Raw genomic sequence first — 57,671 nt, forward strand, 5'->3', positions numbered from 1 at the left:
TGCCAGCTTCGCTGGGCAAACAAAAAAGCCGGCTTTTAAGCCGGCTTTAAGTCACTAAAATGTAAGCAGTTGTAACACTGCTTTTAGAACAGATTATACTTGCTTAGTTAGCAACAACACTTTCGTCAGAAATGGGAAGCGCAAGTGCGTCAGACGCAATATATCCTGCCACCTCTTTTTGCATTTCAGTGGTTACCGCCGCGCTTGCCGCTGGACTTAAGCTAGAGGCATGTGCACCGCTATTAAACTGCACAATACCGCTAATTGGGTCTGTACCAGGCCCTTGAGTAGTAGTCACTTGCTCTAGACCAATTGTAGCCGCTAACGGAAGCTGGCCAGAAAGTGGCAATGCAGTAGAAACAGGGATTACCTGGTCAGGTAAGTTTTCTGCGCTACCATCACCTACCACTGTCATCATGTGAACTGGTGTATTACTTCCTAGGGTTTGCGCATAGTTAGTAGGGTCACCAGCATCCATCACCGTTTGCGTAGCGAATGCAAATTCAGCAAATACAGCATTCACTTCAGCAGCTTGTTCTGCGGTTAGATTATCTTCAAAAATGGCAACCGCTGCAGTAAGCTGCTCTTCACTTACATCTGTTGTTTCATAAAGCTGATTGAGCAATGCAACAAAGTCTTCAGACGCTTGTGAAAGCAATAACCCTTTAATTAGAGGCCCGAATGAAGGCGACTCTAATAAGAACTGCGCTACGCCACCCCCTGGAGATTCAAGAGAAGCTTGCTTGACAGCAAACATGCCATCAAGTGCAGCTAAATCGCCGCCCATCGACGTATTTGCCACCGCGGCAAAGTTACCACCAGTGATAGCGCCTAGAGACACACCCATAATCGATACACGAGACATATCAAACTTAACGTTTTGTGCTGCAGTTGTATCTACAACAGCATTAAGGCCTAAACGTAAACCGAGTAAATCAGACACGCTTTGGCGTAGATTGTCCCGAGCCGTAGGCAAGCTGGCAAGGTTCATATAGTGAGTTGCGCTAACCGTAGTCGCGTTCAGTTCATCTGTACCGTCGCCATTAAGGTCAAAACCGCGGCTACCGTGTAATGGTTGGTCGATTGCTACTGACGCAATACCTGCTAGAGACAGAGTACCTGTGATAGCAAGCATATCTTCTTTTTGGCTGGTAATGCCGTGCGCTAGAATAACCACTGGCCAACCAGCTTCAGGCATGCTGATAGGAAAACCTAAAGCACCTGCAATTGCTGGGTCAGGAATAGTAATCTGCACGTCTAACGTTTCTGTACCCATGTTTCCGCCAGTAGGCTGTGGATATGGGTTGAATTTAGTAATGTTTCTTGCGCTATCTAACATTTCGCCGTTAATACGAACGTCAGCAAGGCCTAGTGAAGAACACATTGCTGCATTAGGACCTGGCTCTGCGTCTGCAAGTAATTCTTGAGGAGCACCAGCTAAAACAATACCGCTGTCACAAGCTGCCTTCCAGAAATCATTTACTGGAGCAAGTGGGTTCTCTGCACTTGGAACACCCAAGAAATAAGGCAATGCAATATTACCTTCATAACGTTGAGCTGCACAGAATGGACCGGCTTGCGCTAAAATGCCCGTAGAAACACCAACAGCAAATTCGTTCAGCGCACCCCACTGAGCAGAAAGTTGACCAGACGCCGTACCCGCAAGTCCTGCACAAGTTTCTAACAAGCTGAAATCAGTAGCGTCAATCGCTGCTTGAATGTTATCTGGTAGACCTTGTTTACCCTGCTCTACTGCGCCAGCTACAACAGTAGCGTTTACAAGACCAAGTGCTTCCATGGCATTAGGCGCTGCAGATACATCGCTTACCGTGATTGCAGGTAGTGCAGTTGGAGCGGACGGGTCACCGCCAGCAGCCAGTTGTGCAAAACGGCTAATCATGACCTTCTTGATGGTATCAAGCGAGTTGGCAATAGACTGTGTGGTGAAAGCTGACACGTAAGTAATGTCTTCACGGTCGAAACCCGCACCAAGCACTGGATTAACTAACGAATTAACTAAGCCTTGTAATTGAAGCTGTGCTGCACTTGATAGAGGATTAGTGTCGATGTCTTGTCTTACTGAGTCCCACGTAGTTGAACCCTGAACCGATTTGCCAGAAGAGTCTTTCAAATCAGTGGTCATTACTAACATGTAGCCCTGAGCTGCTTTTAGCGGCTTAAGAGGAACAAAAGTAATCGTGTTGCTATCAGCAAGGCTGAGTACGTAATCAACACCAAAGGTAAGTTGATCGCCAAGCTTACAACCCGCAGAAGGTGTTGTAACCTGCGCACAGTCAGGATCACTTTGGTCAAGACCTAACGTTGCTTCAAAAAGCAACACGCCAGAAGATAATGTACTTGCATCAAGCGATGCGCCGGCAGGTGTTTCTACATTAATTACAAACGGGTGTTGAGTTGACCAACCGTCTAACACGTTGAGTGCATTTTGCGGGTCAGCAAAATCTGTAGGGTCATCGACCGGAATATTCAGTGTGTAATCAAAGAAACCATCATCGCCTGGAAGCATCAGAAGGTCGTTTGGAATGTTCAAGTTCCCATTAGCTGGGTCAAAAACGATTCGTGAAAATGGTGTTTGGACTTCTGTTTCGGCCTGAATGTCGGAAAGGGTTTCATCGGAGCCACCACAGCCTGCTAGACCCAGCGCAAGGGCCACACTGGAACTTAATACGAGTTTTCTCATCTCTACTCCCTACAAGCATTGTTGTTATTCTGTGTCTAAAACTTAACTCTATTAAAAGTAGCTTGGTCTACCCTGTCTTTACAGGCGTAGATGATAGTTTTAAACATGTTAGACCAGTTGTATCTTCCTCAATCTTATTGACTTTGTTGCAACTTTGCAAAGTTTTGTTAACTACTTTTGTTAACTTTTTTTACGTTTGAAGAAATTTTCATTCATTGTTTTACTTGTGAGTCAGGCTGAGTATGATCTGGGGTTTGATTCTTAATTGGGTCTACAGGCCCCAATCATTGCGATATAAATGAACCTTTTGAAGGAAAATGATGAACGATTACAACGCACCAGCGGATTTATTGCGCGATAAAGTTATTCTTATCACCGGGGCTGGCGATGGAATTGGTGCACAAGCCGCAAAAACGTATGCTGCACATGGCGCTATTTGTATTTTATTAGGCCGCACCGTGTCTAAACTTGAAGCTGTGTACGACGATATTGTCGCAGCAGGTGGTCAAGAACCCGCCATTGTTCCTTTAGATATCAAAGGCGCAACGCCCTCTCATTATCAGCAAATGACGCAAACCATTATTGACCAGTTTGGCCGATTAGATGGTGTTCTTCACAATGCGAGTATTTTAGGCCACCTTAGTGCATTTAAAGATATTGATGCGCAAGAATGGCAAGACGTGATGCAAATTAACCTAAATGGCATGGTTTTCATGACACAAGCGCTTATTCCCGCTCTAGAGAAGGCAGAAAGTGCATCGGTTATTTTCACCACCTCTAGCGTAGGCAGAAAAGGTCGCGCATTTTGGGGAACGTACGCCGTATCAAAATTCGCAACAGAAGGCGTTATGCAGACCCTTGCTGATGAATATCGAAATAAGTCACTGCGCTTTAACTGTATTAATCCAGGTGGTACCCGCACACAAATGCGCGCTCAAGCGTTTCCAGCAGAAAACCCTGATACACTAAAAACACCTGAAGATATTATGCCTACGTATCTTTATCTTATGGGCGAAGACAGTAAGGAAACAACCGGACAGTCACTTGATTGCCAACCAAAGTAATTAACGAAAGCAATGTTCCGTTAAACGAAAAAACCGCTTAAGCAGAACTTAAGCGGTTTTTTGTTTACAGCGCATAAATGGCTAAAGGCCAGTGCCTACTCGCCCATTTTGGCCCATGTATCTCTTAGACCTACAGTGCGGTTAAAGACCGGCTTGTCGTCTGTGCTGTCTTTATCTAAACAGAAGTAGCCAGTGCGTTCAAACTGCCATGCTCCTACTTCAGGAACATTGTCTGCCAATCCGGCTTCTACCCAACCGTGTTTTACTTCCAACGAGTCAAGGTTAATCGCATCGGTAAAGTTTTCTTCCGCTGCTGGGTTAGGCACGTTAAACAAGCGGTCGTAAAGCCTAAACTCCGCTGCCTGTGCTGTTGCTGCATCCACCCAATGAATAACACCTTTAACTTTGCGGCCATCAGCCGGATCTTTACCTAGAGTATCTGCGTCATAAGTACAAAAAACGGTTGTTACATTACCATTTTCATCTTTTTCAACGCGATTAGCTTTAACCACGTAGGCGTTGCGAAGACGAACTTCTTTATCAAGCACTAAGCGCTTAAACTTCTTGTTCGCCGACTCTCGGAAGTCTTCTGCTTCTATATACACTTCGCGACTGAAGCCGATGTTACGCGTACCCATACTTTCATCGTTAGGATGATTGGGCGCAACAAGCGTTTCTGTCTGGCCTTCCTCATAATTTTCGATAACGAGCTTTATTGGATCTAGTACGGCCATTGCGCGAGGAGCATTTGCATTTAGGTCGTCGCGTATGCACGCTTCTAGCATGGACATTTCAACCATGTTGTCCATCTTAGTCACACCAATGCGTTTACAAAACTCAACGATTGAACCCGGTGTGTAGCCGCGACGGCGTAAACCTGCAATGGTAGGCATGCGTGGGTCGTCCCAGCCATGTACATGGTTTTCGTCGACTAACTGAATAAGACGACGCTTGCTTAATACCGTATATTCTAGATTAAGACGTGAGAATTCATACTGTCTTGGCGTGCAGTCGATAGAAATGTTTTCGATAACCCAATCATAAAGACGACGGTTATCCTGGAACTCTAGTGTACACAGGGAGTGCGTTATTCCCTCAATGGCGTCTGAGATACAATGTGTAAAATCGTACATTGGATACACGCACCACTTATCACCAGTTTGATGATGGTGAGCATGCTTAACGCGATAAATTACCGGGTCACGCATACACATAAATGGCGATGCCATATCAATTTTCGCACGCAGACTACACTCACCTTCTTTATATTCGCCTGCCGTCATTTTGGCAAACTCACTGAGGTTAGTTTCAACGTCTGTATCGCGATAAGGGCTATTTTGACCAGGCTCCTTAAGGGTGCCACGCATTTCGCGCATAACGTCTTGCGCTGAAAAATCTACATAGGCTAAGCCTTTTTCAATAAGTTCAACGGCGTATGCGTGTAGTTGGTCAAAGTAATTCGATGAATAGCGCGCTTCTCCGTCCCACGTAAATCCAAGCCATTGCACATCTTCCTTAATTGAATTAACGAAGGTAATGTCTTCTTTTGCAGGGTTGGTATCGTCAAAGCGTAAATTGCACGTACCTGTGTAGTCTTGAGCAATACCAAAATTCAAGCAGATAGACTTGGCGTGGCCAATGTGTAAGAAGCCATTCGGCTCTGGTGGAAACCGTGTTTTAATTGCGTCATGTAGACCACTAGACAGGTCTTTATCAATAATCTGACGGATAAAATTGGTCGGACGGTGTTCAGTCTCGGCCATTCGCTTGTTCCCCTTATGCACGTAATATTTCAAAATCTCGCTGAGTATAACACTCTCGCAATTACTTCAACCATGTTTTATTCAAAGAAGCCTGACAAGTGATTGAATTAAGAGCGATCTGCAAATACCTTCTAAAACTAAATGCCGTTATGACTTTCAAAATATAAATAAGCACTAACGAAATCGTAACTTTGCGTGGCATTTGTGCGACTGCGTCTCAAAATGCGCGCGTCATTATAAAAATATGGTAATCTAAATTCGCGACAACAAGGTCGTAGCAGCAAATCATGGTGTTTATGAAAGAAAAAGCAACCTCTTTTGACATTGCCCACTTGGCAGGTGTTTCGCAGTCGACGGTTTCGCGAGCGTTAAATAATAGCCCGCTAGTTAATCAAGAAACTAGAGATCGCGTTCAGCGTATTGCCCGGGAACTCAATTACAAAGTGGATAAAAACGCAAGTAACTTGAGAAAGCAAAAGAGCAGCACAATTGCCCTACTCTTGTTTGAAGATCCTACGTCCGATGATTCGATGATTAATCCGTTCTTCCTAGCGATGCTCGGCAGTATTACCCGCGCGTGTGCGCAAGCAAACTATGATCTGCTTGTGTCCTTCCAAAATTTAGATGATGACTGGCACGCAGAATATGAAGATTCAAATAAGGCTGACGGTATCATTCTTCTTGGGTACGGCGACTACACCGATTATCAAACCAAAGTTGCTCAGCTGGAGTCACAAGGCACTCACTTTGTTCGTTGGGGTGCACCAGATGAAGCGCACCCAGGAGTTAGTATCGGTTGTGATAACTATCAAGGTGGCCAAAGTATAACGTCACATTTAATCGGCTTGGGTAAAACTTCCTTTGCGTTTATTGGCGACAACGGCAATCACGCCCCTGAATTTAAAGCGCGTTTTAACGGTTATTTTGAAACACTTCAATCTCATGGGCTTGACCAGTCAAGTGTTCAACGCAATGCTATTTCGACCGAGGACGCGGGGTCAGACGCGGTGAAATCATTGCTGCAAAGTGGCGAACTTCCCCAAGCAATTGTCTGCGCATCAGACCTTATTGCAATGGGCGTGCTGAGAGCGCTGCGCCAGGCAAAGGTGAATGTGCCTGATGATGTAGCCGTGGTTGGCTATGACAATATTGCGGTTTCGGCCTACACCACGCCTTCGCTCACCACTGTTCAGCAAAATACCAAACTGGCGGGTGAGCTATTGGTAAACACCTTATTAAAAGCCATTAACAACGAAGACGTTCAGGATTATTTAATGCCTGCGGATATTATTATTAGGCAGTCATGTGGCAGTGAGTAAGCGTGCGCAAATTACACGCTAGAAACTAAACAAAAAGCCCCGGGCGTTAAACAACCACGGGGCTTTTTTATTGGGCGTTAAACACGTTTTATTGACGCGCCAACTGATGCTTAATTTGAGAAAGTAACGCACTGTTACTTACTTGACCTTCGCGCACCCATACCTGAACGCCATTGGGCTCAACCGTTGCGGTTAACGCGTCACCGAATTCTACTGTTTGCGTATCTCCAGATAATTGTTCCGTCCAGTCGCCCGACTGCATAAAGTCACTAACCTCAAAAGATTGTGCGGCACTTCCCTTATTAAGTAATACAAGCGCAGTCTGCTGTGTGTCTGCAGTATCAACGACGCGATAAAACGCCGCTTGATGACCGTCAAGTTCAACGTTGACTTGAACACCGCGCTGCAGTGCTATCGTGTTTTTACGCACATTGGCAATTTTTGTTAGCTCCTGTTGAATAGGATGTGTCTTGGCTTGGTCTAGGCGCTCTTGGCCAACATAGTTACGATTGCCAGCATGTTCTGCCGTACCGCGCATGAAGCCAATTTCGGATCCCATGTATACAACCGGAATGCCTCTTACTGTAAACAACCAATTATGCGCATTAATAAAGCCTTCATCAGTGGCATTAATGCGCGCCATATCGTGGTTATCGTAGAACGTAGTTAATTCATATGGATTGTTATATGGCCCGTGCGTAAGATGAAGCACCGTTTCTAAGTCAGCAAAATCACTCTCTAGCGGCTTTTCAAATACATTCACCATGGCCTTTTGCATAGGAAAGTCTAATACGCTGATGCCCCCATTTTTCGGTAACGTATGTTGGGCAATGTTGTTCGCCTCATAGTCAAATGCTTCGCCAAACATAAAAAAGTCAGGGTTTTGCTCGCGTATACGATCTGACGCTTCACGCCAAAACGCATGAGGCACATGCCTGATTGTATCTATTCTAAATGCATCAGCACCTTGAGAAATCCAATACAAATAGCTGTTGATGAGATAATCGCGTACGGCAGGGTTTTCGTCATCTAGATTAGAAAGCTTTACTAAATCTGGATAGTTGTGAAAAAAACTATGAAGCGGGTTGTTTTCAGGGTCAAGCTCTTCAGGCGCCAAGTTTTGATGATCAGCAACCAGATTTCCATCACTGTCATATATTTCCCCGTAGCCGGGTAAGTCCTTTTCCATGGTGAAGCTTGGTGTGCCGTGATTTGCCACAATATCAAACACGGACTTAAGGCCATGCTGACGCATTTTCGCCGTATAGTCACTAACGCTTAAATTGGCGCTAACCAGATGCTCGTCAGCTTTATAGAAATTCGTTGCCCAATAGCCGTGATAACCGGTTTTACCACCGTCTTTAAAGGCACCGCCATAAGTAATGGGTTCATCGCCATTAAACGCATAGTCTGGGTTATCGTGGACAGGCGTCATCCATACTGCCGTGAACCCCATTTCCTTAATATATTCGGCGTTGTTTAAGATACCCTGTAAATCACCGCCCATGTAACCCACATAGGCTTTCTTACCATCAGGACCTTCTAAGGGCAGTTGCCACGTAGGGTGATCGCCTCCCTGCTCTTCATGATTGTTCGAAGGGTCGCCGTCTACAAAGCGATCTGTCACAACAAAGTACACCGCTTCGCTAGCAAATGGCGTAGTGGTACCCACGATAGCGTGGCTGTTTTCTTGTATATCGTTAGATGAAGGAACAGATGTACTCGAGCAGGCTGAGCAAAATAAACCAGCTAACGTTAATGCGATTGTTGTACGATTAAATGACATATTAAGCTCCCTGCGCTTCTTCAATTTCTTGCTTATCGGCCTCGTTCACGAAGAAAACTGAAACCGCACCAATTAACATAGAAACTCCGGCAACAACGATAATGTACTTTGCGTCGTTGTCGAAAATAGAACTTAGGATCCAGCCAGCAGTTAGGCCTGATACAATTTGAGGGGCGGCAACGGTAAAGTTGAAGATACCCATATAAACACCCGTTTTATTTGCAGGTAACGCACCAGCTAACATAGCGTAAGGCATAGCAAGAATGGCAGCCCACGCAATACCTACGCCTACCATAGGGATTAACAGCTTCACTGCGCCCAAAGGTACTGTTACTTCTGTAATCAGTAAGTTTACGTTGATCATCGTCAGGTCTTGGAATAACAAGAAGCTTACGTAGCTCAGGCCACCTAGCGCTAAAGACGAAGCGTAAACCGTTTTGCGACCAAACTTGTCAGCAAGTTTTGCCAAGAAAATAGAAAAAATAGCAGCAAATACCGAATACGCAGCAAATAGAATCCCTACCCAATCACCAGCAGCTCCCTTGGCCATGATGATGGTTTCAGGCACCATCGGGGCTGCAGCAATATAAGCTGGGTCAAACCACTGCTTATCTACATTCCATATATGTTGCGTAATAGCAGGTGTGGTATATACCCACATTATAAAGAGCGCAAACCACGAGAAAAACTGCACAACGGCCAGTTGTTTCATCGTCTTTGGCATATCTTTTACTAACGTGAAAAACTCACTTAAGCGTTGTCCTAGCGGTGCTTTAGGCGCTTTTTCAGTTGCAGGCTGCTCTTCAGTAAGCCCTTTATAGCGGTTGTATTCATCTGGTGCGTATTCTTTGGTACGAACTACCGTCCAAATGACCGTACCAAGCAGTACTGTAGCGCCAATGTAGAAAGCCCAAACAACAGAAGGTGCAACCTCACCCATTTGTGCCGTATTTTCAAGGCCAATAACATTGGTAAGTACAAATGGCAGTATTGAGCCGATAACTGCGCCTATATTAATCAGTAACGACTGAATCGAATAGCCAACATTACGTTGTGACGGCGGTACCATGTCTGACACCAATGAGCGAAACGGCTGAAAACATACGTTAAACGACGCGTCCATCAGTGCAACCATTAACGCGCCCATTACCATAGGTGTCAAGAAGGCAACAAATATCGGCGCATTAGGCAGTAAAATCATACCCAATACTGCGGCGATTGCACCAGCAAGGATGAACGGGCGGCGTCGACCTAATCGATTCCACGTTCTATCAGATGCTGAGCCAACAATTGGTTGAACGATTAACCCCATGATTGGCGCGACGAGCCAAAATAGTGATAGCGAGTGAAGGTCTGCCCCTAAGTCTGAAAGGATCCGACTTACGTTTGCGTTTTGCAGTGCAAAACCGAATTGAACACCTAGAAAGCCAAAGCTGACGTTCCATATTTGCCAGAAAGAAAGGCGTGGTTGAGTTGCTTGCATACTTTGCTCTATTTATTGTTTTACTATAGTTAATACGATTACTGCACAATGAAAACACTAGCAGACATTGCTGGTAATCTTAAGGTATCCGTCGTCTTAAAAGATATCCCATCGCTAACTCGTGTTAACGTCTGGTGTGTGCTTAGCACCTCTGCATACTTGTTTAGAGGCAGGTCCACTGGCTTTTTATTTAAGATGACCAATATTTTATCAGACTGATGAGTATTTGATTTATCTGCACCACTGCCTGAATCGACATTTGCCTCTCGAATATAGGTATAAACCCCATTCTCCGGTGCAAAATGCTTCAACAGGCCTTTAAACTGCAAAGGGTGTGATTTACGCAGTTGAAGTAACCCCTTCACACGCTGCTGTGCCCAACGCTCATCATCCGTTAGACCGTGCCCGGTAAAAGCGTTTTTGTCATTGTCCGAAGGCCACCCGCCTGGAAAGTCAGAACGAATAATACCGTGGTCTTCACTGCCTTCGTTACCCATCAAAATTTCTGTACCGTAAAAAACTTGTGGAATACCGCGCGTAGTGAGCAATAGCGTCATAGCCATATTCCATTTGTCTTTATCATGACCGAGCTGAGTAAAAATGCGGCTCATATCGTGGTTATCAGGAAAGATGACCAAATTATTCGGGTCGCCATACAAAAAGTCAGTAGCTAAGGTTTCGTAAACAGAGATGAAGCCAGAATTCCAGCTTTCGTCATTGCTCAACGCTTTCACAACTGCGGCTTGAAGCGGGAAATCCATAACCGATGGTAGTGCGCTATCGTAATCATCGTGGCGGTGGCTACCCGCCTGCCAATATGCCGTGATTGCGGGGTTAACTGACCACTCTTCCCCTACTATATTGAAATTCGGGTACTCGTCCATTATGCGGTTTGTCCATTGGCTCAAAAACGCCTTATCAGGATAGGAGTACGTATCCACCCGTATTCCACTTAGCCCAGCGCTTTCAACCCACCAAATCGCGTTTTGAATAAGGTAGTTCGCTAAATGCGGATTGCGCTGATTTAAGTCCGGCATGGTTGGAACAAACCAACCATCGCTAAACCCTTTTATATCGCTCGCTACGGCGTGAGGGTCGTGAAGAACTTCACGCTTGTGGGTTGTCCCTACAAATTTACCGTTGTTATTGATCCAGTCGTGTGACGGCGTATCTTTCATCCATAAATGATTACTGCCTATATGGTTAAGTACCATATCCATTATAATGCCAAGACCCTTTGATTTAGCTTCAGTACTTAACGCGATAAAATCGTCATTGGAACCAAATCTAGGGTCTATTTTGTAGTAATCCGTGGTGGAATAGCCATGATAACTGTATTTATCCATGGCATTTTCGAGCATGGGCATTGTCCATATTTGAGTAAAGCCCATATCCTGAATGTAGTTGAGGTTATCAACAATACCTTGAATGTCACCACCGTGGCGACCACCTTTGAATGAACGGTCTGCGGGATCGCCATAACCCTTAACATTATCATTTTCCACATTACCATTGGCATATCTGTCGGGGGCAATAAGATAAATAGCATCTTGAGGCCCAAAGCCTTCGCGCGACGCTGAGCCTTGTGCTCTTTTTTCTAACGTGTAAGTTAAATCACGGGTCGTACCATCGCTGTCAGTAAGCCTGATAACGAGTTCCTGGGCACTAACATTCGACGTGTCTAGCGTTACGAATAGATAGTTCTCACTATCAAGGGCTTGGCTATGCTTAACGCTTACATCGCCTTTCGCTATTGAAACCGTGTCATCGGCAACATCATCACCATAAAGCATCAACTCTACATTGCTGTTTTGCATACCAACCCACCAATTCGGCGGGTAAACATCAATGCCACTGTTTGCAGATGATTGAACTGAGAACAAAGGAAATGTAGTAATACAGCTGAGAAGAAGCGGAATTGCGCGCTTTTGAATTTTTATATGACCACTGTCATTCGTTACACGATTACGTTTTGGCACATCAACCCCATGTTAAAAATACGTTAAGTACAAGATGGTGATGAGATACTACCTTGCCCGCCCGATCTGACCAATGCTCTGCATACGTATTCACGAAACACCATGTAAAAAAACATGGTGTTTCGCGTTAACTCAGCAGCATGTGATAAGACCTATTTAAAAGGCGAATACTTTAGTCTCAAGCCCTTCCAATGAGAACGAAGCGTTGTAGTTAATGCCCTCTTTTTCTAGTGTTATGCCTTCATGTGAAAGCATAGGCGCTAGCGTAATCCGATCGCTGTCCTTACCGAAAACATTTGAAGGAACAACAAGTTTTATTGCACCTGTAGGCTTATCGTTAAAATTAGCCACAACCACAAATCCGTGCTCACCTTGCGCGCGCACAAAAGCAAATTGCTGCTCAGTATAGGCTGAATCCTTCACATCAAGATTAAGCGCGTGTAGGCTTTGATATTCACCTGTAACTGCAGGGTTTGTAGCAGCAATAGCCATCACGTCTTGGTAAAATTGGTGAAGTGCTTTTTCATCTTCGGTAGATTTCCCTGCATCAAACTTCCCGTCGTTCATAAAACGCTGATGGGCAGGAACGCCTACATAATCGAAAATTGATGTACGTGTTGGATCTCCAAAACCAGTCTCTTCGCTGCCGTCTTCACCCACATCTTGACCAAAATACAACAGCGTAGGCGAACTGCTAATAAGCGCACTCACTGCAAGCGCGGGTTTACCTTTCTTGGCACTACCAGCAAAGTCGGGGCTGGCGATACGTTGCTCGTCGTGATTTTCTAAAAAATGAAGCATATGCGGGGCGATATCATTGATTTCATCATGAATAGTAACCAGTTTGCTTACTTCTCCACTCCCCTGCATAATCGTTTTTAATGTGTCATAAAAACCCACCTTGTCGTAAAGGTAGTCCATTTTGCCTTGGTGGATATACTCGCGATACTTATCTGGTTGATAAACTTCCGCTAGTAAGAACGCATTAGGTGCCTTTTGTTTAATACTGCTATTTAGAAACGACCAAAACTCAACAGGCACCATTTCGGCCATATCGTAGCGGAAACCGTCGACACCTTTATCTATCCAATAATGTGCTATATCTCTGAATTTATACCACGAATCTGGTACGTCTTTTCCTTGCCAAAATGCGGCATGTACTTCAAAGGACTTGTCACTGTATTCTTCAGGTAAAACTGGAAAGTCGTAAGTGCCGTCAGGCTTCACGCCATAGTTCACTTTTACGGTCTCGTACCAGTCGTTTATATCTGGTTTCGAAGCTCTAGCACCGTTGCCTGTCCATTTTGCTGGAAACTCTTCGAACTTTCCGTCAGATAGTGGATGCTTTTCACCACCTAGAGGTTGATAGTTATCAGCTGTGGGCACTTGAAACGCTTCACCTACTACATAGTAAAAGTTGTTATCACGGGCGTATTCAACAGACGTGTCGTCGTGCGCGCCGAAATCACTCACACCTTCAGGTGCAGAAAGTGAATGGTAATCACGGGCAACATGATTAGGCACGATATCGATAATAACCTTCATTCCCGCTGCGTGAGTCCTGGCAATTAGCGCTTCAAATTCTTCTAAACGCTTGGCTGGGTCATCGGCTAGGTCCGGATTAACGTTGTAGTAATCTTTAACTGCGTAGGGAGAGCCCGCTCTGCCTTTCACTACATCTGGGTCGTCGTTTGAAATACCAAAATCAGTGTAGTCATTAATCACCGCATGGTGCGGCACACCGGTATACCAGATATGACTAGTTCCCAAGGATTTTATGGCCTTTAGCGCTTCGGGAGTAAAATCACTAAATTTACCTACCCCATTTTGCTCAATAGTGCCCCAAGGCTGGTTATTGGTATTCGTGTTTCCAAACAAGCGAGTAAAAACTTGATAAACAACAGGTTTACCTTGCCTTTCAGCCGAATCGTTTAGCGTTGAACTTTCGTCGCTTTGACCAAATGGTTTCAGGCTAGCGTCTTTGATCACCGTTTTTTGATTATTCACTGGAGAGGTCGGCCCTGTACACGCTGTTAATCCAATTGACAGCATAGCAATTGACAAGGGTTTAAGACAAAAACGAAATTGGAAATTTGGCATGGTAATCATTGTGATAAACGGAAATTATGCCAACAGGATACGCGTTAACTGGATGTTAAAAAACATGCATACGTATTCAAACATAAAAAAACCGCCTGACGAGGCGGCTTAGTATTCCAGATAGCATGGTGTCATGCTGCATGGGCTATGCGAAGCGGTTTTCGAGTATGCTCAATGGTGGGAACGGCCACATCGCCAATAGCTTGTAACGCACTATTTAGTTCCGAATGAATCTTTCTGTGAAAACCTTTTAGTGGTTTTGCTAAATCATCAAGCAGTACATGCGGTGACAATCTATATGGCATACGTTTGCCATTGAATTCAATAGCTTCACCTACTGGATTAAAATGAATACCGAATGCCTTCATTCTCCTTGCTAACTTAGGCTCCATTAGCACATAGGCATGCTTAACGTTTAAATGAAGGCACACACTCGTTGCCATTAAGTACAGCGCAATTGAAAGATAGGGAAAATGCTCAACGTTAAATGGAACATTTTTCTTTTGTTTAACTTTTTCAATTTTTTCAGAGGGTAGGATTTTAGAGCGTAACTGTCGCACTCTAAATTCTCTCGGTATTGCAAGGCGAGAGATTTCACAGACGCTTTGTGGAGACAAGTTTGAAGGTAGCAATGTACCATCGCCAATTACTTCCGCACACTTTTCTTCTAATGGAAGTGGCAAGCCAGCTTCAGTTGGCAAGACCAACCTTATCGTGCCTGCACACTCTCCTGTTGGCAAATGCTTGATATAGCAGTTGATCGCGCGATCATCAAACTTATCTTTTTCTAATGCAGTAGCATTTTTCTGCTCGAACTTCATTTCTTCACAATACACTTTGTGTCGCGTTTTATAGCTCACCTGCTTTTCACTTTCTTCGTTAGCAATTACAAGTTCATAACGGCTAAAGAAGAAACTAGAAATACTTTCTTCGAGTGAGAAACGTTTAGGGAGCACCCTAGAAAATGTTTGTGGTAGTCGACTCAGTTTGTTAGACACGGCGCCATTAAACGCTCTAACTGCGCTCATTGTTCTCATCTTCAACGCAAAGTTCCCCTGATTTAATTTATTATTAGGCTTGTGGGTAACTTCCTGTTCGCAACGACAGCCTTAGTTATTTGATTTCTATTTAATCTTAGATTTATTATTGGTATCTCTACTTTGTCTGATAAGTGCATCCCCACTTACGTAATCAGACTTAGACAGACGGTCATACAGCAACACATTTGCTGTGGCCGCTAAATTCATGCATGAATAAGTAGGAACGTAGACAACATGATCGCACCAAGATAAAACGTCTTCGCCAATACTGCCATCCTCAGGACCTAGCAAGTAAAACGCATTGCTCGGGTGCTCAAATGAAGGTAGCGGTGTAGCACCCTCTACCAGTTCAACCGCTACAACTGACGCTCCTTCAGGCACTACTTCTTTTAAGTCGTCGACCCCAATGGTCGGAATGACTTTATGGAACGCTTTCGTATCAGCATTAAAATCCTTGGCGAATCGATAACGCTGACCAGTGTAAAAAACACTCGCTACACCATAGCAGCCAGCGGCTCTCAGAATAGAAGCAACGTTCACGGGATTTTTCGGGTTTACCAACCCAATTGAGATTCTTTGATTTTCTAATTGCACGTTTTATTTGTTTTTTATATTTATAATTGATACTGCCACGTCTTTCAGCATGCTTCTATGCATAAACCCAAAAAGTAGCCATAAGTATTAAGTCGCATACACAATTGTCATAACGCAATATTAGGGTACCAATAATAGCGGCCCGATTTTCGGGCACGAACAGCGCCAATATTAAGCGCTAGAAAGTATTGTTTTTATGATATTTTTAAGAACGTCCGCTTATCAGCAAACGAATGTTACATATCATCAATATTTTTCGGCCCGGATTACCCTTGTGTATAAGATCTTATAACTTTACCTGGTCTATTTCAGCAAAATACAGACCAATTCCATGAAAATTTTGCAAGGCAAATGCAAAGTTTACACGGCATTTATCAAATTTTTATTAAAGTTAATAAGTATCAATTAGTTATAAACACTATAAAAGAATTCTTTTTTGTTGCTGTTGTAATAGTAAGATGTTGTGCGTTTTCTTTAAGGTGATCGAGCAACGAATGTGTGCGGAGCGATAACACAAACGTAGATAACTTGCCAAAATTGTGTAGCCAATTTGAAACACCGTAGGCCATTGAGATATTGAGTTTTAACATCTTTAAACAAAAAAGCTTGGATAAATCCAAGCTTTTAAGTGACACTGTTGCTTAACTACTACACGTGTAGTGAGGTGTTATGGTAAGTTCACGCCGATTTCTGATTTGCGACAGAATAAATAGCTTTTATATAGCGTCTTGCCATACGTCGACCCTGGCCATAACCTCTGAGTAGCTTTTTCTTATCCATGGTAAGACGTTTTACACAGAAAGCTTCGTCTGGCGCGATTACCCTTATAGTGCAGTCGGCTGGTGGATTATTTAAAAAGTCGAGCGTTTCATTGTAAATGGCTGCGCGCTGAAGCATCTTTGCAAGGATCGCAGGCTGGTTCCCATACATCTTTTGCATTAACCAGGTTGATTTTACTTCGGGCTTGGTGAATCCAAGTGGTTGAGAAAGTATCACGGTAATATCTCGTGCGCCCATATTGTAAGCTTTAATGGCAGGTATTGCATCTGCAACGCCGCCATCAAGATAGCGCGTACCGTTTATTATTATTTCATCCCTATATGCGGTGGGCAACGCACAAGAAGCTACCATCAAGTCATCGACATTATCCTTGGTGGCCTGTATATATTCACACTCACCTGACTCGGCATTTGTTACCCCTACGTACAAAGGCATGCTGCTCTTTTCCCCAGGCGCGGGAATATTCATGGACTGTTTAGAGTGATGCCATAGCCAATGGACATCTGTCATGTGCCCCCCCTTTATGAATCGAAGGGGGCTGAAAAATTCGCGCTTCGTTGCATATTGGGTAATGATGGTCTTGCTTAATCCATGCATTTTTGAGACGTAAGTCGATAAGTTTGTCGCCCCAGCGGAAACGCCTAATGTGAAATCAAAAGGGTAATAATCTTGCTCCATGAATTTGTCTAGTACGCCAGCCGCAAATATTCCGCGCATCGCGCCACCCTCTACAACTAATGCACTTTTCATCCGCCCTCTCCTTGTAAACACGTTGACAATTATCTGGTATGACCACTATCGATACCCGCTATCCTACAGGAATATCAAGAGGTGTGCCAAAAAGAAAAAACCGCGAACAAGTCGCGGTTTTTACAAAGTTATCGTTAAAACTTTAATTATATTGAATTATGTGCATTTATTTCATAGTCACAGTTAGCACGGGTGCATTACCATCTGGCCCGGTAACTTTAAACTCATAAAGACCAGATTCAGCAATTTCAATCAACAAATTGTTGTTACTTTGCCCCAATAATTTAGGCTCACTGGGAATGACAACATTACTCGCAGCATCGTTGGGGTTACCAAAGTTGACCGTTGACCAATCTTCAGAGGCCACTTTGAACTCGATACTACCTGCGCTTAACTCAATGTCAGCGATGTAGACTCCTTCTCCTTGATATTCAAACATATCGACAGCTCCCCAGCCATTCATACCGCCGCGGATATAAACTTCTGTTTCTCCCCAAAACGCTTCTTTAAACACACCTATGGTAGGCGCGTCTATGTCGGTTACGTTGAACACGAAAACATAGCGGTCGGCAGTTTCGATGTTGAGAACAAGGTTGTCGTTAGTCGCAGCCAACCCAAGAGTTTGACCTGGTGCCAAGTTACGATCGCCATCGTCGGCGGACAAAGCACCAAAATTCACGGTACTCCAATCTTCAGATGCAACTTTAAACTCGTACGTGCCAGGCTCCATATCTCGAGCAAAGGTATAGATACGACCACCTTGGTAAGTGAACTCCTCGTCTGTCCCCCAACCGTTCATTGCACCACGAAGATACACAGGTGTTCCAACGTAGGGCTCTTCGTTCTCTACCATAAGGATTGGTGCTTCGCTATCAGTCGCATCAATAGTAAACAGGTAGGTCGCGCTCGTCGCTGGTGTAAATGAAAGGTTGGTATTAGTGCGTGCAAGTACCTTTTCTTCACCCGCAATTACCGCCCCGTCTTCACCATCTGCAGCACCAAAGTTTACCGTACTCCAATCTTCAGACGCGAACTTAAACCCATAGGTTACACCGCCTTCTAGCACAGCAGTAACCGTGTATTTACCATCACCCTGATACGTAAACGCGTCATTAGTAGACCAACCATTCATGTCTCCACGAAGGTAAGCAACGGTGTCACCGTAAGGAACAACATCAGGCGCACCAGACGTGGCATACGCGGATAGACCATAACCTTGAGCGCCAGATTGTGGTTTAACAAACACGGCAATGGTAAGCGCAGGAACGGTAAAGGTACCGTTACCGTCTTCACCCTCAACAAAGGTAGCGCCGCGTACCGTGGCATCAACTGAATTCATTTGTGTGGCATGGAGCGAAAAGCCTGTTGCAGTGTTGACGGTGATAGACTTCTCTTCATATCCCGTATTCACTAGCACCATAATCGCATCATTCATCATGTCTAGGTCTTGACGAGACTCATCACTGTTTTCCGATACGCCGTCATCAATGCTCATCGCAATGAGGCCACGCTGCTGGCGTTCGCCGATATTGTGGAAACCAATACGATCGATAATGTCTTCAGCGGTGGTCAATCTAAACAATGGACTTGTCATACGAATGTTTAGCAACTCTGCAAAGACGTCTGAGGCAAACATGATATCTGCCATCGACGCAGCGCGGTTCGGACTATAAATAAACTCACCCATTTCTTCCCAACGGGCTTCATTGTCCTGTGCTAGCGGTAAGCCTACATTCCAGTTATTGGTCTCGTAAGTGAAATCCACATAGTTAAACCAATCTCCGGCATCATAAGTGTTTCTATCCATTGATTTGGAGCGAAGCATGTCGCCGCCCATCTGTAGGAATGGGATGCCTTGAGATACAAGGTTAATACCCATTGCTACATTTTGGGCACGAACCCGCTGTTCTAGAGTAATATCTTGTGGAAGCGTGTAGTTTAACTGATCCCACAGTGTTTCATTATCGTGCTTCGACACGTAGTTAATGATATCCGCAGGATCTTCTGCATAGCCGCCTAAGTTACTGGTAGCGCCTGCACTTCCTGAAGACGTCTCCAAAACATAGTCTTTTAACGTTCCGATCATGCCCATTTTTACACGGTCTTGCGCGCTTAATAGCCCTTCATCTTCCGGTCTAAAGATAGCGCCTTGGCGAATAGCTTCTCGAATACGGTCGTTATAGGTACCAATCTCGGTACCAGCCATATTGAGCTGGCTCGCTTGCTCGTAACCGCGGTCTATTTTAGTCCAGCCTTCACCGTAAAAGTAATTGTCTTCGTCAATAGAATGAACAGCATCACGCAAGCGCACCATGGTGTCTTTAGTGGCTTGGCTCATAATATCGAAACGGAAAGAGTCATACTTATAGTGTTCAGTCCACATAAGCAGTGAGTCTTTCATGAATTTTTCCATCATGACATTACGAGGTTCGGTGTCATCACAGCATGTTTCACGAACAATCGCGCCAGTATCCACTTCGTAACGGTGATAGTAGCCCGGTACCGCTTTGTCTAAAACTGACTTGCTGAAAACACCCGATGCATTGGTGTGGTTGTATACAACGTCTAATGCAACACGAAGTCCCATCTCGTGAAGTGCTTGGATCATGGCGCGCATTTCTACTATTCGTTCAACACCTTCTGCACTTGACGCATAACTTCCTTCTGGCGCGTTAAAGTGATGAGGGTCATAGCCCCAGTTGAACGTATCTAGATTCCGCAAATCATTAGTAAGCTGTTGTGCCTTGCCCGCTTCAGATAGTGGATCATAAGAATTGTAAACATCGATTAGCAGTGCGTTTGCGCTTTCTTCTTCACACACTGCCGCACCGCTGTTTAAGCGACACAATTTGCCTACCGTATCGTATAAATCAACGGTCTTAGTAGGGTCTTCGTCAATGGTTGCGATGTCATTCGCTGGAAGGATATGGAAGTAGGTAAGCCCTGCCTCAACAAGCTTTTTAAGGTGCTCAACAGGTGCTGTGCCCTCTTCAGTAAAGGCAAGGTATTTACCTCTATTTTCCTCAGACGTAGACATATCACGTACGCTAAAGTCACGAACGTGTCCTTGGTAAATGACTGCATCTTCATAATTTTCAACCGTCGGAATAGTATGAGTATCCCAGCCTTGTGGTTTTAAATCATCATCAGCTAGATTTACGAAGCGAGAGAAACGGCCGTTTGTGCTTAGTGACACAGAATATGGGTCTGTAACAAGCAGCGTTTCTACATTCCCCGTAATAGGGTGATAGACGGTAACTTCATAACGGTAAAGCTGACGGTCAAGGGACATATCGCCTTCATGACGCCAGACACCAGACGTATCATCGCGAACCATATCAATACGCTGGCTTAATGTCTTGTTGTCGTTATAAATCAGAAGATCAACATTTGAAGCAGTAGGCGCCCACAATGCGGCAGTAATACCTGTATCAGAGTAGATACCACCAAGTTGAGCTTCGTCGGCATCGTCTTCACCGAGCGTATATAGTGCGTCTATTCCGTTAGCCAGTTGGATCCCGGTCGCAACAACAAGCGCACCGTCAGCATCGTAACCCCCAACTACGGCTTGTGTCGTCAACACGGTTTTAGCATCTTCAACCGACCAGTCGCCTTCCCAAGCCTGCATAGCAGATAAGTGCGGCGCGCGGGCAGATTGCTCTTCGGTAAGTGTTGTACTCATTAACGTTACTTGAGTACCGTTAATACCCTCTTCCAGCGTGCTCTCTAAGTCAGCCTGTGCTGAATAGTGAAGTTTCACCTCTGAAACGGTTTCAGGTACGTCCCATAAAATAGTGTTGGCATCTAACCAATGCGCGCCAAAGCCCTCGATATCAACAGGCTGAGGCCCAAGAGACATGATAGGAAACTCAAATATGGTTGCCTCGCCAGAGAGGGTAAAATTCATGCGTACAAATGTTTCATCATCTTGTACTAAAGAGCCTTGGAAGTCTCCGCCCCCCATTTCTTTTCCGGCATCGTCAGTGCCTTTGTGGATAATGAAATTGTGGCAGCTTCCATACCCATCCTTAAGATCTAGAATCCAATACGCACCATAGTTTGGATCGATACCGCTATGAATGCGACCGTTGGCCCAATCCGTGTCTGCGTCAGCATAAGCATCACACTCGTCATTGTTCCAAGTATGTAGTCTCCAGCCTTCATAAGCTGCATCGTTACTTGAGTTATCAGCGTCAACAGCAGCCCGATTATAATAAAGTACAGCTTGATTAGATGAAGGGGTAAATACAGGTGCAGGTAAACTTGGATCAGCACCGGCTTCACATGCATCGTTCGCTTCATTAGGTACGAGCGGCGCATCGCATTGAATAGGTGGTGGCGGTTCACAAGCCGTACCTGTTGAATTAGGTACATTTGGAACCTCACAGGTAAGCAGATCGTTGGTGCCCGACTCTACGCCCGAGCCACCGCAACCTGCAAGTGTATAAGCGCCTACTACGAGTAACGCAGCGCGCACTACTCTTTTTTTAGTAAACATAGAATTCTCCTGAATATTTTCGCTACTTTTGGCAACCGAATATTCCTTCGTGTTGCTAAATAAATTACCTAAGATGCTGTTTTTCATAGTTGATATGTCATCCCTAGGTAATATTGCGTTCCAAAGTATTGGATAGTGCCGGTTTGCTCTTCTGATGAGAAATAGCTCTTCGTTGGCTCGTCTGTTAGGTTATTAACTTGAAATAGTACGCTCCAATTGTCGTTAATCTCGTACGACGCTTGGTAATCAATAACCAATTCTTCGTCAAAGTTAACCACCTGGTCGTTTACCGCTACTTGCTGCGAAACAAATGCATCGCGATATCGGCTAGACAAGCGAGTTTCAAAACCTTCGTATTCCCAAAACACAGTTAGCGTAGCAACGTTTTCAGAAAGACCTGGTAAGTTAGCGGCATACACGTCATCACCTAGCGTGCGCTGAATTTCACTTTCGGTGTAAGAGTAACTTGCGCTAACGCCTAAGCCTGACCACATGCCAGGCAGCATGCTATAAATTTGCGTATAGGCGATTTCTAAACCGCGAATATAGCCACCTTCGGCATTGTTTACGGCTGTGCTGTAGCTACCATTTTCAGTAGGGACGGTAATAAAGATGGGGTCGCCATTTTCATCAAGCGCGAGTTCGGCTTCCTGTCCTGCAAACTCTGGCGTCAAGTAAACCGGCACACTTACGTTATCAGGAATTACAATGCCGTTTGCTTCAAAATCATAAGGCTCTATTTCGATGTCTTCTACGAACGATTCAATGTCTTTATAAAAGCCAGCAACAACTAATGCACCTTCCGTATCTGAGAAATAATACTCCCACGAAACGTCGTATTGAGTTGCATAGAATGGTTCTAAATAAGGGCTGTTACGGGCGCTACCACTAACCCTTGCCGTAGGGTTGGAAAGCGTAATTTCACCCGAGTCTCTGTCTTGGAAAGCGGTAACCGTTTCAATAGTGGTTGACGCATTTGCGGCAAAACGGTTTATTGGCGCTCTGCCCATCACTTTTGCAGCAGCTACACGAAGTTGCGTGTCATCTGTAAGTTTAAAGTTCAGGTTAATTGAAGGCAAAACGTCAGAATATTCGTGACTTATCAACGCTGGGCGATAAAAGTTATTAATTAACCCTACGTCGTCGGTAATGTTTTGTGCACCAGCCGTAGGGTCACTAACTTCAACCGATGTTCCGGTCTCAAGGTCTTCAATTAACTGAGTAGCACGCTGTAGCGTCGTTGAACTTTGTTTACTTTTAACGTAACGAACACCAACATTACCTGTAACAGGGATACTGCCAATTTCTGTATTAATGTTTGCCATCAAGTAAGCAGAATTCACAGTTTCAAATACATCGCCACTTTCTTGTAGCGTCCACGCAGTAGCTGGCCCTGTACCTGGACCATTAATAACGCCGGCAGCGCCAGGTCCCCACGTTTGAACAGGCTGTGGCCTACCGTTTGGAAACCAAGCATTAAGTGCACTCTCTAGATCAACGGAAAGATAACTTGGAAAATAACCAAAATCACCGCTCCAATTTACCTCTTCGACCATATCAGAAGTTAACTGAAGTGGCGGTTCGCTTACTGAGAATGCACTATCGTTTCCGTATTCAAACACAGAGCGGTCATTGTTATATTCCCGGTCTGAGTAACGATAGCCAAATTCAAAGCCTGAAATGATTGGCACATCAACATAATATTGGAAGTCTACGCGATAGGCGTCTAACTCATCTTTGTTTTCATACGGGTAAATGCCGTATTTACTTACCATTACACGGTCTAAGTCTGTAAAAGTATCACTTTGATTAAAACCGATATCAGGTAAGTTTAGTCCGTTGAGCAAATAAGAAATTTGAACGTTTTCGTCGAACACGGGGTTTGCCGCTGTCGCGTCTTCGCCAACAAGCGACCACAGTAAGCCGTTTCTAAAGTCGCTTTCAGCACTTGAGCGGGAGACGTCAAACTGAACCGCTAAATCTGGCGATATTTCCCAGCTAGCATTCACGCCTAAGTTGGTAACACTGTCAAAATCTTGATTGTCGTCGTTTACCAACTCAACACGGGTAAAGCTGTTGTCTGTACGAGAAAATGTGCCGCCAATTACGCTGTTATTTACTACTACAGGATTAGTTATACCAGCGTTTATTCCACCTAGCTTAACGCGAAACCCGCGAGCAAAGGCTTCGGAGTCAAATTTCGAGATAAAAGCATCAGCTTTAAGAGTAAAGGTATCGATAGGTGCCCATTCAAACGCAGCAACATAGCCGTCGCGCGCCTCTTCCCCGCCCTTGTGCTGCATTTCAAAACCTTCTGAAATGAGTTCACAATTGGGGCAATCTGCTGGCCCGTCTATATCACCTTCAAGTCCGTCTACATCAACTTGACCGTTATAAGCTAAACCAATGAATTGAGTAGAAACGCTCGGTTGGAATAAACGAGCATAACCTAGTGATAGACCTAGCGTATCGTCAAGGAATTTACCTTGGTATGAAAAACTCAGTCTATGTCCATACTCTGTAGCATCACTCACCTCTGACGCTCTATCGTTGTACATGCCACGCATGTTGGCGCTGAATTTATGTTGCTCTTCAATGGCAAGTGGTGATGCAGTTTTAAGTTCTACCGTACCCGCTATACCCCCCTCAATAAGCGATGCCTTGGGAGATTTATAAACCGCCGCCTCACTAATAAGTTCTGAAGGATACTGATCAAACTCAATTGCCCGGCTTCCGCTGGTCGATACCTGCTCTCTACCGTTTAATGTAGAAAACACAAAGTCACCGGATAGACCACGAATGTTTATCTGCGCGGCTTGCCCCCCGGTTCTTACCGCAGAGATACCTGGCAAGCGGGTCAGTGCATCTGCCATAGATACGTCGGGAAGCCCTCCCAAATCGTCTGCAGATATTTGTTCAGAAACCGTATCGGAGAAGCGTTTCTGGTTTAGTGATTGGATCAAGCTGGTACTAAAACCACGTACTTCAATACGCTCTAAGGTATCTTCTTGTGGTCGTTCAACTTCGTCTATTGACGTGTCTGGTGACTCTTGGGCATAAAGAGGAGCTGCGCTAAACGCGACCCCACTACTTATCAAGGCCGCCATGATAGTGCTGGGTTTGAATGTTTTCATTGGTGTCCCATTCCTTGTTTATTATCGACACTTTTAGGACTACCACCCCCAAAAATGCCGCTTATGGTTCAACACCAAATACTACTGTTTTGTATAAAAAGGGAGCAATGCTATGCATACGTATTCATTTACATCCATGAAACATAATTTAAACAAAGATCGGGAATAATTGTTTTATATAACTTTTAGAATGAAGGATTTAGGAGATTAGCAGAGTTTCTTATGGGAAAAATATAACATTATTGAAGGCCATCCCTAGCTCTCAGGGTTATTACTCACCGTGTTGCTGTGCTAGAAGCACGGCATTATGATGTTCGAAATTCAACGCGCAGCCTTGATTAAAACGCTCAATGTTTTGCTCAATGTACAGATCCCCTCGACCAGGCTGATTTTGTGCTAGCGCCGGAAATGCACCATAACCAGCAAATAAGCAATGCCATGATACTGAGTCCCAGTGCATACCTATATTCTGGCGCTTGATTTCATTCCCTAGATCTTCGCGATTAAACCATGTGCTAATGATCGATTTAAGGGAGTCAGACAACACCAAATTGTTTCTATTGTCACGCCAGTAGTCAGAATCGTTTCTTGTATTAAGCTTATAGTGCGCCACAATATAGTCTCGCACTCGGTCAAAACGTGCTTTTGCAAATGCATTGTAAGATACTCTCTCAACACTTGAGAAAGCGCCTTTTTCAAACATATCCGAGAAGTACTCTATACAAATCTGAACAAGGTGAAGCGCCGTTGCTTCGAGCGGCTCTATAAATCCTTGCGATAGGCCTAATGCTAAACAGTTTTTATGCCAGTGCTGCTCTACTTGCCCGACTTTCATTTTAAGATGCCTAGCTTCTACATCGCTGTTTTCCAGCCCGAGATGTCGACGCAACTCTTCTTCTGCCTTGTCTTTTGCTAAATGTGAAGCACTATAAACATAACCATTTCCAGTGCGGTTTTGCAATGGTATTGACCAGCACCAGCCATTAGATAGCGCGGTCGACTGGGTCTCTACTTGAATATTCTCCTGTGCGTGTGTGGGTAGCACGACAGCTGAATCGTTAAACAAGTTATCAGAATAGGAATTAAATTTAACGCCCAAAGCCTGCTGCAATAGGGTTGAAGAGAATCCTGTACAATCAACGAAAAAATCTCCTTCGATATTGCCTCTATCTGTTACAAGATGGCTAATATCTCCGCTAGCATGAAGTGCCACGTCGCTGATTACGGCACTAACGTGGGTAACGCCCCTTTCAACCGCAACATCACGCAGATAGTTGCCCAGCAATGCGCTATCAAAGTGGTAGCCATATTCCATTCTAAATGGAAAATTTTCAGGCGTTAGAGGCGCTTTATTCTGTTTTGCCAAGACACCATTTAACAAAAAATCTTCTGGGTTGACGTGACTATCAAGACCTAGCCTACGTGTGCGGCAGTTTACTTCAAAAGCACGCTGGGTAAAGGTGTCTGTTTGAGAGATAAAGGGATGGCGATACTGTTTAACACCGGAACCCGGACTCCAGTCATTAAACCGAATACTTACCTTGTACGTTGCATTGCACTTAGGCATCCAATCACGCTCTTTGATTTTTAGCTCTTCAAAAAAGCGCTTTAATGTCGGTGTAGAACCTTCGCCTACACCGATAATTCCTATATCGGGAGATTCAACAAGGGTGACGTTAACCTTGTCCGATGGCCATTTATTTACAAAATAATTGGCTGCCATCCAGCCGGCAGTCCCGCCCCCGGCTATGACTATATTCATTGGTCTATTCATATTAAACGGCTAACCACAAAACTGCTTCAAGAAGTCGTCATGAGTCGCAATTTTCCCAATCGGCTCATTCTTAATGCGTTTAATATTTTGCATTAGCTCTTGTAATTTTTGCTCGGACAAGGCGTTTGCGAGAGGATGGTAATCACCTTGTGCTATACCTTGCCCTAGCAGTACCTGTAGCCAAGAACTTTCAAGGAATAAATCATTTTGCTCTCTGAACAAGTTACCTGATGCTCTAAAAAGCTCAATTTTATGCGTCAAGCTGTCTGGCACTTCCATTTCTCGTAGATCCTTCCAGAAATGCGAGTCAGTTCGTTCATTGACATGGTAATGCAAAATTATAAAGTCGCGTATTTGTTCATATTCAAGCTGAGACTGCTTGTTGTACTCATCTATCTGATATTGCTTAAACCCTTCATGTGGGAATAAATGGATGAGTCGAACTACTGCAGACTGAATAAGATGAATACTTGTTGACTCAAGAGGCTCTAAAAACCCGCTAGAAAGCCCAACGGCCACCACATTTTTATTCCACTGCTTGCGTCTTCGTCCTGTTTTAAAGCGAATAAAATTAGGGTCCGCCAGAGGCTTGGTATCCAAATTCTTCGACAATATTTCCAGCGCCTGATCATCGCTGTAATAGTTACTGCTGTAAACCAAGCCATTCCCATTACGGTGCTGTAACGGTATACGCCACTGCCATCCGGCAGAATGTGCTATTGAACGAGTATAAGGACGGGTTTGTTCGTGGCGCTCTGAAGGCATAGCCACTGCCCGGTCGCACGGTAACCAATGCGACCAATCCTCGTAGCCGGTATTCAGTGTTTGTTGGGTAAGTAGCCCTTTAAACCCTGAACAGTCAATAAACAAGTCGCCTTCGATATGAGCACCGTCTTTAAGCGTCACACCGGTAATAAAACCGCTGTCTGCATCCTGTTTAACATCGGTAATAATGCCTTCTTTGCGAGTAACGCCCATCGCCTCACATTTCTTACGAAGGAATCGAGCATACAGCGACGCATCAAAATGATAAGCATACGGCATTTCTATAATTGGGTCGGGAGATTTGATATGGGCAAATTTACCCGCTTTACAGGCAAGGTAGTTTAGATCGTATTCCCATATCGAGTCAGATAGCCCTAACCCTTGAGCGCGTTTAAAATAATGATGAAAATGACAAAAAGCGTAGCTTTTACCCGGGGCGCCAAAAGTGTGGAAATAGCTTTCCCCTTCTACCCGCCAGTTTTCAAACTTAATCGCCAGTTTCATGGTGGCGTTTGTTTCGCGTAAGAACTCTTTCTCATCTATTCCTAAAACATTATTTAGTGTGATAATAGGTGGAATAGTGGCTTCTCCCACACCAACGGTACCGATTTCTTCAGACTCAATAAGCGTTACATTCACGCCTGCACCGATAAGACGTTTTATAACAGCTGCTGAAATCCAGCCCGCTGTACCACCACCTACAATAACTACATTTTTAACCGCTCTATTCATCATATTTTTTGCCGTCACCATTGCTTAAGTGGCCATATTACTATCATCTTTAAATATCATGACATGTAATGCTATACAACAAAAAGCCCCAACACATTACGTAAATTGGGGCTTTTTTAATGTTACTTGATTAAGCGCTCGCATGTAACAAGCACTTTTTCAACAACCACTTAGAATGTGTAGTTGAAGCCAAGTAGGAAATTACGACCAAAGCTTTGGTGTTCAATAATCTGGCGGCTATCTCCAGGATTAACACGTACTGTTGGTTCATCTGTCAAGTTCTGACCCTGAAGCGTAACGCGAAGACCTTGCAGATATTCAATACCTGATTCGCTGAAATCATAACCAATCTGCGCGTCAACTTGTTTAACACCGTTGTCCTGAATTTGAGCAAGTGACAAGCTCTGCGCACGGGTTTCGGTTGCAAACTCATCGCGCTTGGTTGCCGAAACACGTACTTCAAAACCGTTGCTTTCATAGAAAGCTGTTAATGAGTATGTTTCATCAGACAAACCAGGTACTTGATCACCATTATCAAGCTCACCGTCTAGGAAGGTCGCGCTCGCAAACAAGCCAAAACCTGCTAATGAATCATGAACCAATTCAAGAGGTAAGCTACCCTGAAGCTCCCATCCACGAACAAAACCTTCTAGACCATCTTCTCTAAAGTCTACCGGCCCGATAAAAGTACCTGGTGCGACAATATCAGCATCATTCGTAAGACCGTCGCCATTAATATCCGTATTTCCAGATGTTTGGTGGAAACCTTCGATATATACGTTAGAGAAGTCATTGAACGAGCGACCCGCAACATGCCAGTTAGTTAGATCTTTGTAGAAGAAACTTGCTGCGAAATATCCGGTATCAGCAAAGTAATTCTCGTACGCGATATCAAACTGATTAGCTTCTAGCGGTTTAAGACGCGCATTACCCGCACCTGCTGACCAAGGACCATTATTTGGATTTGTAGAAATAATCTGCTGGTCGTTAAATGTGAAACTAACTGTGTTATTAGGTCTCATGTCATCCATACGTGGGCGACTGATTACCTTACCCATTGCAGTACGGATAAACTGATTTTCTGCAACCTCAAAGCTTAAATTGATTGTTGGCAAAATATCGTAATATGAAGCACCGTCAGAAACAGGAGCGATTTCTGTAAAGCCGGTTGGTCCAGTAACCGTATTAAACCCGCTGCCCTGCTGGTCAACGTCAATAACCTGAACACCAACATTACCTAAAATGTAGACGCCGTTAACTTCTGTATCAATATCAAGCTTGGCGTAAATGGTTAATAGCTCTTCACTGATTGTGTATGAATCACCGAAACGGCCATTTTCAAATAGTTCAGCTTCTGTTTCGATGTAGAAGCCGCTACGGTATAAACCAAGTGAATCGTACGCAAGAACACCATCGATGCCAATGTGGCTTAGATCGGCTACACCAATTGGATCTGGTACTAGCTCTGCATTCGGCCATGTTGGCGCTGTTAAGAACGCACCGTTATTATCTTTCGTCTTTTCACGATCTTGGTAGTTTACACCTGCACTGAACTTCGAGAAAATGCCCCACTCAACAAAACCTTCGATATCAATACGAGCTGCATCAAGCGTCTCATCAAAATCAGGTTCGTTAACAAAACCATCCTGTGCCGTTTCAGGCCCGAAACCTTCAACGCCTTGGAAACGCTCCACTGGCGCTAACGAGCCACCCCAAGCTTGTGGGCCTGCAAGGAAGATTGCATTTGGATCAGTAAGGTCTACGCTGTCTAGTGTTGGATGTGCGCTGTATACTGCGCCTGAAGAAGTCATCTGCCATGAGCGTGGTGTAACGGGTCTGCCGTTCACGCCTGCTCGACCAACACCCGAATAACTCTCAATATCAGTGATCGTCTTATCAACTTCACCCATTGAAAGATCAAGCGTAGCTGTCCAGTTATCGTTTAACGCATATTCTACGTTCAAGCCAAATGTAGTTAGCTCAGCTTTCTGTTGACGCGAATCATTACGAATTACTGAAAGGAAGCCGTCATAAAAACCAGATGTAACCAAACCATCTTCTACGCCTGTAATAGTGTACGCACTGGTACCCCATTCGGCACCGCCTTCCTCAACACCGCGACGGGCATCATTCTCTTCAAAATCAATGTAAAGCGCATCGAATTGAATTCTAAGGTCGTCTGTAGGAGCGTATTCAATAACACCAGCTATTGAGGTACGTTCAAGCATCGCTGAACGCGTGAAAGAATCGTGCCCACCAAGTATTACTGTGCCTTCTGGAACTTCAACACCCTCAACGGCGTTCTCAGCATTTGCTGTTGCGTAACCCCAGCCTCTGAAGTACTCCTCCTGACGAGGCGATTCCATATCAGCTACGGCTAACGCTAAACCTAACTTGTCATCAGCAAACTGGTCTACATAGTTAAACGACAAGCGATGCCCATTGTTATCAAAGTCAGGGTTACCAGCGTCATATTCGTTTGCTTCATAAGTACCGTTAAACGCAAAAGTTCGTTCAGCACTTAATGGACGTACAGTCTGAATATCGACTGTACCACCAATACCTTGTGTCATTAGCCCTGCTTCAGGCGTTTTATAAACAAGGATATTTGAAACAATTTCTGTTGGGTAAAGATCGAACTCTACCCCACGGTTATCGCCCATACCTAGAAGTTCACGACCGTTAAGCGTTGTACCTACGTAGTTCTCGTTGAAACCACGAACAGAGATACCGCTTGTACGACCGTTGCGGCGTTCACCCGCTAAGCCAGGAAGACGTGCTATTGATTCTGCAATACTGGTGTCTGGAAGCTTACCAATATCTTCTGCTGATAGCGCTTCAACGATTGAAGTGTTATCCATCTTGATCGCTTGAGCACGCTGAAGGCTTCCGCGAATACCGCTTACTTGAATAACTTCAAGACTGGCTTCATCAACAGCATCGGTATCTGCTTCCTGTGCTAGTGCAGGAGCACTACCAAACGCCATTCCGCCAGAAATAAGTGCAGCTTTAATTAGGTTGGGTTTAAATTGTTTCATAAAACGGGTGTCCCATACAGTTATAGTTGTTGTCTTTTTGTTGTTCTTATGACAATTAAATGACAATACATTTCGTCGGCATAATGCTATAGAGGACCTAGGGTTTGCACAATTGCCTGCATACGTATTCAATAAAATTTGCGCAACACGGCGTTAACAAAGGATATTCACATTAATATGTAATTTAACAACACAAAATACGTATTTTCGGGCTTTTAGCGCAAATAGTTGTAATTTCGTTACATGCAAACTTGAAGAAATGTTAATAAACGGGCACAAAAAAGCCCGCGCTAGGCGGGCTTTTAAACAAGTTTGTAACGCGTTAGCTTACCAACCTGTAGTTTCGCGAAGTGCCTTACCGATATCGGCAAGTGAACGAACAGTCTTAACGCCTGCGTCTTCTAGTGCTTTGAACTTCTCATCAGCAGTACCTTTACCGCCTGCGATGATTGCACCAGCGTGACCCATACGCTTGCCTGGAGGAGCAGTAACACCAGCGATGTAAGAAACAACAGGTTTAGTTACATTCGCTTTGATGAACGCCGCAGCTTCTTCTTCAGCAGTACCACCGATCTCACCGATCATTACGATAGCTTCAGTTTGCGGGTCGTCTTGGAACATCTGAAGGATGTCGATGAAGTTTGAACCAGGAATTGGGTCACCACCGATACCAACACAAGTAGACTGGCCAAAACCTTCGTCAGTGGTTTGCTTAACCGCTTCGTACGTAAGTGTACCAGAGCGAGATACAATACCTACTTTACCAGGCTTGTGGATGTGACCAGGCATGATACCAATTTTACACTCTCCAGGAGTGATAACACCTGGGCAGTTTGGACCAATCATGCGAACGCCTTTTGCTTCAACGTATTCTTTAACGTAAAGCATGTCTAGCGTAGGGATACCTTCAGTGATACATACGATTAGCTCGATACCCGCATCTGCAGCTTCAACGATTGAATCTTTACAGAAAGGAGCTGGCACGTAGATAACTGTTGCCGTTGCGCCAGTTGCTTCTACCGCTTCACGTACAGTATTGAATACTGGAAGACCTAGGTGCTCAGTACCGCCTTTACCTGGTGTTACACCACCAACCATTTGCGTACCGTAAGCAATTGCTTGCTCAGAGTGGAAAGTACCCTGACCGCCAGTGAAACCCTGACAAATTACTTTAGTATCTTTATTAATTAATACAGACATTATTTGCCCTCCGCTGCAGCAACAACTTTCTGTGCTGCATCAGTTAGCGATTCAGCAGCAATGATATCTAGACCAGAGTTCGCTAGAACTTCACGGCCAAGCTCTGCATTGGTACCTTCAAGACGTACAACTACAGGTACTTCTACGCCAACTTCTTTAACCGCACCAATGATACCTTCTGCAATCATGTCACAGCGAACGATACCACCGAAGATGTTAACCAATACCGCTTTAACATTGTCATCAGAAAGGATGATCTTGAATGCTTCAGCTACACGCTCTTTAGTTGCGCCGCCACCAACGTCTAGGAAGTTAGCTGGCTTACCGCCGTGTAGGTTTACGATATCCATAGTACCCATTGCTAGGCCTGCACCGTTAACCATACAACCTACGTTACCGTCTAGCGCAACATAGTTTAGTTCCCACTGAGCTGCGTGAGCTTCACGCGCATCTTCTTGTGAAGGATCTTGCATATCTTTCAGCTTAGGCTGACGATAAAGCGCGTTTCCATCGATACCTACTTTTGCGTCTAGGCAGTGTAGGTTACCGTCAGTTTTGATAACTAGCGGGTTGATTTCGATTAGGGCAACGTCAAGCTCTTCAAACATCTTAGCTAGGCCAAGGAAAATTTGAGTGAATTGCTTGATTTGAACGCCAGAAAGACCAAGTTTAAACGCCATTTCGCGCGCTTGGTAAGGCTGAGGACCAACAATTGGGTCGATTTCAGCTTTAAGGATTTTTTCTGGAGTCTCTTCTGCAACAGTTTCAATCTCAACGCCACCTTCAGTAGAAGCCATGAATACAACGCGACGGGTTGTACGGTCAACTACTGCACCAAGGTAAAGCTCGTTAGCGATATCTGTGCAAGATTCAACTAGGATTTTGCTCACAGGCTGACCGTTTTCGTCAGTCTGGAAAGTCACCAAATTTTTGCCAAGCCAGTTTTCAGCGAAAGCGCGAATGTCGTCTTTGTTTTTAACTAGCTTTACACCGCCAGCTTTACCGCGACCGCCCGCGTGTACCTGACACTTAACTACCCACTCGTTTCCGCCAATTCGGTCAGCGGCTTCTACAGCACCTTGAGCAGTGTCTGCTGCGTATCCTTCAGAAACAGGCAAACCGTATTCTTTGAATAGCTGCTTACCTTGGTATTCATGCAAATTCATGGTGTTTCTATCCGATTTTTAGTAAGACAAAAGCCGCAAATGCGACTTGATTAGTTTGACTGATATTATAGGGCAAATATCAGCGTTGCGTTAGGCGCAAAGCAAGATAACACAAGCTAAGCGCCTAACCACAATTCCGTGAGACGAAAGTCTTATACGTCTAGAAGTAGACGTGTTGGATCTTCTAGCATCTCTTTAACGGTTACCAAGAAACCTACTGATTCTTTACCATCGATAATACGGTGGTCATAAGAAAGCGCTAGGTACATCATTGGTAGAATTTCTACTTTGCCATTAACAGCCATTGGGCGGTCTTGGATTTTATGCATACCCAAAATAGCGCTCTGTGGCGGGTTAATGATTGGTGTAGACATTAGTGAACCAAACACACCACCGTTGGTGATTGTGAAATTACCACCTTGTAGTTCAGCCAATGACAGCTTACCGTCACGGCCTTTAAGTGCTAGTTCCTTAATTCCTTTTTCAACACCTGCCATGCCTAGTGTGTCAGTATCTTTAAGTACTGGTGTCACAAGGCCACGCGGTGTAGAAACAGCAATCGATACGTCGAAGTAGTTGTGATAAACAATGTCATCACCGTCGATTGACGCGTTAACTTCAGGGAAACGTTTAAGTGCTTCGGTTACCGCTTTCACATAGAAAGACATGAAACCAAGACGAATACCGTGACGCTTCTCGAAGCTGTCTTGATACTGCTTACGAAGATCCATAATTGGCTTCATGTTAACTTCGTTAAACGTAGTTAACATTGCAGTAGAGTTCTTCGCTTCTAGAAGACGGTTAGCAATAGTCTTACGAAGACGCGTCATTGGAACACGCTTCTCAGTACGGTTACCCGTTGGCAATTCTGCTGATACAGATTCAGTTGAAGCAGGTGCTGCTTTTGCTGAGCTTTCGCCACCTTTAAGGTACTTTTCTACGTCTTCTTTAGTGATACGGCCGTTTTTACCTGTACCTTTTACTTTAGCTGCGTCAACGCCTTTTTCAGCAAGTAAACGACGTACTGATGGGCTAAGCGCATCGCTGCTGTCGTCACTGTCATCTGATTCTGCCGATGCCGCCGGAGCAGAAGCGCCGCTTGCAGCACCTTCTACGAATTTTGCAATTACTTCTTCAGCAGTTACCGTAGCGCCTTCTTCTGCGATGATTTCTGCAAGAGAACCATCCGCAGGTGCTACAACTTCAAGAACTACTTTGTCTGTCTCGATATCTACTAAGTTTTGGTCGCGCGATACTGCCTCGCCTACAGCAACGTGCCATGTAGCGATAGTTGCGTCAGCTACGGACTCTGGAAGTACTGGCACTTTAACATCAGAAGTTTTACCAGAAGCCGCTGGTGCCGCGTCTGATTTTGAATCGTCTTTTGCTTTGCTTTCTGCTTTAGCTTCAGCCGGTGCAGCAGCACCGCCCTTTTCTAGTTTAGCAATAACTTGTTCGCCTAAAACAGTTGCACCCTCTTCGTTTAGGATCTCACCAATTGTACCGTCCGCTGGCGCCACAACTTCTAAAACCACTTTATCAGTTTCAATATCAACCAGGTTCTGGTCTCGTTTAACTGCGTCACCGGCCTTTACGTGCCAGGTTGCAATGGTGGCATCGGCAACTGACTCAGGTAGAACCGGAACTTTTATCTCAATTGTCATTACTGTTCCTTATTTAATTGTGAGTGCGTTTTCAACCAGGGCTTTTTGTTGCTGGTTGTGAACGGATACATAACCTACTGCAGGTGACGAGGATGCATCACGGCCTGCATATGTTAATTTTGCACCATCTGGAATTGCTTGCCAGAAGTGGTGTTGGCTACAGTACCAAGCGCCTTGGTTTTGAGGCTCTTCTTGACACCAAACCCAATCTTTTACATGGCTGTATTGTGCCACAACTTTAGCGCATTCTTCTTGTGGGAATGGATAAAGTTGCTCTAAACGGATGATTGCAACGTCTGTTTGCTCATTTTTACGGCGCTGGTCTAACAAATCGTAGTAAACCTTGCCCGAACACATAACAACACGCTTCACATTCTTCGGATCGATGTCATCAATTTCTCCGATTACATTATGGAATTTACCTTCTGCTAGCTCTTCAAGTGAAGATACCGCAAGAGGATGACGTAATAGTGACTTAGGCGACATTACGATAAGTGGCTTACGCATAGGGCGCACCACTTGGCGACGAAGCATGTTATAAACCTGTGCCGGTGTAGAAGGTACACATACTTGCCAGTTGTGATCGGCACACATTTGAAGGAAACGTTCAAGACGTGCAGAGCTATGCTCTGGGCCTTGGCCTTCGTAACCGTGTGGAAGTAAAACGGTAAGACCACACAAACGGCCCCACTTTGCTTCACCAGAGCTTAAGAACTGATCAAAAACAACCTGCGCACCGTTAGCGAAGTCACCAAACTGGGCTTCCCAAATAGTCAGACATGTAGGCTCTGCTGTCGCATAACCATACTCGAATGCCATTACTGCTTCTTCCGAAAGCACAGAGTCGTAAATTTCAATTTCACCCTGACCTTCGCGAATATGTTGTAGAGGCATATACGTCGATGCGTCTTTTTGATTGTGCAATACCGCGTGACGGTGGAAGAAAGTACCACGGCCTGAATCCTGACCTGTAATACGAATATCTTCGCCGGCATCTACAATAGTGGCATAAGCTAAGTTCTCTGCCATACCCCAATCAAGTAGCTTTTCACCCGCGACCATCGCTTTACGGTCTTGGTAAAGCTTGTTTACACGAGACTGAAGCTTGTGCTCTTCAGGAATAGTAGTGATTGACTCACCTAGCTCTTTAAGCTTCTCAACTGAAAGCGCTCCATCGTAAGGCGTATCCCAGTCGTGACCAAGGTACGGAGACCAGTCAACGCTATGCTCTGTCATTGGACGCCACTCTTCAACAACGCACGCGCCATGGTCAAGAGCTTCACGGTACTCTTCAACATAACGATCTGCATCACGTTGCTCTATCACACCTTCAGCAATTAGCTGATCAGCATAGATTACGCGTGGAACTGGATGCTTTTTAATTTTTTGGTACATCAACGGCTGAGTTGCATTTGGCTCATCCGCTTCGTTGTGACCATGACGACGGTAACAAACTAAATCAATTACAACGTCTTTCTTAAACTTATTACGGTATTCAAGCGCAAGCTGTGTAACAAAGGCAACCGCTTCAGGATCGTCAGAGTTCACGTGGAAAATTGGCGCCTGTACCATTTTAGCAATGTCAGTACAGTATTGTGTAGAACGGGTATCTTCAGTTTTAGACGTCGTGAAACCAACCTGGTTGTTTACCACGATTCGAACTGTACCACCCACAGCAAAGCCACGAGTTTGTGACATGTTGAAGGTTTCTTGAACTACACCCTGACCTGCTATTGCCGAGTCACCGTGAATAGTAATTGGAAGTACAGTATTTGTGTCGTTGTTGCGGCGAGCAAGACGTGCACGTACTGACCCCATTACTACTGGGTTAACAATTTCAAGGTGAGACGGGTTAAATGCTAGCGCTAGGTGAACGTTGCCACCAGGCGTTGCAAAATCTGAAGAGAACCCTGCGTGATACTTAACGTCACCCGCACCTAATGAGTCGTCGTGCTTACCTGAGAATTCGTCAAACAGGACAGAAGGGTTTTTGCCCAGCACGTTAACTAGAACATTCAAACGACCACGGTGAGCCATGCCGATAACCACTTCTTTGGTACCCGCAGTGCCTGCTTTGGTAATTAAACCTTTAAGCATTGGAATAAGTGCGTCGCCACCTTCTAGCGAGAAACGCTTTGCACCTGGGAATTTAGAACCCAAGTACTTTTCCATTCCGTCAGCCGCAGTAAGGCCTTTAAGAATGCCTAACTTCTCATCGCGAGAAATTTCAGGTTTTGCTTGAACAGATTCAATTTTTTGTTGTAACCAACGCTTCTGCTCGGTATCAGTGATGTGCATATATTCTGCACCGATAGAGCCACAGTAAGTTCGGTTAAGCGATTTAAACAGTTCACCAAGCGGCATAGAATCTTTACCAATGGCATAAGACCCTACATTGAACACTGTATCAAAATCTTGTTCAGAAAGGCTGTGGTGAGATAGTTCAAGGTCGCGAACACGCTCTTGTTTCCATAGACCAAGAGGGTCTAAGTTAGCGTGCTGGTGCCCGCGGAAGCGGAACGCGTTAATTAACTGAAGAACTTTAACTTGCCTGTCGTCTGAAACATTTGCAGAAGGCACAGACGGACTAGACATGCGGGCGGTTGGCCCTAACGCAGCAAGTTGCCTAAATTGATTTTTAATTGTTGTATGATTGGTTTCTAACTCTACGCCATCGACTTTGGGGAGGTTATCGAAGATTTGTCGCCAATTTTCAGAGACACTTTGCGGGTCTTCTAAATAAGTTTCATACAACTCTTCAACATAGGCAGCGTTGGCACCTGCCATGTGCGAGGAATCCCACCACGCTTTCATCACGCTTTCTTGCATTTAATTTGCCTTGCTACGTTTTATAAAATCTAGTTAACAATCAAGATGTATTATAAGGTTATTCTCAGCATAACCAAGTGTTATAACAGCGAATATATAAAAAAATAGCCATCCTTTTGGGATGGCTATTTAGAGCATCACTATCTGTAACTTTAGGAAGTTATCAGAATATAGTACTAAACAGCCCGTTGTAAAAGCATAGACTTAATTTGGCCTATCGCTTTTGTAGGGTTTAAGCCCTTAGGACATACACTTACACAGTTCATGATACCGTGACAGCGGAATACGCTGAACGCATCATCAAGGTCGTTAAGACGCTCTTCAGTTGCCGTATCACGGCTATCGATAAGGAAGCGATAAGCGTGAAGCAAACCAGCAGGACCGATGAACTTATCAGGGTTCCACCAGAATGACGGGCATGAAGTTGAACAACATGCACATAAAATACACTCGTAAAGACCGTCTAGTTTTGCACGCTCCTCTGGCGACTGTAAGTGCTCGCGTGCTGGCGGCTGCTTACTGTCGTTGATTAAGAACGGCTTAATCTTCTCGTATTGTGTATAGAACTGCGTCATATCAACAACAAGGTCACGTACTACCGGTAGACCTGGAAGTGGACGTACTACTATTTTACCTTTGCCCAGTGCAGATAAAGGAGTGATACACGCTAGGCCGTTTTTGCCGTTCATGTTCACACCGTCTGAACCACATACACCTTCGCGGCACGAGCGACGGAAAGAAAGCGTCGGATCTTGCTCTTTAAGTGCAAGTAGCGCGTCTAGCACCATCATGTCCTGACCTTCCTCTACTTCTAGAGTGTAGTCTTGCATGCGAGGCTTCGCGTCTACTTCTGGGTTATAACGATAAATCGAAAAAGTTAATTGCATGATCGTTGCCTCTCTTAATATGAACGCACTTTAGGCGGGAATGCTTCCCTAAGCTTAGGCGCCATATTCACTTCACGTTTAAGCATTTTATCAGTGTTCGGATCGTAGATACTGTGGCATAACCAGTTATCATCATCACGGTCCGGGAAGTCGAAGCGGCTGTGGGCGCCACGGCTTTCCGTTCTGAAGTTCGCTGCTACTGCTGTGCTGTACGCGGTTTCCATCAGGTTATCAAGCTCTAAACACTCAATACGCTGGGTATTGAAGTCTGCGCTCTTGTCGTCAAGGCGTGCATGCTTAAGACGCTCGCGAATTTCGCTAAGCTCTTTAAGACCTTCCGCCATTGCTTCACCTTCACGGAATACTGAGAAGTTAAGCTGCATGCATTTCTGCAAGTCTTTCTTAATTTGAACTGGGTCTTCGCCCTTACCTTTCTCTGAATTTTCCCAACGGTTGAAACGCGTCATAGAAGCTTCAAGATCAGACTCTGATGCGTCGCGTGTTGGTGCCATTTCAGACAATGTCTTACCAAGGTGTAAACCGGTCGCGCGACCGAATACAACAAGGTCAAGAAGTGAGTTACCGCCAAGACGGTTCGCACCGTGTACAGATACACAGGCAATCTCACCACAAGCAAATAGACCGTTGACAACCTTGTCGTTACCGTTTTCATCAACCGTTAGACATTGGCCATCAACATTTGTAGGAATACCACCCATCATATAGTGACAAGTAGGAATTACTGGAATTGGCTCTTTCACTGGGTCAACGTGTGCAAACGTACGTGAAAGCTCAAGGATACCAGGTAGACGAGACTCAAGAACGTCTTTACCAAGGTGGTCAAGCTTAAGCTTAATGTGAGTACCCCATGGGCCTTCACAACCACGACCTTCACGAATTTCAGTCATCATTGAACGCGCAACAACGTCACGACCAGCAAGGTCTTTCGCGTTAGGTGCATAACGTTCCATGAAACGTTCGCCGTCTTTGTTTAGAAGGTAACCACCTTCACCACGACAACCTTCTGTTACCAATGTTCCTGCGCCAGCAATACCCGTTGGGTGGAACTGCCACATTTCCATATCTTGAACTGCAACGCCTGCACGAAGTGCCATACCAACACCGTCACCGGTATTGATGTGTGCATTTGTAGTAGATGCGTAGATACGACCCGCACCACCTGTTGCAAGTACAACTGCGCGAGACTTGAAGTAAACTACTTCACCAGATTCGATATCAATCGCGGTACAACCAACAACGTCTCCGTCTTGGTTTTTAACTAGGTCAAGTGCATACCACTCAGAGAAAACTTTTGTTTTGTTCTTTACGTTTTGCTGGTAAAGAAGGTGTAGAAGCGCGTGACCAGTACGGTCAGCTGCAGCTGCTGTGCGAGCGCCCTGCTCGCCACCAAAGTTCTTAGACTGGCCGCCAAAAGGACGCTGGTAGATTTTACCATTTTCGAAACGCGAGAAGGGTAAGCCCATGTTCTCCATTTCAATAATTGCTTCTGGGCCAGTTTTACACATGTATTCGATTGCGTCTTGGTCACCGATATAATCAGAGCCCTTAACGGTGTCATACATGTGCCATTCCCAGTTGTCTTCGTGCGAATTACCAAGTGCTACGGTAATACCACCCTGCGCAGACACAGTGTGAGAACGGGTTGGAAATACTTTAGATAACAGTGCACATGATTTACCAGACTGCGAAATCTGTAATGCTGCGCGCATACCTGCACCGCCAGCACCAATTACAACTGCATCAAACTCGTGAACGGGTAAACTCATTTTACACTCCCCACAATACGAATAGGCCAACAGCTACATAGCCGAATGCGATTATATTTAAGATATATTGTAGTCCTGCGCGCAGACCTGCTGATTTAACATAGTCTGTAAGCACCTGCCAAAGGCCGATGCGCACGTGGATCATCACTGCTACAAGTGCTGCCAATGTGAAAACTTTCATAGCTAGGCCAGAGAACAACCCTCGCCATTCGATAAACGTTAGGTTATCGGTGGTAATAAAGAACCACGCCATGAAAACCGAGTACGCGAAAATAATTGCTGCTGTAGCGCGAAGTGAAACGTAGTCTTGTACGCCGTCACGCTTTATGCTTGCTTGGTTGGTTACCATAATGCAACTCCCAATACTACGGTCAGTACAACCCAAAGTGCGATTACTGCTTTTGCACTTGTGTTACCCGACTCTAATTCTTCCCAGTGACCTAAATCCATAACAACGTGTCTTAGGCCGCCTAGAATGTGATACGTCAGCGCTGAAGCTGTGCCAATTGCGACAAATTTTCCAAGGAAACCGTCCATGATTGCTTGTACGTCCGCGAAACCTTCAGGCGAATGAACAGAAACTGCCCATGCCCAGATAACAAAAAGTAGCGCGAAGAACATTGCAACACCGGTTACGCGGTGGAGAATTGACGAAATAGCAGAGGGCGGAAATTTAATAGTATTGAGTTCTAAATTTACTGGTCTTTGCTTTTTCACAATGTATGCCTGTTTAATCCGTAGGGGATAATGAATTTCTTACCTTTATTATGTCCTGAGTAAGTGAATTCGATTTTTAACCTGTTAATTGCCTCATCCATTGAGTTGTTAACAATTTGTGAATTATTCTTTAATGCCTGTAACAGAATAATTATTCCATTTCCAAAGCACCGCTGAGTATATCCAGCGTAGTATATAATTACAATTTTTTGTGCCGTAGTAAGACTTTAGTCGCTATATACACTTTTATGATAATTATTTTGAATAAAAAGAGATCAAAATTGAGCGCAACACGTTTAAACGAGCGCAATTACAGTGTTAAGAAGTTTACCAGCAGCTAAATGGAATAACTATGCATAACAACGAGAAATTAAGCACTTTTAATCTGTGTGCGTATTTATTCCTCATCAAAAGGTTACTTTTTAAACTAAGCTGTTAATATATTTATCGTTCGGTGGTTTACCTTTATCGAAAACCCATTGATAATTGCACCGTATCGGGCAAAGTGAAATCCCAACGAGTTAATTAATCGTTATCTGATTGCTAGTATTTTTTTAAGCAATTCGGAATATTTATTGTGCAAATATGCAATTAAATTGACTTGTTAGTGCATAATAAAGTACAAATACGCCCACTTTTCCCAACGAAGCGGATATTTTCGTCCGTTTTCGCTGCAAACAGAACCATTCTGAGGAGAGCATTTTATGGCAGATCAGAAAGCCATTCTTAAAGCCGGCGGTAAGGAAATCGAGCTTCCTATCTTGTCTGGCACCGAAGGACAAGATGTAATCGATGTCCGTACGTTAGGCCAGCACGGTTATTTCACGTACGACCCAGGTTTTATGGCGACAGGATCTTGCGAGTCTTCAATTACCTATATTGATGGCGCTCAAGGTGTATTATTACACCGCGGTTTCCCTATTGAAGAATTAGCGCGTGACGCAGACTACTTAGAAGTTTGTCACATGCTTCTTCACGGTGACGCACCAACAAAAGAACAGTACGAAGAATTTAAAGAGACAATTACTCGTCACACCATGGTACATGAACAAATTAACATGTTCTTCCATGGTTTCCGCAACGACGCCCACCCTATGGCAATGCTATGTGGTACCGTTGGCGCGATGTCTTCGTTCTACCACAGCGATTTAGACGTTTCTAATGAAGAACAGCGCATTCGCAGCGCACACCGTCTAATTGCTAAAATGCCTACTCTTGTTGCTATGTGCTACAAGTACAATGTAGGTCAGCCGTTTGTTTATCCACGAAACGACTTAAGCTATGCAGCTAACTTCCTGAACATGATGTTCTCTGTACCAGCAGAAGAATATCAAATCAGCCCAGCTGTTGAGCGTGCGATGGACCGTATCTTTACGCTTCACGCAGACCACGAACAGAATGCTTCAACGTCTACCGTTCGTCTTGCCGGTTCATCTGGTGCGAACCCATATGCATGTATTTCTGCTGGTGTTGCTTCACTTTGGGGTCCTGCTCATGGTGGTGCAAACGAAGCATGTCTGAACATGCTAGAAGAAATTGGCACAGTTGATCGTATTCCTGAGTTTATTGCACGCGCTAAAGACAAGAATGACCCATTCCGTCTTATGGGCTTCGGTCACCGTGTTTATAAAAATCACGATCCACGTGCAACAGTAATGCGTGAAAGCTGTCACGAAGTATTAAGCGAGCTTAACGTAAAAGATCCACTACTAGAAGTAGCGATGGAACTAGAAAAGATTGCGTTAAGTGACCCGTACTTTGCAGAGAAGAAACTGTTCCCGAACGTAGACTTCTACTCAGGTATCGTTCTTAAAGCAATTGGTATTCCTACCAACATGTTTACGTGTATTTTTGCCCTATCTCGTACAGTAGGTTGGATTTCACACTGGCATGAAATGATGAGCGACCCTAAACAAAAAATTGGTCGTCCTCGTCAGCTTTACACTGGTCACAACCAGCGTAAGTACACGCCAATTAAGTAGTAAATTAGTAAATACTGAACTAAGTATTACGCTTAATAGTAAAAATAGCGCCTTTATGGCGCTATTTTTGTTTATACAAGATTACTTCAAGGAACAACAATGCCCTATTCAGCGGTTTTTCTAGGTATTGCCGGTCTCATTCCTTTTGTGGCTATGCCACTGGCTTATCAGCTTAACCTGTTATCGCTTACACAAAGCGCTGTTTACTTTGTCCAATACTCAGCTGTGCTATTGTCTTTCTTTGGTGGCATTCATTGGTGGGATGCGATAAGTAACCAACGTTATGACAAACAAATGTTAGTCGCTATGTTGCCGACCATAATTGGGTGGCTGTGTTTAGTGTTCTCTCATGACGTGAAGGTGTTTGGCGTTTTATCGTTAAGCTACGTTGCAGTACTTATTTACGACAAATTTGTCCTTAGCCTTCCTAAAGAGCAGATTGTAAGTTACATAAGCTTGCGGATGGGATTAACAAGTGTCGTTGTTATCTGTCACGCCTGGATGATTTACTTGCTCGTCTAGCGTTACTACTACCAGCTTAGCTTTAGAGACATAAAATTAGATAATTGCGAAAAAAGTAAAAGAGGCAAAAGCCTGCGGTGCTTAAGCGAGTTTCTAACTCAAGCAAAAAGTTACGCATAACCAGTATAAGCAATTGATAAATATAGCTTTAACAGGTTTAAATCTCGAAAAAAAAGGCGATAATATCGCTATATTATCGCCTTCGTTTTTTACTTCTAGCGTTATTAACGAAAAGTAACGAGGTTATTCAGCGCGAATAAGCGAAAGTAGCTCTTCGGTTTTTTGTTCCATCAACGCAATGTCGCCTTTACTTTCAACGTTTAAGCGAATAACTGGCTCAGTATTCGATTTACGTAAATTAAAGCGCCAAGTACCAAACTCCAGACCCAAACCATCGGTAGTATCGACTACGCTGGCTAGTGGCTGATATTTACTTGTAACGCGTTCCAGCGCTGCATCAGCATCTTTTAGTTTACTGTTAATTTCACCAGAAGATGGAAACGCTTCAATTCGCGCTTTTACCATACTCGCTAGTGTTTGCTTTTTCACACACACCAATTCAGCAATTAACAACCAAGGGATCATGCCTGAATCACAGTAGGCAAAATCTCTAAAGTAATGGTGCGCACTCATTTCACCCCCATAGACCGCATCTTCTTTGCGCATACGCTCCTTAATAAACGCATGGCCGGTTTTCGACTTAATGGGTGTACCACCTGCATTCGCTACGATATCTTCTGTATTCCAGTATACGCGAGGGTCATAAATGATTTTACTGTCGGTGTTTTTCTCGATAAAGGCTTCAGCAAGCAAGCCAACGATATAATATCCTTCAATAAATTCACCATCAGCGTCAAACAAGAAGCAACGGTCGAAATCACCATCCCATGCAATGCCAAAATCAGCTCCTGACGCTCTAACGGCATCAGCAGTGTCAGCACGGTTTTCAGGTAACAATGGATTGGGGATGCCGTTTGGAAATGTACCATCAGCATTGTGATGTACTTTTACAAATTCTATCGGAACACCCTGCGCTTTCATTTCTTGTTCAATGGCGTCAAGTGCAGGGCCTGCTGCACCATTACCAGCGTTAACTACCACTTTTAACGGTGTAAAATTACTTAAATTCACATAAGACAGCATGTGAGATACATAGTCAGACATACACGATTTAACCGTATATTTTTCGGTTTCAGAAAGCTTGTCTTCTTTTACATGGGCCGTACCGTTAAAAAACGCATCGGCATCAATTAACGCTCCCTCAGTGTAGTGTGCTAATCGCTCTGACACGAAGCTATCTTCTAATGCTTCCGCTTTCTCTTTTATGGCGTTTAGACCTGTGTCGCCGCTAATTGGAACAGAGCCCGCCTTAACCAATTTCATGCCGTTGTAATTAATGGGGTTATGACTTGCCGTTACTTCAATACCACCATCAACGCCAAGGTGTTTGGTAGCGAAGTAAATTTCTTCTGTTCCTGCCATGCCAATATCGGTCACTGTTGCACCAGCATCGATTAGACCTGCGCTTAACGCTAATTTTAATGGTGTTGACGTAAGACGCACGTCACTACCAACAACAACAGTTTTCGCATTTAATTCTTGCGCAAAAGCATAGCCAATTCGATACGCTACATCTTCAGTCAGTTGTGAGTTCAATTCGCCACGAATATCGTACGCTTTAAAGCAGGTAATTGGGGTTGCCATTTGGATCGAAATTCCCTTTGTTTTAACTATTTACGATTACATTATCGCTTTTTACAACACAAAAGCGCATACGCCCCTTTGTTATTGTCGTAAAAGAGATTAGACATACCGATATTAAATCATTAGAGGGAGTGAATTACTAATTCAATTTAATCAGCGCAACGTTTCGCTAACGCTGTTTTCAATCGATGAGTTTAAAGCGCGAGTTCGAAGTAGATACTGTTATGGAAAGCGCCTTGATGACGATACTTTCGGCGAAAGCACAGCGTAGGACTAAAACCATTCTTGATAAGGACTTTTTCAGAAGCGGCATTGTTGTCCATGACTTCTGCAGTGAGCAATTTTATGCCCATGCTTTTGGCCTCCTCAATTAAAAATGAGACGCAGTGAGAAGCAATGCCTTTTCCACAATCCTTCTCTGCAACTCGATAGCCGATTTCCGCCTTGTCGCCTGCTCTATTTTCGATGTTAGCACGCGCTACAACCTTGTTATTTCGTTGTTCATCAACAAGCACATAACCCCAAGCTCTTTTCTGCTGTTGTAAGTAAAGCAATTCGCTAATGTGGTAGCCAACGCCATCCAATGAATAAAACGCTGCCTCTCTTGGTGCTATAGACAATTCAAAATAGGCTTTGTTACTACGCTCAAATTCTAAAAGTGATAGCACGTGTTTTTCGGCGACGCTTTCAAATTGCATCGACAGTGCTGCTCCTTGCTGAACCTAATTAAGAGGTATTGATTAAAAGCTCAGTCTACTACCAGTCCGCATAGATAATTACCCATAGTCGAATCAAAACAGGCAAACCTTGTATCTACTTCGCTAATGAACCGCTTTGGTAATCGTTAAATGCCTGAACAATTTCCTGCTGAGTGTTCATTACAAAAGGCCCATATTGGACCACAGGCTCCTCAATAGGTTTACCTGAGACCACTATAAATTTACAACCTGTATCAGCGGATACAGATAGCTGCTTGCCACTTTGAGACAAAACACCCAGCTCTCCCTGCGACACAATTGTTTCTTTGCTAAGTTCGCCGCTATTAATGACCACGCTTCCCTCGTACACATAAATAAAGGCAGCTTCATCCGAACCCAGTGCAATTTCCGAACTCCCGCTTCGTAGTGCAACGTCTAAAAAAGTAGGCGCAACCGCCGTTGTCTTCACAGGCCCTTTCACACCATCAATTTCACCTGCTAACACTTTGATTACTGCATCTTGAATGTGTACTGTAGGCACACTATCTGGCTGTATGTCTTGATAGTTCGGCGCTGACATTTTCTCTACGGCCGGAAGATTCACCCACAGCTGAAAGCCTTGTAACAAGCCCTCCTCCTGCTCTGGCATTTCTTCATGTATTATGCCTCGACCCGCATTCATCCATTGAATGCCACCAGCATCAATAACCCCCTCATTGCCTACAGAGTCTTTATGGCGCATTTTTCCTGCAAGCATATAAGTAACTGTCTGAAAACCACGGTGAGGATGTGGTGGAAAACCAGCAATGTATTCACCTGGATTATCTGAACCAAAAAAATCCAACATTAAAAAGGGATCGAGGCGAGGTAGATCAGGTTGCCCAATAATACGAGTAAGCGACACCCCCGCGCCATCACTTGTTGGCATACCTGTAACCACTTTCTCTATCGATTTTTGTTCACTCACTTCCACTGACATAATGTGTATCTACCTTAAATCTTAGCCTTCACTATCTTTTACGAGCTTCACGTTTAGCTTTTTGTATTACCGACCTTTTGTGTGCTTTAACGTTCTATTTTATCGCGACCGTGAGGCGACATAAGATCTTGCTCTGGCCCGACGGGGATTACCTGGGTTGGATTTATCATAGTGTGGCTGTAGTAATAGTGCCTTTTGATATGGTCGAAGTTTACCGTTTCAGCAACGCCCGGAACTTGATAAAGTTCTTTCATATAGCCGTAGATGTTTGGATAATCTGCGATTTGCTTTTTATTGCATTTAAAATGCCCGTGATACACAGCGTCGAAGCGTATCAGCGTGGTAAATAAGCGCCAGTCTGCTTCTGTTATTTTGCTGCCAACCAAATAACGTTGTTTGCTCAACCTTTCTTCAACCCTATCTAGGGCGCAGAACAATGCAGTTACTGCCTCTTCATAGGCCTCTTGCGTTGTAGCAAATCCAGCTTTATACACGCCATTATTTATGTCGTGATACACCATATTGTTGATGGCATCAATTTCTTCACGTTGGGCGTTAGGATAATAATCGTCTTCATTATTAGTCAGTGAATTAAACCCACTGTTAAAAATACGGATAATTTCAGCTGATTCATTATTAACGATAGTTTCTGTTCGTTTATCCCAAAGGATTGGAACAGTGACACGGGTGGTTATCTCAGGTTCTGCCTTAGTATAAATTTGATGCGCATAATCAAAGTTATAAAGCTTATCTCCCGTTGCTCCTGGGTAATCTTTAAACTCCCAGCCTTGATCAAGCATCTCAGGGTGTACCACCGAAACATCAATATGCGCTTCCAATCCCTTTAACTTTCTAAATATGAGCGCCCTGTGGGCCCAAGGACAAGCTAACGAGACATAAAGATGATAGCGACCAGATTCAGCGGGAAACGTGGAACCATCTTCGTTACTGACTTTGTCACGAAATTTAGATGCTTGGCGCTCAAATTTCCCACCATTTTTGCTGGTGTCGTACCACTTGTCTTGCCATTTTCCATCAACGAGTAAGCCCATATGCCTGCCCCTTTTCATTACTTCATTAAACAATGAATTCATTTAAACATGTATTGGGTAGAACGTATGTCGCTTAAAATCGGATTTATTATTCGAAAAAACTGGAGTGTATTGATCTTTAGTGTTCACTTTTGAGATGATGCGCGCCCTGCTAGCGTGTTTGCACGTTTTTGTGAAAACACACGCCTTTGAGTTAGTTTATTTTTAAGTGAAGTGAAACATGTCTGATGATCCACGTTTAGGCGGTATTGTGCGTTTGTATGGCGCACAGCAAACTAATAATTTAGCCAACAGTCATGTGGCTGTAGTCGGCATTGGCGGTGTGGGAAGTTGGACTGCAGAAGCACTAGCTCGTTCGGGCATTGGTACTATAACCCTTATTGATTTAGACGATGTTTGCGTAACTAATACAAATCGTCAAATTCACGCGCTTTCCAATACCATAGGAGAAGCAAAGGTCGACGCCATTGCATCGAGAATTAACTTGATAAATCCTGCTTGCAAAGTGAGTTGTATTGAGGATTTTGTTACTCCAGAAAATACGGCCACGCTTTTAACCAAAGAAATGCACGCTGTAGTCGATGCCACTGACAGTATTCGCGCTAAAGCGGCGATGATAGCTCACTGTAAACGCAACAAAATTCCAATTGTTACGGTTGGCGGTGCGGGCGGTCAAATAGACCCAACTCAAGTCACTAAAGGCGATTTAGCTAAAACAACACAAGACCCCCTAGCAGCTAAGCTACGCAGTGAGCTTAGACGTAACTATAATTTTAGTAAAAACCCAAAACGCCGCTTTGGCGTTGAGTGTATCTATTCAACAGAGCAATTGCGCTACCCACAACCTGACGGCTCGGTTTGTTACAATAAATCTGCAATGGAGGGTGGTACTCGACTAGACTGTGCAGGCGGCTTTGGTGCTGTGGTCACCGTAACCGCCACCTTTGGTATGTTTGCCGCTGCAAGTGTAATAAATAGATTAACTGGACAAAAATAGACTTTGGCCGATAACTTGCGCACAATAGTCAAAAACTTATAACACCTTGTCTTAACGACTTTTTAAGCGTTAACTTGTTATACCAAAGGTATCGGTGAGAAGGAGAACAACATGTCACCTGATGAACTCAATAAATTAATGGCAGATTGCGCGAAGGACGCTGTGGCTACAGCAGCTGATGAGTTCGAAATTGTACTCGACTACTCACCTGCTAGCGTAGCACTGGTGGACGATATTTTACTTAGTTTCGTAGACAAATATCACGATTTAGCGTTAGAAGATGAAGCAGTGTTCACCATCTGTAATATCTTTGGCGCTTATGTTGGAGAAATTTTAAAAGCGCAGCTAGATGGTGAATGGATTTACGATCAGTCAAATCCTAAAGCACCTGCCGTTTTTCTTCAGGTTGGTGAAAATACCTATGCCTTAGCGGGTATTTGCTATGAACGTCTGGTTAACGACAGTCAAATCAGCGTATTTGCCTACTATGAACAGGCGTTGGGGAACCACTTACGCAGCCACTAACGTTCTCACAGATTTTGCACTCAGTTTAACGTCTGTTCAATTGAGTGCATTTAATATATTTCCGATAAAGATGTTTTTGGAGAATGAGGTTCAGGGGTTAGGTGTTTCCCAATCCTCTACCATCCACTTTAAATGACGACTTTTTGAAATTGCGTACAAGGCTATACTGTAAAAAACGATTTTTACACCCGTAATCGTTTCAAACCCCCAGTGATGATGCATAGCGTAGTAAAGCTGAACACTCAACAATGCCAACACCCCCAATTGAGCCAGCGGAATAACCCATCGGCGCCATGCTAAAAAGCCTTTTTTCCATAAGCGATCTCGTTGACTAACCAAAGATAACGCAATTAACACAGGTAAACTTGCCGCTAACCCCAACCCTAACGTTTCTTTTTGTGGGTAAAAGAACGTAAGTAGCTCACTAGTTTGAGTGCGGGAAGCCAGAGAAAAGACGAACGCGAGCCAGTCAATGCATAGAAGTATAAACACGCTGTAAAGCCAACGGGGAGGAAGGATTCGCCCTGACTCATCATAAAAAGTTAGCGGTAATTTAAGCATGCATTCACTTCTATTTTATTAATTTGAATCCTAAAGCGCATTCATCTTTACTAATGTTATTTTCAAGAAGTGATAAATGTGGGGGTGAGTAAGGTATTTTTAAACCTTGTTCGTGCCGCTTTTACAATGAAACCCGTGGCCGTTTAAACTTGTTTTCACATTTAGTGCCTAAACTACGGCTGTACTGTGAGAATGCGTCAATAATTTATATCGTGGTCGCTAATTATATATACTGCGTACAAGCGTGTTTTCCTGTATAATCCGCGGCCATTTTAAGCTCAGTCATTTTCCAGGTGATATTTTAGATGACAGTAGAAACGTTTAATCCAAACAAAGTAGTAAATAAAACCACCACGCTAGAAACGCCAGTGAAGGTATTAAGTGACAACAAACCTTCGCAACAAAGCAATGGCAGCAGAATTGGTTTTGTTAGCTTAGGTTGCCCTAAGAACTTAGTTGATTCAGAGCGTATTCTTACTCAACTTCGCACCGAAGGTTATGACGTAGTCCCTACCTACAACGATGCCGACTTGGTTATCGTTAACACCTGTGGATTCATTGACGCGGCGGTAGAAGAGTCATTAGACACCATAGGCGAAGCACTTAAAGAAAACGGCAAAGTTATCGTTACCGGGTGTTTAGGTGTTAAAGAAGACGAAATTAGAGAGCTTCATCCAAATGTACTGGCTATCACTGGGCCTCATGCCTACGAAACGGTAGTTGAGCAAGTACACGATCATCTTCCAAAACCCCAGCACAATCCGTTTGAAGATCTGATCCCTGACCATGGTGTAAAATTAACGCCTCGTCATTATGCTTATTTAAAGATTTCAGAAGGCTGTAACCACCGTTGCACGTTCTGTATCATTCCTTCTATGCGTGGCGACCTTGTCAGCCGCCCAGTGGGTAACGTACTCGATGAAGCTAAGCGTTTGAAAGACGCTGGTGTTAAAGAGCTATTGGTTATTTCACAAGACACTAGCGCCTATGGTGTTGATGTTAAGCACAGAACGGGCTTTTGGAACGGCATGCCGGTTAAAGCACACATGCAACAGTTGTGTGAAAAACTGGGCGAAATGGGCATTTGGGTCCGTTTACATTACGTGTACCCTTACCCGCATGTGGATGACCTAATTCCACTAATGAACGAAGGTAAAATCCTTCCTTACTTGGATATTCCGTTTCAACACGCCAACAAACGTATTCTTAAGTTAATGAAACGCCCTGGTAGCGCTGAACGTGTTCTTGAGCGCGTTAAAAAGTGGCGCGAACAGTGCCCATCATTAGTCATTCGTTCGACATTCATCGTCGGCTTTCCGGGCGAAACGGAAGAAGAGTTTGAAGAGTTATTGGACTTCCTTCGCGAAGCGCAGCTTGATCGTGTTGGTGCATTCGCCTATTCCCCTGTTGAAGGTGCAAGAGCAAATGACCTCCCCGACCCAGTGCCAGAAGAAGTGAAACAAGCTCGCCTTGCACGGTTTATGGAAGTACAGGGCGAAATAAGCGCAGCGCGACTTCAAGCGAGAATCGGTAACGAATATCAAGTTGTTATCGACAGCGTTGATACAGAAGGTGCCGTTGGCCGTACCTATGCAGACGCACCGGAAGTTGATGGTCTGGTTCATTTAAACGGCGTTTATGACGTAAAACCTGGCGATCGTGTATGGGCAGAAGTTATTCACGCTAACGAACACGATGTATGGGCAGTATTGTCTGAAGACCAAGACGAAGAAGACGAAGGCGCTGATCCCGCGCTGTAACTTTCGATTAACTGCAGTCTATACTCAAAAGTCATCTATTCGTTATTTTTGTAACCCTATCGGCTAATTGCCAGTCGATAGGGTTTTATGTATAACAGACCCTACACACAATTAAACAAGTAAAACTATCAATGCCATCTTCTGTGGTACGTGAATAAAATATGGCAATGTTACCCTACTCCAAACTGAAACACTCTTCCCGCCACATCTTGTCATTTGGCATAGTGCTCATTTTAACTTTCGTATTCAACCCTCGTGCACATGCCAGTACAGAGTGCAAGACTTTACACACCGCGGGAGCACAACAGTGGTTTCCCTACGCATTTAACGAGTTTGAAGGAAGGTTGAAAGCTACGGGGATAGCATTTGACGTTTTAACCCTGCTAGCACGGGATTTAGGTGTCACACTAAAGATAGAAACCGGGCTCCCCTGGAAGCGAATAGAATCCAAACTCGACGCGGGCGAGCTTGATATTTTGGCGGGAAACTATTGGAACCAAGCTCGTAGTCGAAAATGGCTTATCACCGCACCGTTTGCAGCAGAAGAGGTTTACGTTGTGCTCTCTCCTTCACTTTCTCAAACGCGAGGTACCGACCTTTCGCTTAACGCACTCGCGCAATATATTGGTGTGATGCCTCGAGGAATAAGCTTAGGTGAAAAATTCGATAGCATTAAATCAAACTTGAATATTATCGAAGTTAAAGACCACGACAAAATGTATGAAATGATACGTCGACATCGCGCTGACTACGCTGTTTCACCACAAAGCGCAGCACTAAGCCACTTGAACGACCCAGAAAATGACGGCATGCGAATAAGCCAGTCACCTATATCATCAAACAATGTACATTTTGCTATCTCCGCCAAATCAAAGTGCGCATCACTATTTCCAGAGTTTAACCAAGCCCTTAGCGCTCGTTTTAAAGACGGGTCTATTAAGCAAATCATTGATACGTATGATTTAACGCGCTAAAGCTAGGACGCATTGGAACGATGTAGTTAAGGACACGTACAGTTAAAGACAGGTGTAATTTAAAAGTAAAAGAGCGCTTTTCGTAAGCGCTCTCTTGGTGTGATGCATTATTGATTGAGTTTGTGGCAAACCAACATTAAAGCTACCAAGGCAACTCATCACCATTTGAATGGATGAAGCGACCTGCATTAGATACATTTAGCTCATCTATGCGTTGTGACAAACGCTCAGCACAGGTATCAGCATCAATATCTCCCGCTCCATTCACCATTTCTGTTTGAACGAATCCAGGATGAAAAATACCTACTGCAATCCCCTTGGGCTTCAGATCATTCGCCATGGAAACTCCCGCCGCGTTTAGTGCGGCTTTGGACATTCGGTAGCCATAGTAGCCGCCTGACCCATTGTCTGCCATTGAACCCATGCGACTGGTAATCATGGCAATTTTACCGTCTTTTGCCATTGCCGGTAATAGTGTTTGAGTAACTAACAATGGACCTAATGCATTAACCCTAAATTGATAATCGATGGTATTTGGATCCCAATCGTCAATACTCTCGCGTCCGAGCACTCCGGCATTATTAATGAGCAAATCGATGTTAACGTCCATTAAAGGTGCAAGCTTTTCAGCCAACATGTCTGGTTGGGATACGTCCACACCTTTGATGATTGTCACACCTGCACTGTTTAGCTCGTCGCAACTGTTTCGACAGGTAGCATAAACTTTCGCACCACGTGCTTTATATTGCTTGGTAAGCGCAAGGCCTATGCCTCTGTTGCCACCGGTAATAACTACGTTCATAACGGTTCCCTTGTTATTATGTGTATGCGTTTAAAAGGTTTCACTCACCTTTTACAAGAACTGGCTGTTTAGATAAGGCTTTTTGCTAATTTACTAAAAAGCGTCAGCCCTATTTCAGCACTCATTTCTTATTAACTTATAGTCTTTAAAAGACGTTCTAGATCTTCCGGGGTATCAATTCCAACTGGCGGTGGCGCTATCGCCACCTCACAGTGAATCTTATCGCCATACCATATGGCTCGAAGCTGTTCTAAGGATTCAATTTGCTCCAGAGAGCTAGGCGCATAGGCAACATATTGCTTAATGTATTCAGCACGATAGGCATAAATACCTATATGGCGTTTGTACAGTGACGTATTTGCAGATTGTGGGTTTGCCATCATGTGATCGCGTTCAAAAGGAATAGGAGAACGTGAGAAATAGATAGACTCACCCTTTTCGTTTACCAACACCTTAACGATATTGGGGTTAAACACATCCTCAACACGTTCGATAGGCGTAGATAATGTAGCCATCTGGCACTGAGGCGCATTGGCAAGATTATCTGCAACCTGCCTGATGTTTTCGGCGGGAATAAATGGCTCATCCCCCTGTACGTTAACCACAATAGTAGAACTCGCAATGCCTTCTTTTTCGATAACCTCGGCAATGCGCTCTGTTCCAGATTGGTGGTTGACAGACGTCATGCATACTTGAGCAAAACCTAGCACGACGTTTTGAATACGTTCATCGTCCGTGGCAACAATGACGTTATCCGCTCCAGCTTCTTTAGCACGTTCAACCACATGTTGAATCATCGGCTTTCCGTCAATAAGCGCTAAGGGTTTGCCAGGAAACCGACTTGAGCCGTATCGAGCAGGGATCACAACTGTAAATGACATAACTTTATTTCGCCCTTATTTACCACTTAGTTTAACGTTTTATTACCGTGTTGCGTCAACATCGTCTAACGACAATGCTGTTGCTTTACTTTCGATAAGTACAGGGATGCCATCTTTAATATCGAAAGCCAATCTATCAAATCGACACACTAACTGGGTGCTATCATCACTCAGAACTAATTTTCCCTTACACACTGGGCAAGCCAAAACTTCTAAAAGCTTTTTATCAAAGGCCATTGTTATTATTCCTGTCCGTCTTGGTTGATCTTCAAACCTGCCTTGGCAAGTTTCACATTTACTAAATTAAAAAAGTCTGGCGCTAAATGCGCGGTAACAGGTAAAAACCAGCAGTCGTTATGAGCAAAAGGTGCAGCTTTAACGGCGTCTTTTTCTGTCATTAACACTCTGCCATTCGGTATGTCTGACCGTGTGATCGCATGGTGATCCGCCAGCGGTGTAGCCGAAGAAACCTGAATACCCATTTCTTTAAGCTGAGAGAAAAAACGCTGAGGTGAACCTATTCCAGCAATTGCGCTGCACGGCACTTTTTGTATCTCTTCAAGGGGACAGGTTCTTACTCTGTTTGAAACAGAGGTGAAGTCCCCTGCTACTAAGGTCATTAAATATTGAGGCGCTACAGCATGGCTAAATGTCGGCATCGAACGGCTATTATGTATTAGCGCATCAACGGTACCAAGGCGCCATTGCCCTTCGCGAAGGGGCCCCATCGGCAGCAAATAACCACTGCCTACTTTTCTGTCGTCCATCACTACAATTTCAACGTCGCGATGAAGCGCGTAATGTTGAAGACCGTCATCACAAATAATTAAATCACAGTGTAATTCGTCACTTAAGTACGCGGCTCCACGTGCGCGGACTGGATCGATAACAACGTCGCACTGGCTTCTAATGGCCAGTAAACGAGGTTCGTCACCCACCTCAGACGCATCATCTTCGCCTTTCACTAATCGCGGGTATTCTGGTGATTTAGCGCCATAGCCCCGACTTAAAATGCCGACCTTAATGCCCTGCTTCTGGTAATAATCGGCTAAAGCTAATACGACTGGCGTTTTTCCGTTGCCGCCCACTGATATGTTGCCAACGACAATCACGGGAGCATTAGCCTTGAAGGCCTTTTTGAGTCCAATTTTAAAAAGTAATCGTCGAATTGCCGAAATAAAGTAGAACAGCAGCGCAAATGGTGAGAGCAGCCACACTAAAGGATGGCCGAAATACCATTTATCGTGCTTGGTTTTACTTTGTGATTGACTCACTTAGTCTCACCAAATTGCAACGCGTGCAGTTGCGCGTAGTGACCACCTTTTTCAAGCAATTCGTTGTGTTTACCTTTTTCAATAATGCGCCCCTGCTCCACTACCATAATGCAATCTGCGTTTTCGATGGTAGACAAACGGTGCGCCACAACAATGCTGGTGCATCGTTTTTGCAGCGTTTCTAATGCGTCTTGGATCAAACGCTCAGACTCTGTATCAAGGGCAGATGTCGCTTCGTCAAGAATAAGTATGGGCGCTTCAGCGAGTATCGCCCTTGCAATGGCAATACGCTGACGTTGACCACCAGAAAGCATTAAGCCGTTTTCACCAATAATCGTATCTAACCCTTCAGGCAAGTTTGATAAAAACTCTTCAACATGCGCCATCTTCGCGGCATTCTCGATGTCTTTGCGAGATACATTTTGGCGCGCACCATAAGCAATATTGTTAGCTATGGTATCGTTAAATAGCGTAACGTTTTGCGATACCACGGCGAACTGCGCCCGCAGATCTTTAAGATCAATATCGTTGAGCGCCGTGTCATCCAAGCGAATTTCACCTTCTTGCGGTACATAAAAGCGTGTAAGCAGCGACGAGATGGTCGATTTACCACTTCCCGAGCGCCCTACCAAAGCAATCGACTGCCCAGGGTTTGCGATAAAGCTCACATTAGATAACGCGGGCGTCTGTTTTCCTGGATAAGAGAATGTAACGTCGTCAAATTCAATTTTTCCTGTTGCGCGCTCTACTTTGGTTTTCCCTTTATCTTCTTCGTCTGCTTCATCAAGAATTTCAAAAATACTGGCGCAGGCTGCCATACCTTTTTGAAATTGGTTATTAATGGTAGTGAGCTGTTTAAGAGGTTTAAGCAGCATCACCATACAAAAGACCACATTAATAAATACGCCTGCTGTAAGCTTTTCAAGCATACCGGGCGTGCTGGCAATAAACAGAACGACAGCGAGGGCAATTGACGCTATTACCTGTATTGAAGACACACTCAAAATAGAGGTGACATTCAACTTCATTGACTGTTGACGGTTGTGATTGTTTTTCTGCTCAAAACGCTTTTGCTCTATTTCTTGACCGCCAAACATGATCACAACTTTGTGACCTTTCACCGCTTGCTCTACCGACGACGTTAGGTTGCCCATTGATTGTTGAATGTTTTTACTTACAACGCGAAAACGCTTACTGACGATAGAAACAATCACCGCCACAATGGGGCCAATTAAAAGAAATATGAGCGAAAGCTGCCATGAGTAATAGAACATGACACACAGCAAACCGATGACCAGTGCGCCTTCCCTCACCAATGTTAGCAGCGCCTTACCAGATGCATTAGCCACTTGCTCTGTGTCGTAGGTGACTTTACTGATAAGCCCGCCAACCGCATGATTATCGTGAAAT

At 44.3% G+C, this 57,671-nt stretch carries 40 protein-coding genes (1 of these 40 running past the window's edge); 8 read left to right on the top strand and 32 right to left on the bottom strand.

The genetic code is table 11. From position 1 onward, the window contains the following. Window positions 1-103 precede the first annotated feature (103 nt). Window positions 104-2,701, bottom strand: a complete 2,598-nt coding sequence (locus ACX5KA_RS15965; protein WP_458731638.1) for a VolA/Pla-1 family phospholipase — start codon at window positions 2,699-2,701, stop codon at window positions 104-106. A gap of 320 nt (window positions 2,702-3,021) precedes the next feature. Here ACX5KA_RS15965 and ACX5KA_RS15970 point away from each other — a divergent pair, with 320 nt between their 5' ends. Then, complete coding sequence (locus ACX5KA_RS15970; RefSeq protein WP_014949464.1) at window positions 3,022-3,765, top strand: YciK family oxidoreductase; 744 nt, start codon at window positions 3,022-3,024, stop codon at window positions 3,763-3,765. 95 nt (window positions 3,766-3,860) lie between these two features. On the opposite strand, the gene glnS is transcribed toward ACX5KA_RS15970, so the two are convergent. Further along, complete coding sequence (glnS, locus tag ACX5KA_RS15975) at window positions 3,861-5,528, bottom strand: glutamine--tRNA ligase (protein WP_458731639.1); 1,668 nt, start codon at window positions 5,526-5,528, stop codon at window positions 3,861-3,863. Window positions 5,529-5,824: 296 nt separating this feature from the next. Here glnS and ACX5KA_RS15980 point away from each other — a divergent pair, with 296 nt between their 5' ends. Next, window positions 5,825-6,847, top strand: coding sequence for a LacI family DNA-binding transcriptional regulator (locus ACX5KA_RS15980; protein WP_458731660.1), 1,023 nt, complete (start codon window positions 5,825-5,827; stop codon window positions 6,845-6,847). A gap of 88 nt (window positions 6,848-6,935) precedes the next feature. Here the strand turns inward: ACX5KA_RS15980 and ACX5KA_RS15985 are convergent, their stop codons facing one another. From ACX5KA_RS15985 to sdhC, 20 genes are all read right to left on the bottom strand, one after another. Beyond that, window positions 6,936-8,633, bottom strand: coding sequence for an alpha-amylase family glycosyl hydrolase (locus ACX5KA_RS15985; protein WP_458731640.1), 1,698 nt, complete (start codon window positions 8,631-8,633; stop codon window positions 6,936-6,938). A 1-nt stretch (window position 8,634) separates the two neighbouring features. Further along, window positions 8,635-10,116: an MFS transporter gene (locus ACX5KA_RS15990; RefSeq protein ID WP_458731641.1), complete on the bottom strand. Its 1,482-nt coding sequence runs from the start codon at window positions 10,114-10,116 to the stop codon at window positions 8,635-8,637. Window positions 10,117-10,154: 38 nt separating this feature from the next. Beyond that, on the bottom strand, window positions 10,155-12,095 hold the full coding sequence (locus ACX5KA_RS15995) for a glycoside hydrolase family 13 protein (protein ID WP_458731642.1): 1,941 nt from the start codon (window positions 12,093-12,095) through the stop codon (window positions 10,155-10,157). Window positions 12,096-12,251: 156 nt separating this feature from the next. After that, window positions 12,252-14,204 (bottom strand): alpha-amylase family protein, encoded by a 1,953-nt coding sequence (locus tag ACX5KA_RS16000; protein WP_458731643.1) that lies wholly within the window; start codon window positions 14,202-14,204, stop codon window positions 12,252-12,254. 122 nt (window positions 14,205-14,326) lie between these two features. Next, entirely contained in the window at window positions 14,327-15,223 is an 897-nt protein-coding gene (locus ACX5KA_RS16005) for a PEP-CTERM/exosortase system-associated acyltransferase (protein WP_458731644.1), read from the bottom strand. 96 nt (window positions 15,224-15,319) lie between these two features. Beyond that, window positions 15,320-15,829, bottom strand: coding sequence for an RNA methyltransferase (locus ACX5KA_RS16010; RefSeq protein WP_039220394.1), 510 nt, complete (start codon window positions 15,827-15,829; stop codon window positions 15,320-15,322). Between the two features lie 678 nt (window positions 15,830-16,507). Next, window positions 16,508-17,359: a patatin-like phospholipase family protein gene (locus ACX5KA_RS16015; protein ID WP_039220396.1), complete on the bottom strand. Its 852-nt coding sequence runs from the start codon at window positions 17,357-17,359 to the stop codon at window positions 16,508-16,510. A gap of 166 nt (window positions 17,360-17,525) precedes the next feature. After that, complete coding sequence (locus ACX5KA_RS16020) at window positions 17,526-21,857, bottom strand: alpha-1,6-glucosidase domain-containing protein (protein WP_458731645.1); 4,332 nt, start codon at window positions 21,855-21,857, stop codon at window positions 17,526-17,528. An 83-nt stretch (window positions 21,858-21,940) separates the two neighbouring features. Next, the gene (locus ACX5KA_RS16025; RefSeq protein WP_458731646.1) at window positions 21,941-24,991 is read right to left on the bottom strand and encodes a TonB-dependent receptor; all 3,051 of its coding nucleotides are present in this window, start codon (window positions 24,989-24,991) and stop codon (window positions 21,941-21,943) included. 271 nt (window positions 24,992-25,262) lie between these two features. Next, the gene (locus tag ACX5KA_RS16030) at window positions 25,263-26,765 is read right to left on the bottom strand and encodes a tryptophan halogenase family protein (protein ID WP_458731647.1); all 1,503 of its coding nucleotides are present in this window, start codon (window positions 26,763-26,765) and stop codon (window positions 25,263-25,265) included. A gap of 9 nt (window positions 26,766-26,774) precedes the next feature. Further along, window positions 26,775-28,262: a tryptophan halogenase family protein gene (locus tag ACX5KA_RS16035; protein ID WP_458731661.1), complete on the bottom strand. Its 1,488-nt coding sequence runs from the start codon at window positions 28,260-28,262 to the stop codon at window positions 26,775-26,777. A gap of 170 nt (window positions 28,263-28,432) precedes the next feature. Further along, the gene (locus ACX5KA_RS16040; RefSeq protein WP_458731648.1) at window positions 28,433-31,300 is read right to left on the bottom strand and encodes a TonB-dependent receptor; all 2,868 of its coding nucleotides are present in this window, start codon (window positions 31,298-31,300) and stop codon (window positions 28,433-28,435) included. 327 nt (window positions 31,301-31,627) lie between these two features. Then, entirely contained in the window at window positions 31,628-32,500 is an 873-nt protein-coding gene (sucD, locus tag ACX5KA_RS16045; RefSeq protein ID WP_014998326.1) for a succinate--CoA ligase subunit alpha, read from the bottom strand. Continuing rightward, window positions 32,500-33,666 carry an ADP-forming succinate--CoA ligase subunit beta gene (gene sucC / locus ACX5KA_RS16050; RefSeq protein WP_412726914.1) on the bottom strand — a complete coding sequence of 389 codons (1,167 nt, stop codon included), beginning with the start codon at window positions 33,664-33,666 and terminating at the stop codon, window positions 32,500-32,502. Before sucC ends, sucD begins: the two co-directional genes overlap by 1 nt. Before the next feature lie 152 nt (window positions 33,667-33,818). Beyond that, window positions 33,819-35,330: a 2-oxoglutarate dehydrogenase complex dihydrolipoyllysine-residue succinyltransferase gene (odhB, locus tag ACX5KA_RS16055; protein WP_458731649.1), complete on the bottom strand. Its 1,512-nt coding sequence runs from the start codon at window positions 35,328-35,330 to the stop codon at window positions 33,819-33,821. Between the two features lie 9 nt (window positions 35,331-35,339). Then, complete coding sequence (sucA, locus tag ACX5KA_RS16060; RefSeq protein WP_458731650.1) at window positions 35,340-38,159, bottom strand: 2-oxoglutarate dehydrogenase E1 component; 2,820 nt, start codon at window positions 38,157-38,159, stop codon at window positions 35,340-35,342. A 176-nt stretch (window positions 38,160-38,335) separates the two neighbouring features. Next, complete coding sequence (locus ACX5KA_RS16065; RefSeq protein ID WP_012518362.1) at window positions 38,336-39,046, bottom strand: succinate dehydrogenase iron-sulfur subunit; 711 nt, start codon at window positions 39,044-39,046, stop codon at window positions 38,336-38,338. 14 nt (window positions 39,047-39,060) lie between these two features. Continuing rightward, the gene (sdhA, locus tag ACX5KA_RS16070) at window positions 39,061-40,833 is read right to left on the bottom strand and encodes a succinate dehydrogenase flavoprotein subunit (protein WP_014949447.1); all 1,773 of its coding nucleotides are present in this window, start codon (window positions 40,831-40,833) and stop codon (window positions 39,061-39,063) included. Window position 40,834: 1 nt separating this feature from the next. Continuing rightward, window positions 40,835-41,182: a succinate dehydrogenase, hydrophobic membrane anchor protein gene (sdhD, locus tag ACX5KA_RS16075; protein ID WP_014949446.1), complete on the bottom strand. Its 348-nt coding sequence runs from the start codon at window positions 41,180-41,182 to the stop codon at window positions 40,835-40,837. Beyond that, a complete protein-coding gene (gene sdhC, locus ACX5KA_RS16080; protein ID WP_014998321.1) occupies window positions 41,176-41,550 on the bottom strand; it encodes a succinate dehydrogenase, cytochrome b556 subunit in 375 nt (124 codons plus the stop codon). The genes sdhD and sdhC overlap by 7 nt, the downstream gene beginning before the upstream one ends. 704 nt (window positions 41,551-42,254) lie before the next feature. Between sdhC and ACX5KA_RS16085 the strand changes: the two genes are divergently transcribed. Next, window positions 42,255-43,532 (top strand): citrate synthase, encoded by a 1,278-nt coding sequence (locus ACX5KA_RS16085; protein ID WP_014949444.1) that lies wholly within the window; start codon window positions 42,255-42,257, stop codon window positions 43,530-43,532. A 99-nt stretch (window positions 43,533-43,631) separates the two neighbouring features. Continuing rightward, on the top strand, window positions 43,632-44,054 hold the full coding sequence (locus ACX5KA_RS16090) for a DUF3429 domain-containing protein (RefSeq protein WP_039220421.1): 423 nt from the start codon (window positions 43,632-43,634) through the stop codon (window positions 44,052-44,054). A 243-nt stretch (window positions 44,055-44,297) separates the two neighbouring features. Here the strand turns inward: ACX5KA_RS16090 and ACX5KA_RS16095 are convergent, their stop codons facing one another. The 4 genes from ACX5KA_RS16095 to ACX5KA_RS16110 all read right to left on the bottom strand — a co-directional run bounded on the left by ACX5KA_RS16095 (window position 44,298) and on the right by ACX5KA_RS16110 (window position 48,487). Continuing rightward, a complete protein-coding gene (locus tag ACX5KA_RS16095) occupies window positions 44,298-45,758 on the bottom strand; it encodes a phosphohexomutase domain-containing protein (RefSeq protein ID WP_039220423.1) in 1,461 nt (486 codons plus the stop codon). A gap of 194 nt (window positions 45,759-45,952) precedes the next feature. Next, on the bottom strand, window positions 45,953-46,456 hold the full coding sequence (locus ACX5KA_RS16100) for a GNAT family N-acetyltransferase (RefSeq protein WP_039220426.1): 504 nt from the start codon (window positions 46,454-46,456) through the stop codon (window positions 45,953-45,955). Window positions 46,457-46,571: 115 nt separating this feature from the next. Beyond that, window positions 46,572-47,435: a pirin family protein gene (locus ACX5KA_RS16105; RefSeq protein WP_039220427.1), complete on the bottom strand. Its 864-nt coding sequence runs from the start codon at window positions 47,433-47,435 to the stop codon at window positions 46,572-46,574. Between the two features lie 86 nt (window positions 47,436-47,521). After that, window positions 47,522-48,487: a glutathione S-transferase family protein gene (locus ACX5KA_RS16110; protein WP_278344446.1), complete on the bottom strand. Its 966-nt coding sequence runs from the start codon at window positions 48,485-48,487 to the stop codon at window positions 47,522-47,524. A 220-nt stretch (window positions 48,488-48,707) separates the two neighbouring features. Between ACX5KA_RS16110 and tcdA the strand changes: the two genes are divergently transcribed. Both tcdA and ACX5KA_RS16120 read left to right on the top strand, forming a co-directional pair. Then, window positions 48,708-49,484, top strand: coding sequence for a tRNA cyclic N6-threonylcarbamoyladenosine(37) synthase TcdA (gene tcdA, locus ACX5KA_RS16115; RefSeq protein WP_187446614.1), 777 nt, complete (start codon window positions 48,708-48,710; stop codon window positions 49,482-49,484). Window positions 49,485-49,595: 111 nt separating this feature from the next. After that, complete coding sequence (locus ACX5KA_RS16120) at window positions 49,596-50,009, top strand: hypothetical protein (protein WP_039220432.1); 414 nt, start codon at window positions 49,596-49,598, stop codon at window positions 50,007-50,009. A gap of 90 nt (window positions 50,010-50,099) precedes the next feature. Here ACX5KA_RS16120 and ACX5KA_RS16125 read toward each other — a convergent pair whose 3' ends face one another. After that, a complete protein-coding gene (locus ACX5KA_RS16125) occupies window positions 50,100-50,570 on the bottom strand; it encodes a DUF2919 family protein (RefSeq protein WP_014976532.1) in 471 nt (156 codons plus the stop codon). 305 nt (window positions 50,571-50,875) lie between these two features. Between ACX5KA_RS16125 and rimO the strand changes: the two genes are divergently transcribed. Together rimO and ACX5KA_RS16135 are read left to right on the top strand one after the other, a co-directional pair. Next, entirely contained in the window at window positions 50,876-52,330 is a 1,455-nt protein-coding gene (gene rimO, locus ACX5KA_RS16130) for a 30S ribosomal protein S12 methylthiotransferase RimO (RefSeq protein ID WP_338853629.1), read from the top strand. Between the two features lie 161 nt (window positions 52,331-52,491). Then, window positions 52,492-53,304, top strand: coding sequence for a substrate-binding periplasmic protein (locus ACX5KA_RS16135; RefSeq protein WP_338853628.1), 813 nt, complete (start codon window positions 52,492-52,494; stop codon window positions 53,302-53,304). Window positions 53,305-53,446: 142 nt separating this feature from the next. On the opposite strand, the gene ACX5KA_RS16140 is transcribed toward ACX5KA_RS16135, so the two are convergent. The 5 genes from ACX5KA_RS16140 to msbA all read right to left on the bottom strand — a co-directional run. Further along, a complete protein-coding gene (locus ACX5KA_RS16140) occupies window positions 53,447-54,106 on the bottom strand; it encodes an SDR family oxidoreductase (RefSeq protein WP_283628408.1) in 660 nt (219 codons plus the stop codon). A gap of 131 nt (window positions 54,107-54,237) precedes the next feature. Beyond that, entirely contained in the window at window positions 54,238-54,987 is a 750-nt protein-coding gene (gene kdsB / locus ACX5KA_RS16145) for a 3-deoxy-manno-octulosonate cytidylyltransferase (protein WP_458731651.1), read from the bottom strand. Between the two features lie 42 nt (window positions 54,988-55,029). Then, the gene (locus ACX5KA_RS16150; RefSeq protein WP_014949430.1) at window positions 55,030-55,224 is read right to left on the bottom strand and encodes a Trm112 family protein; all 195 of its coding nucleotides are present in this window, start codon (window positions 55,222-55,224) and stop codon (window positions 55,030-55,032) included. A 5-nt stretch (window positions 55,225-55,229) separates the two neighbouring features. Then, on the bottom strand, window positions 55,230-56,261 hold the full coding sequence (gene lpxK, locus ACX5KA_RS16155) for a tetraacyldisaccharide 4'-kinase (RefSeq protein WP_458731652.1): 1,032 nt from the start codon (window positions 56,259-56,261) through the stop codon (window positions 55,230-55,232). Then, window positions 56,258-57,671, bottom strand: the 3' portion of a protein-coding gene (msbA, locus tag ACX5KA_RS16160) for a lipid A export permease/ATP-binding protein MsbA (RefSeq protein WP_287133332.1). Its footprint extends 335 nt past the window's final position; the window shows 1,414 of its 1,749 coding nt (coding positions 336-1,749); its start codon lies beyond the right edge, outside the window — the gene reads right to left on this strand; the stop codon is at window positions 56,258-56,260. The genes lpxK and msbA overlap by 4 nt, the downstream gene beginning before the upstream one ends.

This window comes from Alteromonas alvinellae, assembly GCF_902705805.1.

Coding starts and splice junctions, on each gene's coding strand:
- ACX5KA_RS15965 (WP_458731638.1), bottom strand. CDS start 2,701: ATGAGAAAACTCGTATTAAGTTCCAGTGTGGCCCTTGCGCTGGGTCTA.
- ACX5KA_RS15970 (WP_014949464.1), top strand. CDS start 3,022: ATGAACGATTACAACGCACCAGCGGATTTATTGCGCGATAAAGTTATT.
- glnS (WP_458731639.1), bottom strand. CDS start 5,528: ATGGCCGAGACTGAACACCGTCCGACCAATTTTATCCGTCAGATTATT.
- ACX5KA_RS15980 (WP_458731660.1), top strand. CDS start 5,825: ATGAAAGAAAAAGCAACCTCTTTTGACATTGCCCACTTGGCAGGTGTT.
- ACX5KA_RS15985 (WP_458731640.1), bottom strand. CDS start 8,633: ATGTCATTTAATCGTACAACAATCGCATTAACGTTAGCTGGTTTATTT.
- ACX5KA_RS15990 (WP_458731641.1), bottom strand. CDS start 10,116: ATGCAAGCAACTCAACCACGCCTTTCTTTCTGGCAAATATGGAACGTC.
- ACX5KA_RS16000 (WP_458731643.1), bottom strand. CDS start 14,204: ATGATTACCATGCCAAATTTCCAATTTCGTTTTTGTCTTAAACCCTTG.
- ACX5KA_RS16005 (WP_458731644.1), bottom strand. CDS start 15,223: ATGAGCGCAGTTAGAGCGTTTAATGGCGCCGTGTCTAACAAACTGAGT.
- ACX5KA_RS16015 (WP_039220396.1), bottom strand. CDS start 17,359: ATGAAAAGTGCATTAGTTGTAGAGGGTGGCGCGATGCGCGGAATATTT.
- ACX5KA_RS16020 (WP_458731645.1), bottom strand. CDS start 21,857: ATGTTTACTAAAAAAAGAGTAGTGCGCGCTGCGTTACTCGTAGTAGGC.
- ACX5KA_RS16025 (WP_458731646.1), bottom strand. CDS start 24,991: ATGAAAACATTCAAACCCAGCACTATCATGGCGGCCTTGATAAGTAGT.
- ACX5KA_RS16030 (WP_458731647.1), bottom strand. CDS start 26,765: ATGAATAGACCAATGAATATAGTCATAGCCGGGGGCGGGACTGCCGGC.
- ACX5KA_RS16035 (WP_458731661.1), bottom strand. CDS start 28,262: ATGAATAGAGCGGTTAAAAATGTAGTTATTGTAGGTGGTGGTACAGCG.
- ACX5KA_RS16040 (WP_458731648.1), bottom strand. CDS start 31,300: ATGAAACAATTTAAACCCAACCTAATTAAAGCTGCACTTATTTCTGGC.
- sucD (WP_014998326.1), bottom strand. CDS start 32,500: ATGTCTGTATTAATTAATAAAGATACTAAAGTAATTTGTCAGGGTTTC.
- sucC (WP_412726914.1), bottom strand. CDS start 33,666: ATGAATTTGCATGAATACCAAGGTAAGCAGCTATTCAAAGAATACGGT.
- odhB (WP_458731649.1), bottom strand. CDS start 35,330: ATGACAATTGAGATAAAAGTTCCGGTTCTACCTGAGTCAGTTGCCGAT.
- sucA (WP_458731650.1), bottom strand. CDS start 38,159: ATGCAAGAAAGCGTGATGAAAGCGTGGTGGGATTCCTCGCACATGGCA.
- ACX5KA_RS16065 (WP_012518362.1), bottom strand. CDS start 39,046: ATGCAATTAACTTTTTCGATTTATCGTTATAACCCAGAAGTAGACGCG.
- sdhA (WP_014949447.1), bottom strand. CDS start 40,833: ATGAGTTTACCCGTTCACGAGTTTGATGCAGTTGTAATTGGTGCTGGC.
- sdhD (WP_014949446.1), bottom strand. CDS start 41,182: ATGGTAACCAACCAAGCAAGCATAAAGCGTGACGGCGTACAAGACTAC.
- ACX5KA_RS16085 (WP_014949444.1), top strand. CDS start 42,255: ATGGCAGATCAGAAAGCCATTCTTAAAGCCGGCGGTAAGGAAATCGAG.
- ACX5KA_RS16090 (WP_039220421.1), top strand. CDS start 43,632: ATGCCCTATTCAGCGGTTTTTCTAGGTATTGCCGGTCTCATTCCTTTT.
- ACX5KA_RS16095 (WP_039220423.1), bottom strand. CDS start 45,758: ATGGCAACCCCAATTACCTGCTTTAAAGCGTACGATATTCGTGGCGAA.
- ACX5KA_RS16100 (WP_039220426.1), bottom strand. CDS start 46,456: ATGCAATTTGAAAGCGTCGCCGAAAAACACGTGCTATCACTTTTAGAA.
- ACX5KA_RS16105 (WP_039220427.1), bottom strand. CDS start 47,435: ATGTCAGTGGAAGTGAGTGAACAAAAATCGATAGAGAAAGTGGTTACA.
- ACX5KA_RS16110 (WP_278344446.1), bottom strand. CDS start 48,487: ATGGGCTTACTCGTTGATGGAAAATGGCAAGACAAGTGGTACGACACC.
- tcdA (WP_187446614.1), top strand. CDS start 48,708: ATGTCTGATGATCCACGTTTAGGCGGTATTGTGCGTTTGTATGGCGCA.
- ACX5KA_RS16120 (WP_039220432.1), top strand. CDS start 49,596: ATGTCACCTGATGAACTCAATAAATTAATGGCAGATTGCGCGAAGGAC.
- ACX5KA_RS16125 (WP_014976532.1), bottom strand. CDS start 50,570: ATGCTTAAATTACCGCTAACTTTTTATGATGAGTCAGGGCGAATCCTT.
- rimO (WP_338853629.1), top strand. CDS start 50,876: ATGACAGTAGAAACGTTTAATCCAAACAAAGTAGTAAATAAAACCACC.
- ACX5KA_RS16135 (WP_338853628.1), top strand. CDS start 52,492: ATGGCAATGTTACCCTACTCCAAACTGAAACACTCTTCCCGCCACATC.
- ACX5KA_RS16140 (WP_283628408.1), bottom strand. CDS start 54,106: ATGAACGTAGTTATTACCGGTGGCAACAGAGGCATAGGCCTTGCGCTT.
- kdsB (WP_458731651.1), bottom strand. CDS start 54,987: ATGTCATTTACAGTTGTGATCCCTGCTCGATACGGCTCAAGTCGGTTT.
- ACX5KA_RS16150 (WP_014949430.1), bottom strand. CDS start 55,224: ATGGCCTTTGATAAAAAGCTTTTAGAAGTTTTGGCTTGCCCAGTGTGT.